We start from the raw sequence: 57,671 nt of genomic DNA, 5'->3' as shown, positions 1-57,671 counted from the left end.
ATGTATCTGAAATAATCGTTTGTATTAGCTATATAAATTATTCTATATTATATTGTGTTATTATAAAGTTAGCTATAAAAGGTGAAATTAAAAATAAATTTATGGGTTATTTTGTTCCTATAATGGCTATTATAGGCTCATTAATAATTTTAACAGGTGGCTTTAACAATCCTTTATTTATTTATTATCTTATTCTTTGCCTAGTAACTATGCTTATAGGTTATTTTTATTTAAAAAAATCTAAATAATTTTATTAAATAAATTTACATTTATTACCTAGAATTAGTTTTTATTATTTGAACATAATAATATTACAAAGCTAATAATTAATATAGCAAAAAGAAAAAGTTATATAAATTAATAGCTTTGTAGACAGTATAGTAAAATGACAAAATTATGAGGTGATTTATTATGGCAAGTAATAAAAAAGCAATTCCAGAAGCAAGAGCAGCCCTTGATGCATTTAAATACGAGGTTGCAAATGAAATAGGAGTGCCTTTAAAAAAAGGCTATAATGGAGATTTAACTTCATATCAAAACGGTTCTGTTGGTGGCTATATGGTTAAAAAAATGATTGAAGCTCAAGAAAGACATATGGCAGGACAAAAAAATAGCTAATAGCTAAAGTTAAAAAGAGTATTGCTTATTTCAATAAGTGGTACTCTTTTTTATGTTCTTATAAATATTTATATTATCTAATCTCATTTTATATAATCTATTAATAAAATTATACAAACATACGATATATAAAATTTTTTATTAAATACAAAAGAGCTAAACTTTATAAATTATAAAATTTAGCTCTAAAATAATATTATAAAATTTTACTTAGATACAGCCTTTTTAGAAAACATTTTAACTTTTAAGATAGATTTACATAGTTGTACAGATACTTCCACAACAGCACAATATTTATCAACCCAACTTAAAATATAACTTTCTTTATATTTAGGAAAAGCTTCCGATAAAGGCCACATATGATTTTTTATTGCATCTTTTTCAATTTCATTAAGCTCTACTAACATTTCTGCATTTTTTAAAGCTTCTTTTGGATGATGAAAAGCGTGATGTTGTTCTGTTTCTACTTGACGCCAATCATATAAATATAAATCGTGTAAAATACCTGCTCTAGCAACTGATTTATAATCTAGTCCTCTTTTTTTAGCCCATAAAAAACTATAATAAGCAACATTTAAGCTATGTTGTAACCTACTAGTGTTACAATGTTGTACAAAATTATCTAATTGTTTTATTTCATCTAAGTGTATTATATCTTTAACACATTCCATAAATTCTTGTGCTAATTCATCTTCATTATTAGTTAATCTTCTTTTAGACCAGATAGCTTTCATTAAAAAATACCCACTTCCTTTTTAAAAAATATATTACCTACTTATATACTAGATATTATAACATATTTAATTTAAAAATAGCAATATATTTTTATAGTAATTTATACCAAATTTTTATCATATTATATAATAGAATTTGTTTTACTTTTAAGGAGGTTTATTTTTGAAAAATATAAACATTACACAAACTTTAAAAGCCAAAAATATAGATAAAAATATTAAAACATTAGAAAATGATAATACAAATATTGGATATTTAAAATTTGGAGTTTTTGACATAACAATAGCAAAACCATTAGAGGGGGTACAAATTGTTATAAGCAATGATAAAGAAAATTTAATGACTGTTTTTACAGATGAATCTGGTCAAACCCCTACTATCTCTTTAGAAACTCCACCAATAGAATATTCCTTAGAACCAGATAGCCCAACTCCATATAGTATATATAATGCTTTAATATCGGCAGATGGGTATGAAACAGAAAAAATTGAAGGTATACAAATATATTCAAATAACGAATCTATACAAAATATATATATGAAACCTTTAAATTTAGCTAATAAACCTGTAGAAACAATTATTATACCACCACCTACTATTTATGGTGACTATCCTTCAAAAATACCTGAAGCAGAAGAGAAAGATTTACCAAAAGAATCTGGCTTTGTTGTTTTAGATAAAGTTGTTATACCAGAATTTGTAGTAGTACACGATGGTGATCCAAATGATAATACTGCCCCTAACTATTGGGTACCTTATAAAGATTATATTAAAAATGTTGCATCAAGTGAAATTTTTTCAACTTGGCCAGATGCTGCTATAAGGGCAAATATTTTAGCTATAAATTCTTTTACATTAAATAGAGTATATACAGAATGGTATAGGTCTAGAGGTAAAAATTTTACAATAACAAACTCTACAAGGTTTGACCAATTTTTTGTATATGGAAGAAATATTTTTGAAGAAATAAGTATAATTGTAGATGAAATGTTTACAACATATGTAAAAAGGCCAAACCAAAGGCAACCACTTTTAACTCAATATTGTGATGGTAAGCGTGTTAGTTGTCCTAATTGGCTTAGTCAATGGGGGTCTAAATATCTCGCTGAGGAAGGTTATAGCACAATACAGATATTAAGATATTATTATGGTAATGATATATTCTTAGATAATGCAGAAAAAGTTAGTGGTGTTCCTTCTTCTTATCCAGGATATCCTTTAGAGCTTGGATATAGTGGTGAAGATGTTAGAACTATACAAAATCAATTAAACTCTATATCAAATAACTACCCTGCTATTAATAAACTTAGAGCAGATGGTATTTTTGGAGACCAAACAAGAACGGCCGTTTTAACTTTCCAACAAATATTTAATATGCCTCAATCTGGTATAGTAGATTTTTCTACTTGGTATGAAATATCAAAAGTTTTTGTAGCTGTAGAACGAATAGCCGAGTTATAAAATAAATTTTAGCCTTTTATTAAATAAAACAATTTAATAAAAGGCTAAAATTGAAGACAAAATATTTTAGAGTAATTTTTTATATGTTTTTAATACTATCTTCTATAATATTTAATGTCTTATCTATAATATTTTTATTATGCTCATTACATATAAACATAGCTTCAAACTGAGATGGTGCTATATATACACCTCTATCAATCATTTGTTTAAAATATTTTGCATATTTTTTTGTGTCTGATTTTTTAGCCGATTCATAATCAAATACTCTTTCTTTTGTAAAAAATATATTGCCCAAAGACCCTACATAATTTACGATACAATCCATGTTATTTCTATCTATAATGCTTTTAATATTTTCAAATAAATATTTACTCATACTATTTATATTTTCATAAATATTTTTATTTTCTTTTAATATTTTAAGTTGAGTTAAACCAGCCGTCATAGCTATAGGATTACCACTTAGTGTTCCTGCTTGATAAACTGGCCCGCTAGGAGCTATCATATCCATTATTTCTTTTTTACCACCATAAGCTCCAACAGGCATACCCGCTCCTATTATTTTTCCATATGTTACTAAATCTGGTATTATATTAAAATATTCTGTTGCTCCACCAAAACCAAGCCTAAATCCTGTTATAACTTCATCAAATATTAAAACACTTTTATATGTATCGCATAATTCTCTTACACCTTTTAAAAACTTATCATTAGGCAAAACAACACCCATATTAGCCGATATTGGCTCTAATATAACACAAGCTATATTATTATGTTGTTTTTTAAACACTTCTTCTAAAATATCTAAATTATTATAAGGTATACTTATTGTATCTATTGCACAGTTTTTTGTAACACCACTACTATCTGGCGTTCCTTCTGTCATAAGCCCAGACCCTGCTTGTATTAACATAGAATCACTATGTCCATGATAACAACCATCAAATTTTATTACTTTTTCTTTTCCAGTGTATCCTCTAGCGAGCCTTATAGCACTCATAACGGCTTCTGTTCCCGAATTAACCATTCTAATTTTTTCTATATGCTTAATATTTTCACAGATAAATTGTGCTATTTCTACTTCTAGTTTTGTAGCCGCTCCATAACTAAGACCCTTTTCACAAGCTTTTATAACATTTTTTCTTATTTCATCATTGTTATGTCCTAATATTAACGGCCCCCACGAACAAACATAATCTATATATTCTTTTTCATTTATATCATATAAATAAGCCTTATCTGCCCTATCTATAAAAATTGGCTCTAATCCTACAGATTTAAAAGCTCTAACAGGGCTATTTACACCTCCTGGTATATATTTATTTGCTATATCAAAAATATTCATACTATATCCTTCCTTCATCTATAAATTTTGAAAGCTCTTTAGCAAAATATGTTATTAAAATATCTGTACCGGCTCTATACATACTAGTTGTTGTTTCTATAATTAGCTTTTCTTCATCTATTATACCTTTTTCACCTGCCATTTTTATCATAGAATATTCCCCACTAACACTATAAGCACAAACTGGCAAATTAATATTATTTTTTATATCTCTTATAATATCTAAATAACTAAGGGCTGGTTTAACCATTATTATATCTGCGCCCTCTTCTATATCATAAAAAGCTTCTTTTAATGCTTCTTTTCTATTTCTATAATCCATTTGATATGTTTTTCTATCTCCAAAACTTGGAGCAGAATCTGCCGCTTCTCTAAAAGGACCATAAAAAGCAGATGCATATTTTACTGCATAACTTATAATAGGTGTATTTATAAAGCCTTTTTCATCTAAAGCTCTTCTTATTTCTTTTATTCTTCCATCCATCATATCAGAAGGTGCAACTATATCTGCACCAGCCTCAACATGACTTGTAGCTATTTTACCTAATATTTTTATAGTTTCATCATTATCTACAATGTTATTTTTATCTAATATACCGCAATGTCCGTGTGTTGTATATTCACACATACATACATCTGTTATACACGTCATATCTTTAAAATTTTTCTTTATTTCTTTTAAAGATTTTTGTATAATTCCATTATCTTTATATGCTTCTGTTCCTAAAAATCTTTTTTCTGGTATGCCAAATAATATAATATTTTTTATACCTAATTTTAAAAGATTTTCTATTTCAAAATTTATCTTATCTACACTATACCTATATTGGTTGGGCATAGATTTTATTTCTTCTTTTATATTATTCCCTTCTTGAACAAATATAGGATATATTAAAGAAGATTTGTTTATTTTAGTTTCACATACCATATCTCTTATGTTTTCTGTTAATCTAAGCCTTCTAGCTCTATTCATTTTTAAATCTCCTTTTTAGCTAATTCTATTACTTTTTCTAATAAGCTATCAAGCGTTGGTTGGTTAGACACATATGTTTTAAAGTTATACTTTTTAGCCTCTTCTTCCGTCTGTTTACCTATACATATTGCTTTAATTTTTGTATAATCTAAGTTAAAATCTGCAACAGAATTAACAAATCCTATTACTGTTGATGCACTAGTAAATGTTACTATATCATCATAATTAAATTCAAAGTTAACAAATTTGGCTTTTTCATATTTAGTTTCATATATTCCTAAATCTTTTACTATTATATTTTTGCTATTTAATACATTTAAAATATCTACATTACCTTCTTTTGCTCTAGCTATAAGTATTTTATCGTTATCATTTACATATTTTAATAATTCATATCCTAAGTCTTTTCCAGAATAATTTTGAGGCATAATATCAATAAATAAGCCTTTTTCTTCTACTGCTTTTTTTGTAGCCTTACCTACAACTGCTATTTTTTTATTAAACAAACACCTTATATCTTTTTTATATAATTTCATATTATAAAAAAATTGCTCCACACCTTTAGGACTTGTAAAAACTATATAATTATAATCTAGGCTATTAAAAGTTTCTTCTATATCTTTATTTTGTATAGGTACTGTTTTTATAGTAGGCAAATCTATAACTTCTGCTCCATTATTTCTAAGCATATCACAAAATGTAAAATTTATATCTTTAGGCCTTGTAACTAAAACTCTTGTTTTTGATAATGGTAATCTATTTTTCCAATCAAATTTTTCAGATAGACTACAAACTTTTCCTACTATTATTATAGCTGGTGTTTTGGCTTTTTCTTTTATAGATTTTTCATAAATCGTACTAAGAGTTGCTTTTATATTTCTTTGGTTTGCAGTAGTTCCTTTTTCTAAAATACATACTGGCATATTTTTATCCATACCAGCATCTATAAGTCCATCACATATTATTTTTAGAGATGATACCCCCATTAAAAAAACAAGTGTTCCATTTAATTTTACAAGAGATTTAAAATCTATATTAGAGCTATTGTCTTTTGTATGTCCTGTTATGATATGTAGTGAACTTACAAAATCTCTATGGGTAACGGGTATTCCATTATAAGCTGGCACGGATATTGCAGAAGTTATTCCATTTACTACTTCAAAGTCTATATCATTTTCTACCAAAAGCTCTAGCTCTTCTCCTCCTCTGCCAAATAAAAATGGGTCTCCACCTTTTAATCTTACAACCTGTTTTCCTTCCAAAGCATATTTTAATAATAACTTATTTATTTCTTCTTGTGGCATAGTGTGATTATTAGAGCATTTTCCTACATCTATAGTTAACGCATTATCATTAGCAAGGCTTATTATACTATGAGATACTAACCTATCATAAAGTATAACATCTGCTTTTTCTATAATTTTTTTGCCTTTTATTGTTAACAATTCAAAATCTGAAGGACCAGCTCCTACAAGCCAAACTTTTCCTTTTTTCATTTTATTATCTCCTTAAATTTTCGAGCTAAATTTATACCTATCTTTTCATATTCTTCTACATTCCCTGTTATTTCTTCTTTTATGTAGTTATTTTCATCTGCATAAAACCCTTTTAATATAATTTTATCATTTTCTATATTTGCAAAAGCAGATATAGGTAAGCTACAACCACCGTTTAACTCTCTAACAAAAGCACGTTCACATTTTGCCTCATATTCTGTATTTTTATCATTTAAAACTTTTAAATATGAATAATCTTGTCCTTTTTTACCTTGTATAGCTATTATACCTTGACAACAAGCAGGTAATATTTCATCAACATTAAATATTTTACATATTCTATCTTCAAGCCCTAACCTTTTTATACCTGCATAAGCTAAAATAAGTGCCGAATATTCACCATTGTCTAATTTTTCAAGCCTTGTTAAAATATTTCCACGCACTGGCTTAAAGCTATATCCTTTATATATTTTTTCTAACTGGAAAATACGTCTTTTACTACTTGTGCCTATTGGCTTTTTAATATCTAGGGTATCAACACCTTTAGGTAATATTAAAACATCTGTTGGTTTTTCTCTTTTTAAATATGCTACAATAGGTAAATTTTCATCTATATCCATAGGCATATCTTTTAAACTATGTACAGAAATATCTGTTTTATATGAAATTAAAGCCCTGTCTAATTCTTTTATAAATAAGCCTTTTCCTCCTATTTTATCTAAAGTTTTATCTAAAATAATGTCCCCTGTTGTTTTCATAGTTATAAGCTCTATATCTATATTTTCATATTTTTCTTTTAACTGTCGTATAACTATGTTAGATTGTTCTACGGCTAGCTTGCTTTTCTACTTCCTATTCTTACTTTCAAACTAATTACTCCTTTTTAAGTTAAAAAACTTTTTATCCTACTTACTATATTTTTTACTAAACTATGATTTTTACCATTTCCACAAATCCCAATAGTATAGTCTTCTTTATATATAACCCCTGGAAAGAAAAAATCACATTTATCTTTATCGCTAGCTACATTTACTATTATATTATTTTCTTTACAGTCTAAATATATTTTATTATTTACACTTTTATCATTTGTAATAGCTAAAACTATAAAAGAATTTTCTATATATTTTATATCATAACTATCTTTTATAATAATTAAATTTTCATAATCTATTTTATAAAATTCTTCTAATATATTTGGTGCTACAATAGTTATTTTACAACCTGAATTTATTAATGACATAACACGTCTTAAAGCTATTTTGCCTGCCCCAAATATAACTATATTTTTATTTTGTAAATTAACAAAAAGTGGGAAGTATGAAAAATTGTTATCCATTATATATCCTCGTTTAAATAGTTTTTTTCTAATATATTTATAATGTTTTTAAAATCTTTTGTATCCATATTGTCTCTTAAGCAAAATATTAATTTCTCTACCGATTTTTTTGATGCTTTTTCAACAATATTTTTAGTGTTATCATCTACTAATTTATTAATACGAAAAATTGTATCATCTGATACTTTTTGACTTATATCAAAAACAATATTTATCAAATCTTTATTAAAATACCATTTATAAAAATTTTCTATATATTCATTTAAAATAACTTTTGCTTTTTGTACATTTTTATCAATATCTTGTATTTCACTTTCTTCTATTTCAAAATCATCTATATTAAATCCAATAGTACCTTTAATATTAAATATTCTTTCATCAATATCTCTAGGTACAGCTAAGTCTATAAATACTACTTTTTCTTTTAATTTTACTTTAGATACTTCTTCATATGGCAACATATATCGATTAGTAGAAGTTGTTGATACAACTATATCAAAATTTGGCAAAGCCTCAACTCTGTCCAAAAAATTTATTATTTCTACACCAACAGGAATAATTACATCTCCCTTATGATGTTGCCTAAGAGTCATTGTAACGTTAGCTCCATTTTTTATAAATGTTTCACTAGCTAGCCTTCCCATTTCTCCATTACCTATTACTAAGCAATTTTTATTTTTTATATCTATATTAATATTTTCTAATCTTTTTATAGCACTGTCTATAATTGAAAATGAACCTTTTCTAAATTTTACTTGTGTTTTAATTTTTTTACTAGCCGTTATAGCATTTCTAAATAAAATATTTAAAGTAGTATCTAAAAAATTAATATCTCGTGATAGTTCTACAGCATTTTTTACTTGGGTAATAATTTGTTCTTCCCCTAGTATTTTAGATTTAAGCCCTGATGTAACCATAAAAAGATGCTCTACTGCCTCTTTATCTTCTCTATAAACAAAATATTTTTTATACTCATATATGTCTATATTCTTAAATTTGCATAAAATATCGTCTATATTATTTTTTAAAGTATTTTTGTAGCTTATCCATATTTCTGTCCTATTACAAGTAGATATTAAAACACCACCTAAAATATTATTATCTTTTTTTAATATTTCCAAAAAATCAACTGCTCTTGTTTTACTAAAAGCTACTTTTTCTCTATATTCTAGTGGTGCTTTAGTATGGTCTATACCTATCATTTTTATATTCATATAAGTACCTCTTAATTTTGATTTTCTTCTATTTTTTCTTTTATCTTTTGCCACAACTCTTCGTCTTTAATAGATTTTAAATTATTATATTTTTCCTTTTTATTTAATATTTCAAAATTGCAAATTTCTTTATAATTACAATTTTCACAACCTGTATCTTTTTTATATTTATAAGGATATACCTTTATATTACCTGTTACTATATCATTACCAATTTCTTTAGTTACTATATTAGATAATAACAATAAATCTTTAAATTCTCCCATAGATATAGTCTCGCTAGATGATACATTTTTAATTTTTTTGCTATCTTCATTTTTATTAAATCCTTTTATAACATTTTCATCTTTAGCAACAATACCTTTTAAATCAAATTTGCTTTTAAACTTTTCTTCACTTTCATTATCTTCTAATAAATCTTCCTTAACTTGAAAATAAAAAGCACCTGCTGGTAATATGTCTTTATTTAGCATACTTTCTTCTATTTTTATAAATGTATCTAAATACATTAATATTTGTAATTGTAAACCATAATAAACTTTATCAACACTAAGCTTTTTATTTGAAGATTTATAATCTAATATTTTTATATACTCTTTATCTTCAATAAAAAGTTTATCAACACGGTCTATTTTACCTTTTAATATCATTTCATAATTATTTTTTAGCCCTATTTTTATACTATTATAAATATTACTATTTTTATTTATATTATCAAAATTTATTTCAAAATATTGTGGTATAAATAATCCTTCTTTTATTTGATTTATAATAGCATTAGCAGATATCCCTACTATTTTTTTTATTCTACTAAGATAATATTTATATTTAGCAGAAGCCTCAAACATACTTGTCAAATCTTCATCTTTACAAATATTATCTACAATAGTATCAATTAATAGATATACTTCTTGTTCTGTAACACTTTCAATATTAACATTATCTTTTAAAATTTTATTAGAAAATTCTTCTAATATAATATGGTATATATTACCAAGTTTTAAATAGTCTAAAATATTAGTATCTCTTTCTTTTATATTAAGTATATACTTTAAAAAATAAGAAAAAGGACACTTTTTAAACTCTTCTAATTTTGATACACTAGAAAAAATTGTATTATTTTCATAAACTTTATCTAAAAGTTCTTTATTTATATAATCATCTGTATTAGTTTCTATTTTTAATAAACCATCTTTTATATGTTCTATTTTTTCTAAAAAATTATTATCATTTAAAAACCACGTAAATATATCTTTTACATTATCATCTAAATTATTTGTATAATTAAAACTTTTAAAAACATTATCAAATATTACCTCTGGACAAGATATTAAATCAATATTATTATCTTCTATATCTTCTTTTAAATTTGGAAAAATACCTTTAATTTTTTCAATTATTATAGAAGGCTTTTTAGTAGCTCCTTCTAACGTACTAAGAGAATATGTTAAATATAGCTTATTTTTAGGCTTTAGAATTAAAGAATATATATTTAGCATATCTGTTGACATGCTAGATATAGTAGTAGCTCTCATTTCCACCCCTTTAGATAAAAGATATACTTTTTCATTATCGGATATAAAAGGAGATTCATCTTTATATTGGGGTATATTTCCTTCATTTATACCCATAGCTATTAAAATTTTATTATCTGTTATTTTTGTTCTATTAAAATCCCCTATCAAAACTTGGTCTTGAGTTGGTGGTATTATACTTATTGTTTGTTTTTCAAAGGCAGACTTTAATATTTTGCTATATTCATCTATTGTCATTTTTTCTTCGCCTAATATATCAACAAATTTTTGTAATATTTCACATATACCATTAAAAACTTGCATATGCTCATCTACAATACCTACATTTTTTATAATACCTTTACTAAATAATTCTTTATCTCTTTCCATTATAGCAATAATAGCTTCTTCTATATTTATATCAACCATAAAATCTAATATTGTTCTGCTTATTTGTAATGATGTATATTTTTTATTCTTTTTTAAATCTAATTTATGTAAGCTTTTTAAAATATTTTGTCTAATATTATTTATTCTATCATAGGTATAAATGCTATTTTCATAAAATCCGTATTTAAATTCTTTTTTCCATTTATCCCCTTTTATACCATATTTTATTACGTAATTTTCTATTATATCAATATCTTCTTTAGTTATATCGTAAGTTTCTAATATGTCTAATATACCTGTTCTTAAATATCTAAATATACTTTCATACTGAAAATTATATATAATAATATCTAATGCAGACATTATTAATTCTACCAAACAATGATTTATTATTTTCTTTTTATCATCTAAAAAGTAAGGTATTTTATACTTATTAAAAATCATTTTTATATTTTTTTGATAAGATAAATCACCCAAAACTACTGCTATATCTTTAAAGTTATATCCTTTACTTTTTACTAAATCTAAAATTATACTACATACCTTTTCTGTTTCTGTATATTTATTTTTACAACAACATATATTTATATTTTCCACATTATTTTCAAATTTTTTATTATTATATTTCAAAAAGTTTTCTTCTAAAAAATATAATTCTTCATTATCTTTGTGTCTTTTATTTTCGTTTAAATATATAGTTTTTTCAACTTTTACACCTAACTTATTTACTACTTTATCATTTATTCTATTTATAGTGCTTTTAATATAAAAATAATAATCAAAAGGATTTATATTGCTAAAATATGTTTCATTTGTGTTTAATGTAAAATAAATATTTATTTGTTCACACTTTTCAAACAATTTATATATAATATTTATTTCTTGGTTATTTAAAGATTCAAACCCATAAATAAAAACTTGAGTATCTTTTGTTATAAGATTAGATTTATCTATTTTTTCTGCTAAAATATCTAATATTCCTTCATCTGTTATATATTCATTTTTTATAAAATCTTTATATAGAGTGTATATTTCTTTTAAATCATTAAGTTTTAAAGCTAAATTTTCATTTGTTTCTATATCTATATTTTTTATTATATAATCTAAATTTTCTATATCAACACCAAATTCAAAAAATTCTTTTATAATATCGCCTATTTTTTCTAATAACCCTATGTTAGAATAAGATTTTTCAGAAAAATATTTAAGTTTTTCATCTTTACCTAATTTATATAATATTTTTCTTAAAACCATAGCTTGTCCTATATCTTCTAATGGCTTTTTATTTGATAATCCAAGCTCAGAAAAAACACGATAAGCAAGTCTTTTAAAATTTAAAACATATGTATTAAATAAAACTTTTGTTTTAGATTTATCTATAACTTTTTTTTCGGCTTGTAAAGTAAACTGTTCTGGAACAAGGAGTATAGATGGTAAATATTTTTCTTCTTGTCTTATTAATATTTCATTAATACAATGCTCTAGCTTTCCGCTACCAGCTTTGCCAAAAATATATTTAAGTTTCATATTTTCACCCTATTCATTTTTATATTAATTATTATTATTTTAACATATTTTTTCAATTATTGTAATAAAAATATAAATATATTATTTTTTAAGGAGGTATTTTTTTGAGTACAAAAATAGTTGTTGTAAAACTTAGAGATGTAATAAAAAAAGCTTTATTAACTATTGTAGGTATTATTATTTTAGGCGTTATTATCTATTTTTTCATTCCTAAAGATAATAGCACGGCATACAACCCTGGTACATATTCTTCTGAAATAATTCTACATAGTAATCCTGTGTCTGTTGAGGTTACTGTATCAAAAAATGAAATTTTAGATATTAATCTTGTTAATATGGGTGAAACACAGGAAGTTTTTTACCCTTTGTTTGAACGTTCTATTGATGATATATCTGCTCAAATAATAGAAAATCAAAGCACAGATATAGTAAGCTCTGTAGATACATCTATGACTACTAATATATTAGTTAAAGCAATTGACCAAGCATTAGAACAAGCTAAAAAATAAAAAAACTACTGCTAAAATATTTAGTCTACAGTCTGATAACATTTTACCCCCAATTATAATTAAATAATTGGGGGTAATTTAAATATTAAATTTTATATAAAAAATAAAAAATTATCTTTTATTTTTTATATGTCTTATAGCATTTTTATATTCGGATTTACTTCCAAACATTTTCTTAATCTTTTCTTTTTCTATTTCTTTAAAATTAAGGTTTATATATTTACTTTCTTCTTTTAATTTTAAATAATTATTATATCTTTTATAGCATAAAGTTCCATTTTCTAGTGCCTCTCTTATTGCACATTTAGGTTCATTAGTATGTGTACAATCAGAAAATTTACATAATTTTTCTAATTCAGATATATCTAAAAAAGTTTTATCAATATTTTCAGAATCTACAGACAATTCTCTCATACCTGGTGTATCTATAACAATACTTCCATTTTTTAATGTAAACATTTCTCTTCTTGTAGTAGTATGTCGCCCTTTATCATCATTTCTAATACCATTAGTTTCTAATTTAACTTCTCCTAATAAATTATTAATTAATGTAGATTTACCTACACCAGAAGACCCTACAAAGCACCCTGTAATACCACATTTTAAATAATTAAAAATATCTTTTATACATGATTTATCTAGATTAGATACTACTAGAATATCTATACCTATTGCAATATTTTCTACTTCAAATACTTTACTTTCTATATCATCACATAAGTCTGACTTTGTTAATATAACAACTGGCGTCGCTCCACTTTCATAACATACTGTAATATACCTTTCAAGCCTTCTTAAATTAAAATCATTATTTAAAGCCATACAGACAAATATATAATCTATATTAGATGCTAATATTTCATTTTGCCCGTTATTAATATCTTTCCTTTTAAATACTGTTTTTCTTTCAAATATTTTTTCGATTATAGCATTTCCTTTAGTGTCATTATCTCTATCTAATAAAACATAATCTCCAACTACTGGATAATCTTCTTTACTATAACTATTATAAATAAATTTTCCAGATACTTTTGCAAGTATTTCATTATCATTAACTATAACTTTATATATATCTCTATACTGAGCGGATATTCTTCCTAAAATTTCTTGTCCTTTTAGCTCTTTTTTAATTATTTCTAAATATGATTGCATTTATTTTCCTCCAAATTTGGACTTATAATATATAATATTTAAATATTATTGTAGCAAATAAATAAATTTATATCAATATTCTATAATTATTTCACTATATTATAAATTTTTATATTTACACCTTATTTTAACTAATTTATAATTAAAATATAAAATATTTATAGAGGTGATTATTAATGTTTAAATTACAACCAAGTTTTAAGGATTATCTTTGGGGTGGTACAAAGTTAAAAACAATGTATGACAAAAATTGTGATTTGGATAAAGTGGCAGAAAGCTGGGAGCTTTCTACACATAAAGATGGTCTTACAATAATTGGCAGTGGAGAATATAAAGGTCAAACTCTTCTTTCTTATATAGAAACATATAGAAAAAAAGTATTAGGTAATAAATGTCCTTTAGATAAAGATATACCTATTTTAATCAAATTTATTGATGCAAAAGATGCCTTGTCAATACAAGTACATCCTGATAATGATTATGCTTTAAAAAATGAAAATGACTTTGGTAAAACTGAAATGTGGTATATTATAGAAGCCGAGCCTGATGCTAAGCTAATTTATGGATTTAAAAATAATATTAGTAAAGAAGAATTTAAAAAGGCAATAGAAGAAAATACTTTAGAAAACTTAGTTAATGAAGTAAATGTAAAAGCTGGTGATGTTTTTTTCATTACTCCAGGCACAATGCACGCTATTGGTAAGGGAATAGTTATTGCAGAAATACAACAACGCTCTAATGTAACTTATAGAATATATGATTTTGGACGTATTGGAGCAGACGGCAAAGCTAGAGAGCTTCATATTGATAAAGCACTAGATGTAACTAAATTAGAAAGTGTTGAAAATCCAAAAAAACAATACACTTTAAATGAATTTGATGGCTATAAAAAAGGTAATCTTTCTACCTGTGAATATTTCAATGTAGATTTATTAGATATTAAAACACAAGTTAATTTAAACTGTGATGAAACCTCTTTCCATTGTATTACTATTTTAGATGGTAATTGTATTATATCTGGAAAAGATAGTTTAAACATAAAAAAAGGTGAATCTATTTTTATCCCTGCAAGCTATGGAAATTATACTATAGCTGGTAAATGTAAAGCTATATTATCTACTTTATAATAACATAAAAAAGGTATAAAAATATAATTTATTATATCTTTTATACCTTTTTATTTTTTGTTTAGTCCATATCTTTAACGTCTGTTAGTATCCTAAGTTTTTCTATTCTATTTTTTTCTATTTCTTCAATGATAAATTTAACATTACCACTTTTTATAGTATCACCTTTATCTGGAAACTTACCTAAAGTTTCTATGACAAAACCTCCTATAGAATCAAAATCTTCAGATTTAAAATCTGTACCAAGCATATCATTTACATCTTCTATTTTTGTAGCCCCTTCAACAATATACTCATCTTCTTTTATAATCTTTATTTCTTCATCGTGTTCATCATATTCATCTGCAAGGTCTCCTACTATTTCTTCAAGCATATCTTCTAATGTAACTATGCCTGAGGTTCCACCATATTCGTCTAAAATTATAGCCATTGCTATTCTATTTATACGCATCTCGGCAAAAAGTTCTTTTAAACATTTAGATTCATAAGTAAAAAATGGTTCTCTCATATAATCTTTTATGCTAAACTCTTTAGACTTGTCTATAAATAACAAATCTTTTAAAGATATAATCCCTACTATATTATCTATAGATTCTTCATAAACTGGCATTCTTGAACAAGTTTCTTCTTTAAATAATGTTGTAAGTTCTTCATATGTAGCCTCTACATTAATAGCTATAATATCTGTTCTAGGTACCATTACATCTTGAGCATCACTATTTGCAAAATAAACAACATTATTAATCATTTCTCTTTCGTCTATTTCCAAAACTCCCTCTTCGTGGCTAACATTAACCATTGTTAAAAGCTCCGATTCTGTAATAGTTGGTGTTTTATCTTCCTCTTTAACACCTAAAATTCTTAATAAAGCACCTGTAATAATATTTAACACAAATATTATTGGTGTAAACACTACCATACAACCTTTAATAATTTTTATAACTAAAAGAGAAATTTTTTCAGCATTTTTTGTTGCAAAAGTTTTTGGTGTAATCTCCCCAAATATAAGAATTATAATAGTAAGAAGCCCTGTTGCTATCCCAACACCTTTACTCCCCCATTTGTCTATTGCAAGAGATGTAGCAAGAGATGAAGCTCCAATATTAACTAAATTGTTTCCTATTAATATTGCACTTAAAAGCTTACCTGGTTCTTTTAAAACATTTTGTATAAGTTTAGCATTTTTTACATTTTCATCAACCATAGTTCTAAGTCTTATTTTACTAATAGATGTAAGTGCTGTTTCTGACATAGAAAAAAATGATGATAAAACTATTAAAATAATTAAGATTATAATTTGAAAACTGGCAGGATCCAAATAAAATCACACTCCTAAATTTTAGTATAATATTTTTAATAATTTATTATTAAAAAATTATTAACATTATATCATACAATTATTATAATTAAAAGCCTTAAATTAAACTATTTTTAAGATATTTAGCTATTTTTTATCTTTTTATACATACAAAAAATAATTAAATTTTTTAATATATTTTTTGTAAAATGTATATTTTTAAGGCTTTTTATTTATTTTATCCATTATTATTTATTATTTTATATTTTTTATATCTTAAATTTTTAAACATTTTCTTGTATTTTCTTGCGTTTTCTTTAATTATATTAACATAAATTTAATAAATATATATATTGACATTATTTATACATATACTTAAAATGTTATTATAATTATTTTTTAGGAGGTTTATATGTCAAATTTCATTATTTTATCAGATAGTTCTTGTGATTTACCAGAAACTCTAAAACAAGAGTATAATATAAACATAGTACCTTTTTATGTATCTTTTGATAAAGAAAATTATTTAAGAGAAAATATAGATATAAGTATAAATGACTTTTATGAAAAAGTTGTTTCTGAAAAAATAATACCAAAAACTTCTCTTCCTTCTATGGAAGATTATTGTTCACATTTTAAAAAATATTTAGATGATGGCCTTGATATTTTATGTTTTACATTATGTTCAGAGCTTAGCGGGTCTTATCAAAGTGCTGTTAATGCTGCAAATATAATGTTAGAAGACTACCCAGAAAGAAAAATACTAGTAATAGACTCTAAAAAAGCTACTGTAGCACAAGGTTTATTAGTAATAGAAGCTTCAAAAATGCAAAAAGCTGGATATTCTTTACAAGAAACTTATGAAAAAATGGAACAATTAAAACACGAAGGAATAATAATATTTACCATAGATAGCTTAGAACATTTACAAAAAGGCGGTAGAATAGGCAAAGCTTCTGCCCTTGCTGGTAATCTTCTTAACATAAAGCCTATTTTATTATTAAAAGATGGTGTTTTAGAACCTCATTCTAAAGTACGTGGAAGAAAAAAATCTCTTTCAGAAGTGCTTAAAATTTTTGATGAATATATGGATAATAATTTAGATAAATATCAAATAGCAATAGCTCATGCTCATTGTGAAGATGAAGCTATAGAACTAGAAAAATCATTAAATGAAAAATATAATATTAATTTAACTTACCCTATATTTGATATTGGTGTTACTATAGGAGCTCATACTGGTGCTACTGCTATTGGTGTTGGATTTATAAAAAAATATGATGCATAAGGGGAAATTTTATGGAAAAAGACATACTAGAAATATTAGAAAAAAATAGCCGAATTTCTTTTAAAGATATATCAAATATGCTAGGTACAACAGAAGAAAACATTGAAAAAACGGTAAAAAAATTAGAAAATAATAAAACAATATGTGGCTATACAACATTAATAAACTGGGACAAAACAGATAAAGAAGGCGATTATATTACCTCTTTAATAGAAGTTAAAGTAACTCCTCAAAGAGAACAAGGATTTGATAAAATTGCCAAAAGAATATATAGCTTTGACGAAGTTAAATCTCTTTATCTTATGTCTGGTACATTTGATTTATTAATAGTTGTAGAAGGTAAAAATATTAAAGATATATCCTCTTTTGTATCTAGTAAATTAGCTACATTAGACTGTATAATTAGTACATCTACTCATTTTGTATTAAAAAAATATAAAGACCACGGGGTTATAATAGATGAAAACACACCAAATGATGAAAGGATTATTGTAACACCTTGAGTTTAGTATCTAAACGTATACAAGATATACCTTATTCTGGTATTAGAAAATTTTTTGATATAGCAAGTGAAGTTGAAGGAGTTATTTCTCTTGGTGTGGGAGAACCCGATTTTAACACTCCTTGGACTTGTACAGAAAAAGCTATATATACTCTAGAACAAGGCAAAACTACGTATACATCTAATGCTGGTATGATAGAGCTTAGAGAAGAAATTTCTAAATACATGAAAAATACAATAAATGTTAATTATTGTCCTAAAACTCAAGTTTTGGTTACTGTTGGTGCTAGCGAAGGTATAGACCTTGCGCTTAGAGCTGTAATATGCCCAGAAGATGAAGTATTAGTGGTAGAACCTTCATTTGTTTCTTACAAACCTTGTATAACTATGTGTGGAGGTATACCTATTGTTATAAACACTAAATCAGAAAATAACTTTAAGTTAACACCTGAAGATATTTTATCAAAATTATCTAATAAAACAAAAGCTATCATTATGTCTTATCCTAACAATCCTACTGGTGCTATTATGGAAAAAGATGATTTAGAAAAAATAGCTAATATTTTAAAAGATAAAAATATTTTAGTTATTAGTGATGAAATATACTCAGAGCTTACTTATGAAAATAAAAAACATATTTCTATATCTCAATTTGAAGGTATGTATGAAAAAACAGTTGTATTAAATGGATTTTCAAAATCATTTGCTATGACTGGTTGGCGTCTTGGATTTGCCGTTGGTCCTAAAGATATTATATCTGCTATGACAAAAATACATCAATATGTTATAATGTGTGCTCCTACTATGAGCCAATATGCTGGATTAGAAGCTTTAACTTCTTGTATTGATAACGTAAATAAAATGCGTAAAGAATATAATATGAGAAGAAAGTTTATATTAAATGGATTTAGAGAAATGGGCTTAGATTGTTTTGAGGCTTTAGGTGCTTTTTATGTTTTTCCTTGTATAAAATCTACTGGTTTATCTTCTCAAGAATTTTGTGAACGTCTTGTTTATGAACAAAAGGTGGCAGTTGTTCCAGGCACGGCCTTTGGTGAATGTGGCGAAGGTTATATTAGATGCTCTTATGCCTATTCAATAGAAAAAATAAAAGAAGCTCTTTTTAGAATAAAAAATTTCTTAACAACCTTAAAATAATATTTATGTTACTTTAAATATAAGGAGAACTAATATGAAACATCTAATTATAGCCGAAAAACCTTCTGTTGCAAAAGATATTGCAAAAGTTTTAAAATGTAGTAAAAAAGGTGAAGGCTATTTTTATAACGATACTTATATTATATCTTGGGCTATTGGTCATCTTGTTACCCTTTGTGACCCAGAAGAATATGATAAAAGCTTAAAAAAATGGAGTGTAAACACTTTACCTATTATACCTACTAAAATAAAAATTAAAGCTATAAATAACACTAAAAAACAATTAAAAATTTTATCTAATCTTATAAATACAAATAGTGTAGAAAGCCTCATATGTGCAACGGATAGTGGGCGTGAAGGTGAACTTATTTTTAGATATATATATGAAATAACAAAATGTAAAAAGCCTTTTAAAAGATTATGGATATCTAGTATGACTGATGAAGCTATAAAAGAAGGCTTTGAAAATTTAAAAGATGGTAAAGAATATGACAATCTTTATTATTCTGCAAAGTGTAGGTCTGAGGCAGATTGGTTAGTTGGTATAAACGCATCTAGAGCTTTTACTTTAAAATTTAACACCCTACTATCTATTGGTCGTGTTCAGACCCCTACTTTAGCTATATTAGTAGAAAAACATAAAGAAATAGAAAATTTTAAAGTAACTGAATATTTTGAAATAGAGGCTAATTTTAAAACATTAGATGAAACTAATCAAAGTTACAAAGGTATTTGGATAGCTAAGAAAAATGAAACAAAAATATTTGAAAAAAATAAAGCAAATGATATTTTAAAAGATATAAAAGATAAAAAAGGTATTGTAAAAAATATAGAAACTGAAACTAAAAAACAACCACCACCTTTGTTATATGATTTAACAGAGCTACAAAGAGATTGTAACAAAAAGTTTTCTTATTCTGCTAAAAAAACTTTATCTATAGCTCAAGATTTGTATGAAAAAAGAAAATTAATTACATATCCTAGAACAGATAGTAGGTATTTATCTGAAGATATGAAAGCTAAAATTAAACCAATACTTAATAAATTAAATACTTTAAATACATATAAACCTTTTTTAGACTATGTTTTATCTCTTGAAAAACTACCTATAACAAAACGTATAATTGACAATAGCAAAATAACAGACCACCATGCTATTATACCTACATTAACTGTAAATATATCTTCTTTATCGAAAGATGAAAAAAATGTATACGACCTTATAGTAAGACGTTTTATTGCTGTTTTTTATCCTAATTATGTATATAATATAACAAAAATTATAACAGAAATAGAAGAACATTTATTTTTAACTAAAGGTACTACTATATTAGAAGAAGGCTTTACAAAACTTAATGTTGAAAAAGATAAAAAAGATAATGATATTTTACCTAATGTAAAAAAAGGTGTAAATGTTTTTAATGAAAATTCCAAAATATTAAATAAGAAAACTAAGCCACCTAGCCCATATAATGAAGCTACACTACTTTCGGCTATGGAAAATGCTGGACGATTTGTAGATGATGAAAACTTAAAAGAACAATTAAAAGAGTCTGGACTAGGAACCCCTGCTACAAGAGCCTCTATTATAGAACGCTTGTTACAAATGAATTATGTAAAAAGAAAAGGTAAATCTTTAATACCTACAAATAAAGGTATCAAACTAATTGAAATTGTTCCAAAAGAGCTAAAATCTCCAGAAACAACTGGTAAATGGGAAAAAGGGCTTTCTTCTATATCAAAAGGTACTATGCAACCTAAAACATTTATGGATAGTATAAATAGATATGTTCACTTTTTAGTAGACTATTCTAAAAAAGCACAAATAAATATTGTATTTGATAATGAAGATAACAATAAATTTAAACAATCTAATAAATATAAATCTTTAGAAAAATTTGGCGTATGCCCTCAATGTAATAATGATATTTTAGAAAATAGTAAAAGCTTTTATTGTTCTAACTGGAAAAATGGTTGTAAATTTAACATATGGAAAAATAGCTTAGAAAAATATAATATTTTTATACATAAAGAACTTGCTAAAAATATTATAAAAGATAAAAAAATTATAGATATAAAAATTATAGACCCAAAAGATAAAAAAGAAAAATTAGCCGATTTAATATTATTTGATACTGGAAATATAAATATAATAATTAAATAATACTTTTATTAAGGAGTTTTTATGGCAAAAATTAAAACAAAATACATATGTCAAGAATGTGGATATGAAACTGGAAAGTGGCTTGGAAGATGCCCTTCTTGTAATAACTTTTCAACTTTTTCTGAAGAAATTGTTGAAAAAAATACTCCAAAAATTACTAGCCCTTCTGCTACAAATAAAGCTTTATCTTTAGATAATATTGCTCCTATAAATGAAGTTAGAACAAAAACTCAAATAGGAGAACTTGATAGAGTTTTAGGTGGTGGAATTGTTCAAGGTTCTTTAACATTGGTAGGTGGAGACCCTGGCATAGGTAAATCTACCCTACTTTTACAAATATGCCAAGCCGTTGGTGAAGCTAATAAAAAAATATTATATGTATCTGGAGAAGAATCTGCTCAACAAATAAAGCTACGAGCAAGCAGATTAAATATTACAACAAAAAATCTTCTTCTTTTATCTGAAACTAATTTTAATGTAATAGAAAATACTATAAGAGAGCTTTCTCCTGATTTAGTTATAATAGATTCTATACAAACAGTTTTTTTAGATGACCTTTCTTCTGCTCCAGGTAGCGTAACACAAGTTAGAGAATGTACGGCAAAAATAATGCGTATAGGTAAAGGAGAAAATATATCTATATTTATAGTAGGTCACGTTACTAAAGATGGGTCTATTGCTGGTCCTAGAATATTAGAACATATGGTAGATACAGTTTTATACTTTGAAGGTGAAAGACTTGCTAGTTATCGTATATTAAGAGCCGTAAAAAATCGTTTTGGTTCTACAAATGAAATTGGTGTGTTTGAAATGCGTCAAATAGGATTAGTAGAAATAAATAATCCATCTGAATATATGCTTTCTGGACGACCAATAGGTGCTACTGGTTCTTCTGTAACTTGTAGCATAGAAGGAACTAGACCAATACTTGCCGAAGTCCAATCTTTAGTAAGTTATACAACTTTTAATATACCACGAAGAATGGCAACTGGTATGGACTTTAATCGTATGATACTTCTTGTAGCCGTTTTAGAAAAAAAATTAAATCTCCAGTTAGGCTCTTATGATATTTATGTAAATTTAGCCGGAGGAATAAAAATATTAGAACCTGCCTTAGATGCTTCTGTTGCTTGCTCTATTGTATCTAGCTATAAAAATAAGCCTATTGATGCTAAAACATTAATTTTTGGAGAAATAGGACTATCTGGAGAGCTACGTGCTGTATCATTTTGTGAAAAACGTGTTATGGAAGCATTAAAACTAGGCTTTGAAACAGTTGTTATACCAAAAGATAACTTAAAAGAAGTTTCTTCTATAAAAGATATTAAAATTTGTCCTGTTGCTAACATAAATGAACTTTTAAAATTAGTTTTATAATAATAAACTTGATTTTTATTATAAATAATTTATATTGTATAATAAGTAAAAATAGGGTATAATATTTATTATTATATCTAAATTTATTAATTTTAGTATATTTATCTAGACATTTTACAAATTTTAGTGTAAAATATATAAGATTTAAAAGTTTTTAATACAAACATATATACATTTATAATATACCCTATATAATAACTAATTATTATAAATGTATTTTAAGGAGGATAAAAAATGAATTTATACGAAAGTTGGTTTAATAAAGCATATACTAAAGATGGTGGTATAAATAATTTATTTTGGAATGACTTTGTGCCAAAAGAACAAAAAATATATGAATATATATTAAGTGAAAAAGTTGAAAAAATTGAAGGTAGCGTTAAAGAGCTTGCCGAAAAATTTGATATGTCTCCAGAATATTTTACTGGATTTATTGATGGTATAAATGACACACAAGAAGAAAAAATTGTATTACAAGATTTAACAGAAGATAGTCAAATATGTATAAAAATTAATTTTGAAGTTTTATACAGAAAAATGGTAGAATACAAAGCTGACCATCTTTACAACCTTCCTGAATGGAAAAATATATTTACAGAAGAGCAACTAAAAACACTTTTTAGAGGGCAAAGAAGCTCTACTACATTTATTAGAGAACCAAAAATAGAAAGAAATGACCCTTGTCCTTGTGGAAGTGGTAAAAAATATAAAAAATGTTGTGGGGCTAACTAATTTGTCTAATACAATATTTGAAAAAATTGATAATTTAAATCCACTTTTAAATATAGTCGCCTTAAAAAGGGCGGCTAATATTTTAAAAAATGAAGGGTTGGTAGCTTTTCCTACCGAAACGGTTTATGGACTTGGTGCAAATGCTTTAAATGAAAATGCTATAAAAAAAATATATATAGCTAAAGGGCGTCCGTCGGATAACCCCCTTATTGTTCATATAGCAAATAAAGATGATATTTACCCTCTTATAAATGATGTGCCTAAAGTTGCTCTTCTTTTAATGGATAAATTTTGGCCAGGCGCCTTAACAATTGTCTTAAAAAAAAGCTCTCTAATACCAAATATAACTTCTGGCGGCTTAGATACTGTTGCTATAAGAATGCCTGATAATAAAATTGCATTAGCCTTAATAAAAGAATGTGGCTTTCCTTTAGCTGCTCCTAGTGCAAATACTTCTACAAAACCAAGCCCTACTAATGCAAATCATGTTTATAAAGATTTAAACGGAAAAATAGATATGATTATAGACGGTGGAAATTGTGATTTTGGTATAGAATCTACTGTAGTAGAAGTTTTAGATAATAAAGTTACTATTTTAAGACCTGGTAATATAACAAAAGAAATGTTAGAAAGTGTTGTTGAAAATGTATCTATTGATAAAGCTATTTTAACTAATAATTCTAATATGATAGCAAAAGCCCCTGGTATGAAATATAAACATTATGCACCTTTAGGAGATGTTTTTATAATTGATGGCAATATTGATAATATAATTTCTCATATATTAAAATATTTAAAAACAGATAAGGAAAATAATTTAAAATCTATTGTTATTGCATCAAATGAAACTATAAATAATTATTCATCTTTTACTGCTTTAAATGTTGGTAGTAGGAAAGATTTAGATGAAATTGCTAAAAATATTTTTAATATTTTAAGAGAATGCGATAACCTTAATGTAGAAAAAATATATATAGAATCTTTTGCCGAAAAAGGTGTTGGACTTGCAATTATGAATAGGTTAAAAAAAGCTGCTGGTTATAAAATAATAAATGTATAAGGTTGATTTTTATGAAAAATATAATATTTGTTTGTACTGGTAATACTTGTCGTAGTCCTATGGCAGAAGCAATAGCTAAATCTTTATGTAAAAATATAAATATAAATATTACCTCTAGAGGAATTTTTGTATATAATAGTTTATCTATTAATGAAAATGCTAAACAAGTTTTAAATAATAATAATATTAATATATCTGAACATTTTTCTACTCCCCTTAGTTTATCTGAGTTTGAAAATGCCGATTTAATATTAACAATGGAAAAACAACATAAAAATCTTTTACTTAAAAATAATAATGTGAATAAATCTAAAGTTTATACATTGTATGAATATACATTAAATAGTGATATGGATATAAAAGACCCTTTTGGTTGTGATATTGATACATATAATAAATGTTTTGATGAACTTTATAATCTTATATCAAAAATAAACTTTGATAATATACAGGAGGAAAATATGATAGGTATAGGCTCAGACCACGGTGGTTTTCACTTAAAACAAGAAGTTATAAAATATCTAAAAGAAAATAATATACCTTTTAAAGATTATGGAACAAACTCTACAGATTCGGTAGATTACCCTATTTATGCAAAAAATGTTGCAAATGATGTAGCAAATGGTACTTTAAATAAAGGTATATTAATATGTGGAACGGGTATTGGGGTATCTATGGCTGCCAACAAAGTTAAAGGTATTCGTACGGCTCTTTGCCACGACGTTTTTTCTGCTAAAGCTACAAGAGAACATAATGATGCAAATATATTAACTATGGGTGAACGTGTTATAGGTGTTGGTTTAGCTTTAGAGATAGTAAAAACTTTCTTAGAGACACCTTTTTCTAATGACGAAAGACATATAAGAAGAATTAATATGATAGAAGAATAGGAGTGATTTTTTTGAGTAAATTATACATAGTAGAACACCCTGTTGTTCAAAGTAAAGTTACTATGCTTAGAGATGTAAAAACAGGTAATAAAGAATTTAGAGAGCTTGTTTCCGAGATAGCTAGTTTTATTTGCTATGAAGCAACAAAAGATTTAGAAACAACAGAAATAGAAGTAGAATCTGTACTTTGTAAAACAAAAGGTCATGTTTTAAATAGAAAAGTTGGTATTGTACCTATATTAAGAGCTGGTCTTGGTATGGTTGATGGTATATTAAATTTAATACCTAATGCTAATATAGGTCATATTGGTCTTTATAGAGACCCTGAAACTCTTTTACCAGTAGAGTACTACTGTAAATTACCTTCATCTGACCCTGCTAATACAGATATATTGCTTGTTGACCCTATGCTTGCTACTGGTGGTACTGCCATAGCTGCTATGCAATTTATTAAAGAACGTGGATTTAAAAATATCAAATTTTTATGTTTAATAGCTTCACCAGAAGGTGTAAAAAAAGTAAACGAAGCTCATCCAGATGTAGATATTTATACTGCGTCTTTAGACGACCATTTAAATTCTCACGGCTATATTATACCAGGTCTTGGTGATGCTGGAGATAGAATTTTTGGAACAAAATAAAATTACATTTTAATATAAAAAATTATTTTAAAAGGTTCTATCTATCTAAAAGAACTTTATCCTACAAGGAGGTTTTTATTTGGATCATAATTGGTTACTATATTGGGCTGGTTTTTTAATAGCATTTGTTGTATCAATGCTTATGACACCTTTTGCTAAAAAAATTGCATTTAAAATAAAAGCTATTGATTATCCAAAATCTAGAGGCTTAAATAAAGAACCTATGCCAAGGATAGGTGGACTAGCTATATTTTTAGGTTTTTTAGCATCTATTATCATATTATCTTTTTTTGTTGAAGATTTTCATACAAAACAATTTATTGGATTTTTAACTGGTGGTGTATTAATAGTAATTCTTGGTATATTTGACGATATTTATGAACTTTCACCAAAAATTAAATTTATTGTACAATTATTAGTAGCTTTTATTGTAGTGTCTACAGGAACAAGAATAGATGTTATGTCTTGGCCTTTTTGGCAATATTTACGTCCTTTTAATGCTATAATAACAATGGTATGGATATTAGGCCTTGTAAATGCTGTAAATCTTATAGATGGTGTTGATGGTCTTGCTGCTGGTGTATCTTCTATAGCTTCATTATGCCTTATGGTACTTTGTTTAATATCTGGTAGCAATTTAGCCGTTATTTTAACAGCAATATTAGCAGGCTCTTGCTTAGGCTTTTTACCAAGAAACTTTAGCCCGGCTGAAATTTATATGGGTGATACTGGCTCAACATTTTTAGGATATGTATTAGCCGTAACGTCTTGTATAGGTGTATATAAAAGCTACGCTGTTCTATCTATCGTTATATCTACATTAGCAGTAGCTTTACCTATTTTAGATACACTTTTTGCTATGATAAGACGTGCTATAAATAGAAAACCTTTAATGAGTGCAGATAGAGGTCATCTTCATCATAGACTTATAGATAGTGGTTATTCTCACAAGCAAGCTGTTATTATTCTTTATGGGCTTAGCTTATTTAGTGCTATTATTGCCATACTTATAGCTATACAAGACTATAAAGCAACTATTGTTGTTTTTATAGCATTTTGTATGCTTATGCTTATGATGTATGTTTATAAAAGTCGCACTCAATAAAAATACAAAAGGCTGAAAATTAAATTTTCAGCCTTTTGTATTTTTATTTTAAAATATTTTCTATCATATCCATAACATTTTTCATCAAACTATCAAGTTTAATATTAGCTTCACTTTCTGTTGATTCTTCTACTCCAAAATATATTTTTATTTTTGGTTCTGTACCAGATGGTCTAACACAAAACCAAGATTTATCACTTAATGTAAAATATAAAACATTAGATTTTGGTAAATCTGTATCTAATACAGTATTATTGGGTAAATTTTTTATTTTTCCAACTTTATAATCTCTTACTTCTATTAAATCTTTTCCATTTACTGCCTTTGGTGTAGATTCTCTTAGATATGTCATTATTTTTTCCATATCTTTAATACCATCAATACCTTTTAATGTAATAGATTTTATATCTTCTTTGAAATAACCATATTTTTTATAAATTTCTTGTAAACCTTCGTATAATGTTAAACCTTTATTTTTATAAAATCCTGCTAGTTCACATATAAGCATAGTGGCAACAACAGCATCTTTATCTCTAGCATATGTACCAGCTAAACAACCGTAGCTTTCTTCAAATCCAAAAATATATTCATTACGTCCTGTTTGTTCAAATTGTTTAATTTTTTCACCAATAAACTTAAACCCTGTTAATACATTAAAATAGTCCACATTATAATTTTTTGCTATCTTTTCAGTCATATTAGAAGATACAACTGTTGATATTATAGCACCTTTACTAGATAATGTGCCCTTTTGTTGCTTTTGACTTAAAATATAGTCTGTCAATAATACTCCCATCATATTTCCAGATAAGATAATATATTCACCTTTATTATTTTTTACAACTGCCCCTACTCTATCTGCATCAGGGTCTGTACCTACAATTATATCTGCATCTATTTCTTCTGCTAATTTTAAGGCTAATTTAAATGCATTAGGGTCTTCTGGATTAGGATAATCTACTGTGCTAAATTTACAATCTGGTAATTCTTGTTCTTTGACTATATTAACATTTTTAAATCCTGCTTTTTCTAATATACGTCTTACTGGCTTATTTCCCGTTCCGTGTATAGGTGTATATACTATTTTTAAATCACTAAAGGTCTTTATCATATCTTTATTTATTAATTGATTTAACACATTTTCGTCGTATTTTTCATCTATTTCTTTACCTATGATATTAAATAAATTTTGTTTTATAGCTTCTTCTTTATCTAATTTTTTTATAGCCTTAAAATCTTTTACATTATTAACATAACCTATTATTTCTACATCTTTTGGAAAAGGTACTTGCCCTCCATCTTCTCCATATATTTTATATCCGTTGTATTCTGGAGGATTATGACTTGCTGTAATAACAACACCTGCTATACAACCTAATTCTCTTATGGCAAAAGATACCATAGGAGTTGGCCTTAATTCATCAAATAAATATGTTTTTATACCATTGCCATTTAAAACAAGTGCCGTTATTTCTGCAAATTCTTTGCTCATAAATCTAGAATCGTAACCTATAGCAACACCTTTTTCTTTTTTATATTCTTTTTGATTTAATATATAATCTGCAAGCCCTTGTGTTGCTTTACTAACTGTATATATATTAATACGGTTAATACCAGCCCCTATAATACCTCTTAATCCACCTGTGCCAAAATCTAAGTCTTTATAAAACCTTTCTTCTATTTCTTTTTCATTATCTTTTATACTTAACAATTCTTTTTTAGTTTCACTATCAAAGTATTCATCATTTATCCAATTTTCATATACACTTTTATAATTCATATTTTACCTCCATAAAATACATATAATCTATATATTTTTATTATATATGTAATATACAAATTATACAAGTTATTATTTTATATAAATTTTATTTTTTTAAATATAAATCTATAATTTTTTCTGCCAAATATTTTCTTTGATTAGCTTCATTAATAATATTTATTAAAAATACTATTAAATCTATACTTATATCTTTATTTTCTTGCATATTTTCTAAAAAATTTTCTATATTTTTATAAAATTCTTCATTAGATTTTTCTTTATATATTAAAAATTGTTTATATATTTCTTCTATATTTTCTTGGCTATCTTTTAATATTAAACCAATATCTGTTATAGACATTATAGATTTTAAATGATAAATTAATATTAATGATATTAATTGTTTTTTATTATACTTTTTTTTAACTGGTGATAACAATATTTTATCTTTTGCATAGTTATTTATCATTGTTTTAGTAATTATTTTTTGGTCTTTATCTCTTTTATATTTTTCAAGATTATATTCTAAAAAAGTTGTTACTTGGTCTATATATAAATCTATATTAGGGATTTTATCTAGATCTATGTCTTCTATGTCTAAATATTCTTTCAAAATATTTAATATTTCATCATTTTTCATATTCAATACCTCCATAATTAACTATATTAACATATAAGTATTGTTATATCAAATATTTTGTATAAATTCTTTAAATATAGTTTACTTTATTCCTAATTTAGATAAATAATCTAATGTATTTTTATATTTATTACTTATACCTAAATTATAATAATTTCTTTCTAAACCATAATTCCAACTATTTACATTTATATTTAAGTTAAAAATAATATCTTCTGGCAAAATAAAAATACCACTTTCTTCAATATCCTTTTTTAATACCTTTATTAAATATTTTTTATCTATATTATTAAATTCTTCTAAATTATAAATGTTAAAATTTTTATTATATAATTTGAAGTTAATATCATTATTTGCTATATCCTTATATAAAATATTAGCAAATTCTTTAATATATTTTTTATTATTTAAAATATTTTTTAATATATTTGTAGCTTCATAATCTGAATAACTAAAATTAATATTTCTGCATAATATTTTACCATTTCTTAATTTGTATGTAATATTAAAATTATAAGTATCTTCTACTTTATTATTATTATTATTATTATTATTTTTTTTATTAATAAATATTTTGTGTAAATCATTTATATTTTTTATAATATCTTCATCTTGTATATTATTTAATTCATTATTTAATACATTATTAGCATTTATCATAATAGATACATTAGATATCTTTTCTATATCTGGAACATAATCTTCTCTTTTAAATATATCAAATTTATATGAAAAAATTATAACTAAACATATAATAGCACAACATATTATACTATACCAATTTTTAAATATTGCTCTAAAATCAAAATCATATATAATCTCTACTATGCAATGTAAAATAATACAACCCATTACAATACCTAAATATAATAATAAGCTATTTTCAGATATTAAATAGAAAAGCATCCCTGTTAATATAGATCCAACACATACTATAAAATATTTTATTATAGTTTTAGCATATTTAAAGGCTATACAAGTATTAGATTTTTCACTTTTTCTAGCTTTAAATAATATTAAGCTTATAATAATTATTACTAATGTTATTATAATATACGTAATAAATATATCTATTTTTCCAAAATTTATATTATACATAGATGTATGATTTATACTGTCTATTAAACTAAAATAACATAGTACTGGATTATATTTAACTGTATACTCAAATAAATAACTTAAATCTATTAAATTTTTAAAAACTATTTGAGATAAACCATCTACAACAACTACTACTATAGAAAATATATTTATTAATATAAATGTAAGCATTAATGATGCTATTGTACTTCCACATATAATACTAGAAAATACTGTAATAGAATATATAGTAATAAAAAATAGTATGTCAAAAGATATAAATTTTAAAACATATCTAAATTGTAATAAATTTTCCCCTAAAATTATTTTTAAAATTCCATATAACACAATATTGGATATTATGATTATAGGCACTACTATTACAATACCTAGTAAATATTTTATAAAAAATAAACTATTTCTTGATATAGGTAAAGAATGATAGAAATCTACCTGTTTTCTATTATGTAAATATGAAAATATAGATATAGCTAAAATTATTGCTAATAAAATAATTATCATTTTATTTAGCATATACTCTCCGATTAAATAATCATTTAATGTTAATAATTTTTCCATAAATCGTTCATTATCTACATTTTTTATAGTTAAATAATTAGAAAAATTTAATAAAGGTACTACTATTTTAACAAAAATAAACATCATGATGGTCAAAGCACTAGCCCATATATAATTTTTATATTCTTGTTTAAATACTTTAAAATTAGATGATAAGTGATTTGATATCATATCCTTTTTCCTCCGTTTCTACTATAAATATTTCCTCTAAAGATAATGGTAACATTTCAAAAAATATTGGTTGTAAACTTTCTAAATATTTATTTACATATTCTTTATTACCTCTTATAGTAATTACATTTAAAGATCCTCTAGTTTCTGTTTTAATTATATCCAATTTCTCAAATATTTCAGTTGTAATAGTTTCTTTAAAAACAATTTGAACTTTATGTATATCTAATTTTAACTCTTCTAAATCTTTTGATAATATCATACCTCCCCTGTGCAAAAGTCCTATGTTGTCACATATATCTTCTAATTCTCTAAGGTTATGAGATGCTATAACAGGTGTTAGGTTTCTTTCATCTATATCTTGTGCAAAAAGGCTTTTTACTGCTTGCCTAACAACTGGATCTAACCCATCAAATGTTTCATCACAAAAAAGATAATCCGTTTTTGAACATAAACCACATATAACCGATATTTGTTTTTTCATTCCCTTTGAAAATGTTTTTATTTTTCTATTTCTATCAAGACTAAAATCTTTCATAAGTTTTTTATATCTTTCAATATCAAAGTTTTCATATATTGTTTGATAATAATTTTTCATATCTTCTGGAGTAGCATTATTAAAGAAAAATTGTTCATCAGATATATAAAAAAACTTATTTTTTACTCCTATATTATCAAATATTTCTTCATTATCTATTTTTATATTTCCACTATCTGGTTTTAATATTCCAGATGCCATTCTTAAAAATGTAGATTTACCAGCACCGTTTGTACCAATAAGCCCAAAAACACTTCCATTTTTTATTGTTGCAGATACATTATCAACAGCTATTATATTGTCAAATTTTTTTGTTACATTTACTGCCTCTATCATATATACTCTCCTTTCATTTAAGCCAACTTAAAATAAGCTCATCTGTTGCTCCTATATCTCTAGCTTCTTCTATAAGCCTTTTTATATCATCTCTTATAAATTCAAGCTTATTTTTTATACAGTCTATACAATTTGGTGATATAAAGCTACCTCTGCCTTTTATTGAATAAGTTATGCCTTTACTTTCTAGCAAACTATATGCTCGTTGTATAGTATTAGGATTTATAGAAAGCTCCATAGCTAACTGTCTAACGCTTGGTAGCTGTTCATCTGGCTTTAAAACACCTTTTATAGCCAATTTCTCTATACTTTCTGTTAATTGTTCATAAATAGGTTTAGGATTTCTAAAATCTATATTAAACATAATTTACCTCCTTTCATAATAAGTGTATTAGTTGTATTGATACACTTATTATAGTTCATGCAAATTTTTTTGTCAATAATTATTTTAAAGTTAATTAATGTAAACATAAAAAAAAGTTGTACACTATTTAATTAATAGTGTACAACTTATAAATTTTTATTTTATGCTACTTTTTTAACTTTTTTATTAACAATTTTTGTGTTATTATTTTCTCTTATATTATTATGCTTATTTTTTTCATCAACTAAATCGTTAACAGTAATAGATTTACTATTATATTTTGCTAATTTTATTTTTCCAGAATTAATTTGTTCTTTAGCTTTTTCATGAAGCTCTTTATCCCAGTTAATACCTGTTATTTTCCAGTTATTATCTACCTTATTTGTTATTTTACCTTTTTTTACATTTTGGATATAATCTCCTATAAGCTCACGAACTCCGCCTATATCTCCTCTAACGTCTATTTGTAATAATTTAGGCTTGTCCCCATCTTTAAAAATAACATCTGATAAAATATGACTATTAGCTCTATAATTATTTAATGCAACTTTAAATACATCTGTATCTTTAACTGGTGTTCCATCTGCTTTAGTAAGATTTTCTATTCTATTACCAACTTCTTTTGATATATTAATTTCATAGTTTATACCAGTAAACATATCATACCAATACCCTCTGCTATCTGGTTTAAAAGATATAGTTAAATCTCCGTCTTTATATTGGTTAAAATAAGATGCATTCCATTCCATATATTGTTTAAGTTGTTTACCTGTCATCTCAACTACATATAATGTATTAGGGTATTTATATATTAAAGAAGTATCACTTTTTTTAATATCTCCTTGTTTCATATTAGCATTAGTGCTAAGTAAAGCTGCGGCAGATATATCTGCTCCAGAATAATATAATTGTACTTCATTAATAAAATCTATAAGAGCCGTATCTTGTATATATGCTTGAGCGATACCTTTAATTTCATTTTTAGGTACAAGGTCTCCACATTCAAGTTTACCTATTATAGTGTTTGCATCTTTTTTAGCTTTTTGGTCATATCTTTCTAAAACTTTTAAAACCTCTTTATCTGGTTCATATTTTGAAACATCAATAAGTTTTGATTTTCTATCTATAATTTTATATTTACCATTTGTATCTTTTTTTAGAGTGATATCAATTTGAGCAATAGTTTCTCCAGCATTTTTATTTTCAACTATTAAAATATCATTTAATAATTTACCTTTTACTGCCTTATGCTCATGTGCTGCTATAATAACATCTATATCTTTAGAACTTTTAGCTATGTCATCTACACCAGAATTTTTAACATTATATTCATTACTTTCGCCCATATGGTTTACAGAAACTATAATATCTACTTTACCTTTAAGTTCTTCTACAGCTTTATTTATTTCTTCTAATGGGTCTGTAACTTTATATCCTATAAGCTTTTCAGCATCCCATCTTGTAATATTAGGTGTAACCATACCTATTATACCAATTTTAATACCATTTTTTTCTATTATAGTATAATCATCTGCTAAAGCTGTTTCATCTGGTCTATAAACATTACCTGTTAAAATTTTAGCCTTAGATGTTTTCATTACTTTTTCTAAAAAATCCATTCCATAGTTAAATTCGTGATTACCTAAAGTCCATATGTCATATCCAATAGCATTCATTCCTGCTATTGTAGGTACAATCTCTTCATCTAAAAATAACTCAGAATAATTTCCTTGTATAGTATCTCCAGCATCAATAACAATAGTATTTTCTGTTTTTAATTCTTTAATAACAGTCGCTATTTGAGCTAAGCTACCATGTTTACTCTCCATATTTGTAGCATATTCATAAGGATAAAATTTGTTATGAATATCACTAGTTGCTAAAAGTCGTATCGTTATTTCATCATCTTTTATAGTATTTGCAAATACATTAAAAGTTAATGAACTAACAAGTACAGTAATTACTGTTAAAATTGATAAAAATTTTTTAAGCATAATATCTCTCCTTTTATAAAAAATATTTACACCTAAATAATACCATTTTTTCCAAATATTATCAATAGTAATAAATGTTTATTTTTAAAAAAATAGTAAAAATTTTATATCAAAAAATATTATTAAATAATTGTATGTGAAAATAATATTTTTTATATAGTTTATTCAAATTTTATATTTTTAAAAGGCTATAGATAAAGTCATATAGCCTCAAAATAAACATCTATAAAATTAACTACATAAATAATGTAAGTTGGTTTGTATCTGGCATACCTTGTAAAACACCATTTTGCTTTAATATTTCAACAACAGTTTTACTTATTTTAGTACGTTCAACAAGATTTTCAACCGTATCAAATAGTCCATTTTCTCTAGCTTCTACTATATTTTGCGTAGCTTGCTCTCCAAGCCCTTGAACGCAACATAAAGGAGGCAACAATCCCTCTTCTGTAACATCAAATTTAAACCCTTTAGACTTATATAAATCCATTTTTGTAAATTTTAATCCTCTTTTATACATTTCTCTAACAAGCTCTAAAACAACTAATTTTGTTTTTTCTTTTGTTGTAGCTCCTTTTCCTAATGCTTGTATCTCTTTTATAGCTAATTGTACTTTGTCTAATCCAAAGCACATTAAATCATAGTCGAAATCTTCTACTTTAACAGAAAATAAGCTAGCATAAAATGCATAAGGATAGTTTATTTTAAAATATCCCATTCTAAAAGCATTTGTAACATATGCTACTGCGTGCCCTTTAGGAAACATATATTTTATTCTTTTACAAGACTCTATATACCAATCTGGTACATTTTTTTCTATCATAGCTTGTTCAAATTCTGGTGTTAAACCTTTACCTTTTCTAACAGATTCCATTATAGTAAAAGCTAATTTATTTTCTACTCCTTTTAAAATAAGATAAACCATAATATCATCTCTTGTTGGTATAACCTCTTTAAGAGTAGCTACATTGTTTTTTATAAGCTCCTGAGCATTGTTAAACCAAACATCTGTACCGTGAGAAAGTCCAGATATTTTAACAAGGTCTGAAAAACTATTAGGCTTTGTATCCATAAGCATTTGTATAACAAAAGGTGTACCAAATTCTGGCAAACCTAAAGACCCTGTATCACATTCTATATCTTCAACACTTACCCCTAAAGCATTAGGAGAAGTAAATAAGGACATAGTTGTTTTATCATCCATAGGTGTGTTAAGCGGGTCAAACCCTGTAAAGTCTTTTAACATACGTAAAATTGTTGGCACGTCGTGTCCTAATAAATCTAGTTTTAATATACGCCCACTTATAGAATGATAATCGAAATGAGTAGTTATAACATTAGATGTTGGGTCATCTGCCGGTCTTTGTACTGGGCAAAAATCATATATACTTTTTGTATTAGGTACAACCATAAGCCCACCTGGGTGTTGTCCTGTTGTTCTTTTTATACCAACGCACCCTTCTACAAGTCTATTTATCTCTGCACCACTTATTTTCATATTTCTTTCATCTGCATATTTTTTTACATAACCGTATGCAGTCTTGTCTGCCAATGTACCTATAGTTCCTGCTTTAAACACATATCCTGTGCCAAAAAGCTCTTCTGTATATTGATGGGCTTGTGCTTGAAATTCTCCTGAAAAGTTTAAATCTATATCTGGTTCTTTGTCTCCTTCAAAGCCTAAAAATGTTTCAAAAGGTATGTCGTGTCCATCTTTTGATAGCATAGTTCCACATACTGGGCATACTTTGTCTGGCAAATCCCAGCCAGAATTACCTGCATAAGCTAAAACTTCTTCAGAATCAAAATCTGAATATTTACAATTTTTGCAAAAATAATGTGGCGATAAAGGATTAACCTCTGTTATACCTGCCATTGTAGCGGCAAAAGATGAACCAACAGACCCCCTAGACCCAACAATGTATCCATTATCATTTGAATTCCAAACTATTTTTTGAGCTATTATATATAACACAGCAAATCCATTTTTTATGATAGAGTTTAACTCCCTTTCTAGCCTATCTCTCACTATTTTGGGTAAGTCTTCTCCATATATACTTTTTGCTTTTTTCATTGTTATATCTGTTAGCTCTTTATCTGAGCCTTCTATTTCTGGTGGGAATGTACCATCTGGTATAGGCAATATATGTTCTATCATATCTGCTATAATGTTTGTATTTTTTACTACTACTTCATAGGCTAAATCTTTCCCTAAATATTCAAATTCTTCAAGCATTTCTTCAGTTGTTCTAAAATATAAAGGTGGTTGATTATCACAATCTTTAAATCCTTTAGAAGCCATTATTATTTTTCTGAAATAATCGTCATCTTTATCTAAAAAATGTACATCACAAGTAGCAACTACTAATTTATTATATTTTTTACCATAGTCTATAATTTTTTTATTTATATTTTGTAAATCTTCTACACTGTTAATGTTAGATACTTTTTCATTTTCTATTAAAAACTCATTATTTCCTATTGGTTGTATCTCAAAATAATCATAAAAATTTGCTAACTTTTCTATTTCATCTTCGTCTGCATTGTTTAACACTGCTTGATAAAACTCTCCATTTTCACAAGCTGTACCTATAATAAGACCTTCTCTAAGTTTTAAAAATTCACTTTTTGGTATTCTTGGGTCTCTAAAAAAATATTCTAAGTTAGATTTAGATATTAGTTCATATAAATTTCTAAGTCCTTTTTGATTTTTTACAAGTATTATAGCATGATTAGGTCTTAGTTTTTTTACATCTATATTTGTTCTTGCTAATTCATTTACACCATCAAGATTATTTATGTTATACTCCTTTTTTAATATTTCAGTAAATTTTATAAATATATTTGCTGTAGCTTCTGCATCATCTACCGCTCTATGATGATTTTCTAAAGAAATATCTAACTTTTTAGCAATTACATTAAGTGTATGTTTAGCCATATCTGGAAAAATAGTCCTTGATAACCCAACTGTGTCTAAAACAGTATTTTTTACTATTTTTCCATTTCGTTCTGCCCATTTTTTTATAAATCCCATATCAAATTTAGCATTGTGTGCAACTAAAACACTATTACCAAAAAACTCAAAAAACTTAGGTAACATTTCACTTTCTTCTGGAGCCTCTACAAGCATATCATCTGTTATATTAGTTAGATTTACTATCTCTTTACTTAAATTTTCGTGAGGGTTTATAAAAGTAGAAAATCTATCTATTATTTGTCCATTTTTCACCTTAACAGCACCTATTTCTATTATTTTATTATACTCTCTATTAAGCCCTGTTGTTTCTAAGTCAAAAATAACATATTCATCTAATAAGCTTTGATTTTTACTATGCTCTACAACATTTGATAAATCATCTACTAAATATGCTTCAACTCCATATAACACTTTTATATTAAGCTTTTTTGCTATATCCATAGCATCTGGAAAGGCTTGTACAACTCCGTGGTCTGTTATAGCAACTGCTTTATGCCCCCATTCACTTGCTCTTTTTATTATATCTTTTACAGATGTTACTCCGTCCATTTTGCTCATTTGAGTATGTAAATGTAACTCTACCCTTTTTACAGGACTATTGTCCATTTTAGGTTCTGGTGGATTTGATTTACAAATTTCCATAGGTGATAATATAAGCTCTTTCATATATTCATCATATCTTATTTCACCTTTTACTACAACAAAGTTACCTTTTTTTACAATATCACTATAATCTTCTTTAAAATCTTCTGGTTCTGTAAAAAATTTAAAACTAATAGAATCTGTCATATCTGTTATGTCTACTTTTACAATATATTTGCCTTTTTTAGTTTCAGTTATATCTAAACCAAATATTTTACCTTTTATAGTTATTATTTCTCCGTCTATTACAGAATTTTTTATTTCTTTTACTTCTTCTTCTATTGTGTCTTTTATTTTTAATGATAACCTTTTTACTCTCCTAAATTTATTTATATCTGGATATTTATCTTGTTGTGATACTTGATGTGTGTTTTGTGTATTAGTGTTTTCTAATGCCTTAGCTATAAGCTCTTTTAATTCATCATTTTTTTCTTTAGCGCTATTAATATTTGTATTTACATCTATAAACTTTACAAAAACATTAATATCAAATCTATCTTTTATTACTTCCTCTATAATAGTATCTATCTTTTTAGCCTTAAAAATAAATGCTCCTCTTTTATAAAGGTTTATATTTAAAATATTTTCTTCTATATTAAATGTAGCCTCTTTAAATATAGGAAAACAAATAGGACTTTTTACTTTTATAACTTTTACTATATTATCCCAAATTTTTTCTACTTTTTGTTGTAATGTTAAATCATCTAAATTATATTTTAAATATATATTTACTTCTTTTAAAAATTTAAAATTTTCAAATATATCTTCTTCAAAGTCTTTTAAGCAGTTTTCATTTACTACTTTATCACTTTGTAAAAATATTTCAGCTAATGCCCTACTACTGTTAATTTTTATATTAGAAACAATAGTATTTTTAAGAACAGTCTTTACATTAGCAGATAATTTTATTTTAGAAAAAACATTAGAAAATTTTTTATCTTCCAAATAAAATCACTCCAAATTATAACTTTATAACTCATTTATAAGCTTTAAAAGTTCTGGTATAAGCATATCTTCTGGAACTTTTTTTAATATTTCTCCCTTTTTAAAGATAAGCCCATATCCTTTTCCACCTGCTATACCTATGTCTGCTTCTTTAGCCTCTCCTGGACCATTAACTGCACAGCCCATAACAGCAACTTTTAAATTTTTATTTATTTTTTTACATTCTTCTTCAACTTTGTTAGCAATAGATATTAAATCAACTTCTGTTCTACCACAAGTAGGGCAAGATATAAACTCTATACCAAATTTTCTAAGCCCCAAAGATTTTAAAATCTCTTTAGCCGTTTTTATCTCTTCAATTGGATTACCTGTTAAAGATACTCTTATAGTATCTCCTATACCCATACTTAAAATAGAGCCTATACCTACTGCTGATTTTATAGACCCACTCCATACAGTTCCTGCTTCTGTTATTCCTAAATGTAATGGATAATCTATTTCATTAGATAATATAGAGTAAGTTTCCATACTAAATGGAACACTAGATGCTTTTATAGATACTACTATATTATTATAATCATATTTTTCTATTATTCTTACGTGTCTTAAAGCACTTTCAACAAGTCCCTTTGGTGTAACTTCTCCATATTTTTGTAATATATCTTTTTCTAATGACCCAGAATTTACCCCTATTCTAATAGGAATATTTCTTTCTTGTGCCTTAGTTATAACTGCTTTTATTCTTTCTTCATTACCTATATTACCTGGATTTATTCTTATTTTATCAATACCATTTTCTATGGCTTGTAAAGCTAACCTATAATCAAAATGAATATCTGCAACTAAAGGTATTTTTATATTTTTTTTAATTTCTTTAATAGCTTCACAAGCCTCCATATCTGGAATAGCAATTCTTATTATTTCACAGCCTTCTTCTGACAAGCTTTTTATTTGTTCTATTGTAGCCTTCGCATCTCTAGTGTCTGTATTACACATAGATTGTATAGCAATAGGATTATTACCACCTATTTTTATATTACCAATAGATATTTCTCTTGTTTTTTTTCTTTGTATAAAATTTATCAAAAAATCACTTCCTTTTAATCTGTAAATTGTTGTCAAAAAGGCTGATTTTATATAAAAATCAACCTTTTTATATTAAAATTAAAATAAATTTATAACATCTTTAAAAGCTATTAATATACCAAATCCCATTAAAATAACAAATCCTATAAAATGAACCATACCCTCTTTTTCTGGAGATATAGGTTTACCTCTTATAGCTTCTATTGTTAAAAATACTATTCTTCCTCCATCAAGTGCTGGTATTGGTAAAAGATTAAATACTCCAATATTAGCACTAAGAAGAGCCATTATATTAAGCATAGTAAGTATAGTAGCACTAACACTAACTTTCATAGCCGTTTCATAATGTTTATCAATAACTGGTGTTATACCTATAGGTCCTGTTAATTCTTTTAAAGCAATTTGACCTGAGAATAAATCAAACACACCAATTATTGTAACTTTTATAGTAAATATCATATTATTATATCCATCACGAATAGTACCAAAAAAAGTATTTTTTTCTATACCTTCAATATCTTTGGCTAAAAGTCCATTTTTTAAAACTGGTGATATACCTATTAAATATCTGTTGTTATTTTTATCAAATTCTGGTTTTATATTAAATTTTATTTTTTGTCCATCTCTTTTAACTATTAATTCTAAACTTTTATTTTGCTCTTCTTTAAGCCTTGAGATTTGAAAAGTTAAATCTTCAAAATTTCTTATTTTTTTGCCGTCTAATTTATATATTACATCTTTTGGTTGTATTCCTGCTTCTTGAGCTGGAGACCCCTCTGTTACTTCTCTAACAGTAGTTGTAGCAGTGCCACTAAAAAATGTAATACCAATAAATATAGCAAATGCCAAAACAAAGTTCATAAATGCACCAGCAAAAATTATAGCAAATTTTTTAGGCATAGTAGCATTAGAAAAACTATCAGGGTCATCACTAGCTGAATCTTCATCTTTCATTTTGCAATATCCACCAAGCGGAAAAAGCCTAACAGAATATAATGTACCATCTTTTTCTTTGCTCCATAGCTTTGTACCCATACCTATTGCAAATTCTTCTACAAATACACCACTTTTTCTAGCAACAATAAAATGTCCCCATTCGTGTACTAATATAATAAATCCAAATATTAAAATTGTTATTATTAAAGACAAATATATTCACCTCATTATAAATTTTTATGTTTAAAATTCATTACACAAAATTATATTTTTTGCATAATCTCTTGAAAGTTTATCTGCTTGTAAAACATCTTCCAAACTATAATCTAGCTTATTTTTATCTTTATAATTTTCCATTGTTTTATAAACAATTTTAGGTATGTCTGTAAATTTAATTTTATCACTTAAAAAATATTCTACTGCTACTTCGTTGCTAGCATTTAATACACAAGGCATAATGCCTCCTATTTTTATTGCATCAAAGGCATATTTTAAACAAGGGAAAAGTTCATAATTAGGCTTTTTAAATGTAAGATTATTATGTTTTAAAAGGTCTAGTTTTTCAAAATTATTTTTTGTTCTATTAGGATATGCTAAGGCATATTGTATAGGTACTTTCATATCTGGTGTTCCCAATTGAGCCATTATAGCACTATCTTTATATTCTATCATAGAATGAATTATACTTTGTGGGTGTATAATAACTTCTATTTTATCTATATCAATATTAAAAAGCCACTTTGCTTCTATAACTTCAAGGCCTTTATTCATAAGTGTTGCCGAATCTATTGTTATTTTTTTACCCATAGACCAGTTAGGATGATTTAAAGCTTCTGCTAATGTTACGTTTTCAAGGTTTGTATGTTCTCTAAAAGGACCACCAGATGCTGTTAATATAATTTTTTCTATATCTTTATGTTTGTTTCCTTGCAAACATTGAAAAATAGCCGAATGTTCACTGTCTATTGGATATATATTTACACCATACTTTTTAGCCTCTTTCATAACTAGCTCACCTGCAGAAACTAATGTTTCTTTATTAGCTAGAGCTATATGTTTTTTTGCTCTTATCCCATATATAGTAGGCAAAAGTCCTATATTACCAACTAATGAATTTAAAACTGTATCTATATTATCTAATGTTGCAAGCTTAATAAGACCTTCTTCGCCTGTTAATACTTGTGTATTTGTATCTTTTATATTTTCTTTTAAAATATTAGCCTTTTCCATATCCATAACACAAACATACATAGGCTTATATTTTCTTATTTGATTTTCTAAAATATCTATATTAGTATTTGTAGATAATCCTATAATATTTATATTTTTTAAATTTTCTACAACTTCTAATGATTGTGTACCAATAGACCCTGTAGAACCTAATATAACTATATTTTTATTCATATATCCTCCAAAATATTAAAGAATAATATTATAAATTTCTATTATTTTAAGAACAATATAACAAATACCAGCTGTAAATATTACACTATCAAATCTGTCTAATATTCCTCCGTGGCCTGGTATAATTTTACCATAATCTTTTATATTAAATCTTCTTTTGGTAGCAGATGCTGTTAAATCTCCAAATTGAGCAAATATAGCACCTATTATACCTAAAAGAACAAAACTAATTATTAATGTATAATTATTGTTGAAAATATGCTCTATTTCTACATTTTTGTTTGCTATAAAAAATCCATATATTCCACAAAATAATGCCGAAAATAAAACACCACCTATTGCACCTTCTATAGTCTTTTTAGGGCTAAGCCCTGGTGTTAATTTATGTTTTCCCATTGTTATCCCTACAAAATATGCTCCAGTATCACAAGCCCACGCACATATAAAAGGTAACCATACAGTATAATTTCCATAATCAAGCTCTCTTATTAAATATACCGTAGAAAACATAAGGGGTATATAACAAAATCCAAAAAATGTTAAAGATACATCAAATATACTTATTTTTTTATAATTAAATACCATAAATATTAAACTTAGTAATAAAAATGTTCCACTTATCAAATCAGATATTTGAAAAAATGGTGTATCCAAAATTAATAAATAAATTAATGCAAAAATAAACCCTAAATAATGTATTGGTATTATTTTTTTACATATTGCTTTATAAAATTCATACATACCTATTATAGATACAAATATAGTACCTATTTTTAAAGGTAACCCCCCATAATATACTAAAGCAAATAATATAGGAAACAAAACTACACTTGATATTATTCTAACTAACATTGCTAACTATTTACCCTACCGCCAAAGCGCCTTTCTCTTTTTTGATAAGCATTTATCGCTTGTTCTAAGTCTTCAAATGTAAAATCTGGCCAAAGCTTATCGCTAAAATAAAATTCGCTATAAGCCGATTGCCATATTAAAAAATTACTTGTTCTAAGCTCTCCGCTAGTTCTTATTATAAGCTCTGGGTCATTATATTCTTTTGTGTCCAAATAAGAAGAAACAAGATTTTCATCTATATTATCTATAGATATATTTTTATTATTTACATCTCTAGCTATATTTTTTATAGCTCTTACTATTTCATCTCTACCACCATAATTTAATGCTATATGTAAATTAAGCCCTGTCTTTTTACTAGATATTTCTTTTAAATAGGCTAAATCTTTTTGCAAATCTTCATTTAAGACACTTATATCTCCTATTGTATCTATTTTTAAATTACCTTTTTCATTATCTTTTATGTATTGGCCGATATAATCTTTTAAAAGCCTCATTAAATCATCTACTTCTTCTTTGTCCCTTTTCCAATTTTCAGTAGAAAAAGCATATACTGTTACATGTTCTATCTCTGTTTTTTCTATTTTTTCTAAAAGTTTTTTTAATGTGTCTGCACCTGCTTTATGCCCCATTTTTTTTGGTAAAAATCTTTTTTTTGCCCATCTTCCATTTCCATCCATAATAATAGCTATATGTTTTGGTAAGGCTCTTTCCATAATAACCTCCATTTACAATATATTCTTATTTTTTTAATCTATACTACACCATTTTATCATATTTTTATATTATAATCTATATTTTTATAAGTTATTTTTTCTTTTAATTTTATATAAAAATCTTAAAAAATAAAGATTATAAAACAAAATTACAATATAAAAAATAAAAGTTATAGCAAAATACTACAACTGAGGCTGTAAGTAAAGCCTTACAGCCTTTATTTTATTAATCCAAAACAAATTTAAAATCTATTGTTCTTTCATACATATTTGTTGAAATAAGTTTTACTTTTACAATATCTCCTAAAGAATATCTTTTGCCTGTCTTTTCTCCAAAATATTGCATATTTTTTTCATCATAGTAATAATAATCATCTTCAATTATTTTTGGTGATACCATACCTTCAATTGTATTAGGTAATTCTACATATATCCCCCAACTAGTAACTCCAGATATAACACCTTCAAATATTTGCCCAACTTTATCTTCCATATATTCAATCTTTTTAACAAGGCAAGTTTCTCTCTCTGCTTCTTCCGCTACACGCTCTCTATTAGAACATTTTAAGCAAACATCTGGTAACTTTTTAACTAATGTATTTGTTCTTTTTTCATCTAAATTTCCTTTTATATGTTCTTTTATAATACGATGAATTTGCAAATCTGGATAACGTCTTATAGGAGATGTAAAATGACAATAATATTTTGCTGCCAAGCCAAAATGCCCTTCATTTTTAGGCGTATATCTAGCTTGTTTAAAACTTCTTAATACTACTCTACTTACAATCATTTCTTCTGGCTTACCTTTTGCTTTTTCTAAAATCTTTTGAAATGCTTTTGAATGTATATTACTACCTTTTAATTTATATCCAAATTTAGAAATAAATTCTGACATTTCTTCTATTTTTTCTATGTCTGGTTCTTCGTGAGAGCGATATACAAAAGGTATTTCTAGCCAAAAATAATTTTCAGCTACAGTCTCGTTTGCAACTAGCATAAATTCTTCTATTATGCTTGTAGCTACATTTCTTTCATATAGCTTTATATCTATTGGTTTTCTTTTTTCATCTAAAACTATTTTTGATTCTTGAAAGTCAAACTCTATTGCGCCTCTTTTCATACGTTTTGCTAATAAAATATTTCTAAGCTCTTCCATTGTTTTAAACATAGTTAAAAAGTCTTTATTTTCTTCTAAATAAGGGCTATTTTCATCTGTTAAAATACTATTTACTATATTATAGCTCATTCTTTTATCTACGTTTATAATTGTTTCAGATATTTGATGATTATAAACATTTCCTTCTTTGTCTATCTCCATTATACAACTTAAAGCTAATCTGTCTTCTTTTTGATTTAAAGAACATATACCATTAGACAACTTATGTGGTAACATAGGTATTACTCTATCTACTAAATATACACTTGTCCCTCTTTTTAATGCTTCTCTATCAAGAGGTGTAGATTCTTTTACATAATGTGTTACATCTGCTATATGAACACCTAATTTATAATTTCCGTTTTCTAGTTTTTGTATAGTTATAGCGTCATCTAAATCTTTAGCATCTTCTCCATCTATCGTTACTGTTTGTGTATTTCTTAAATCCAATCTATTTGTTTTTTCTTCATCTAAAACTTCTGTTGGTATATTTTCTATTTGCTTATACACTAAATCATCAAAATCTGTTGGTAAATCAAACTGTTTTATAATTGATAAGATATCAACTCCTGGGTCATTTATATGCCCTATTATTTCTGTAACTTTACCTTCTGGTTTTTTTCCATTTTCTGCGTGCTTAATTATTTCTACAACAACTTTATGCCCTGTAACTGCCCCTAAGGTATATTTTTTAGGAATAAAAATATCATTATACATTTTCTTTTCATCTGGCACAACAAACCCAAAACTTTTACTTTGTTCAAAAGTTCCTACTATATGCTTAAGGCCTTTTTCTAATACTTTTATAATAACACCTTCTGGTCTTTTCCCTGTGTCATTTTCTGTTATCTGACACAATACTTTATCTTTATGCATAGCTCCATTTGTGTTTTTTTCGTGTATAAATATATCTCTTTTATTATATATATCATCATCTTCTACTGTAACAAACCCAAATCCTCTAGATGTACTTGTATAAGTTCCATATACCATATTTAAAGCTTCTGGTGTCATTATTTTGCCTTTTTGAGTTAAAACAAGCTTTCCATCTAACAGTAGCTCATTTATTATTTGCATAAATAATTCCCTATCTTGTATAGGTACTTCCATAAACATCATAATATCATTTATCTTCATTGGCTTATATTCTTTAGATTTTACAAAGCCTAATATTTTTTCTTTTTTTTCTTCTAAAATATTGTTGTCTATATCTGTCATTTTAAACACCTCCTATGTGTTGTTTTTATTTTTTATTTATTTGTAATTATTATACAATTTTTTTATATATTTTACAACAATTATAAAAAATGCCTATCTAAGATAATCTTAAATAGACAGTATATTTTATATTAGCTCTTATTAAAATAAATATAATCTACATTTAAATTTTTATCTAACAAATCCTAATGAAATTGTTACAATAAAAAATATTACACCTAATATAACAGTCATTTTAGCTAGCTTGCTTTCTTTACTTCTTCCTTTATTTTGATTCCAATAAGACTGATTATCTCCATTACCAACAATAGCACTAGACGTAATACTAGATGCCGATTTAGATTGTTGTAATACAACTGCAATAAGTAAAAATGCAACTACACATTGTATAACTGATAATCCAATAAAAGGTACACTCATATTAGATACTGAAGTATCTGCTTGTGTCATAGTAGTTGTTTCAGTGCTTTCTCCTGTTGATGTAGAATCACTTGAAGCCTCTGTAACTTCAGTAGACTCATCTGGTAAAATTTCACCTTCTATACCTACTTGCTTTGTTTTTGCTTCTTTTTCTGTATTTGTAGAAGTTTCTTGGCTATTATCGGCTATTGTTGTTTCTTCTATGTTATTTTCTACATTTTCGTTCATTTTTTTACCTCCTAAAAAAATCACTTCTTTTATTTTATCATAATGAAAAATATATATCAATAAAAACTTTTATAATTAATAATTTTTATTTATTTTCAAATTTATAACCAACGCCCCAAACAGTTTTTAAGCTCCAAACATCTTCATAAGGCATTTTTTCTCTAAGCCTTTTTACGTGTACATCTACTGTTCTTGTATCACCTATAAACTCATAGCCCCATATTTTATCAAGCAATTGTTCTCTAGTAAATACTTGGTTAGGGTGTTGGGCTAAAAAGTTTAAAAGCTCAAATTCTTTTGGTGGTAGCTCTAGTTGAGTTCCGTGGTATGTTACAATATATGTGGACGGATTTATAGTCATATTAGGAACAACTATTTGATTAGATGTTGTAGTTTCTTCCTTATTATCAAACCTTCTAAGCACGGCTTTTACCCTTGCTAAAAGCTCTTTACTATCAAAAGGTTTTACTATATAATCGTCTGCTCCAAGCTCAAGTCCTAAAACTTTATCAAATATTTCCCCTTTAGCCGTAAGCATAATTATTGGAACTGAGCTTATTTTTCTAATTTCTCTACACACTTGATACCCGTCTACCTCTGGCAACATAATATCTAATAAAACTAAATGTGGAGAAAAAACTGAAAACTCTTCAATAGCCTTTCTTCCGCTATATACCTCTTTTGTTTCATAGCCTTCCTTGTTTAAATATAAACTTATAAGCTCTGCAATATGTTCATCATCATCTACAACTAATATTTTTAATTTGTTCATAAAATCTTCTCCTTTTTAAAACATATAAAAGATTTTAACAGTTAAATATTTACTTTTATAGTAATTATTTAAGCTCTACAATAGTAACTCCTGCATCTCCTTCACCAAATTCTCCTAGTCGATATTTTTTTACTCTACTATGTCTTCTAAGATATTCGTGTATGCCTGTTCTTAAAGCTCCAGTGCCTTTACCGTGTATAATACTTATAGTATCCATGCCTGCTAAAAATGCATCATCTATAAATTTATCTACTTTTTCTATTGCCTCATCTACATAAAGTCCTCTAAGGTCTATTTCATAAGACACAGTCATAGATTTATTATTTTTAAAGCTACTTATCTTTTTAGGTTTTATTGTTTCTTTTTTAGGCTCTACATAATTTGTGTCTATTGATAAATCTTTTAATGTAGTTTTTATATTCATAATACCTGCCATAACCATAACTTCACCTTTAGAATTTGGTTCACTTGTTACTGTACCAGACTGGTTTAAAGAATGTATAAAAACTCTATCTCCCTTTTTAAGATTTGTAGGCACAACTCTTTTTTGAGCATTTTTACTATTAAATTTATCTAATCTTTCATCTAGTTTAGATAATTTATCTTTAAGTTTTTGCCTTTGATTATTAATATCATTTTGGTTAGCTTTTTCTTTAGCAAGTTTTTGTATTTCTTTTACAATATTATCTGCTTCTATTTTAGCTTGAGCTACTATCCTTTTAGCATCTTCAGTAGCTTTAAAAAGTATTTTTTCTTTTTGTTCTTTTGTTTTTTGTTTTTGATTTTCTACGTCTTTTTTAAGCTTCTCTGCTTCTAATCTATAGCTTTCTGCTCGTTCTTTTTCTACTATTAAAGATTTTTTATTTATCTCAAGGTCTGTAATAACATCTTCAAATTTTGTATCTTCTTTGCTAAGTAAATTTTTAGCATCTTCTATTATATAATCTGGTAGCCCCAACCTTTTAGATATAGCAAAAGCATTACTTTTACCAGGAACCCCTATAAGCAAACGATAAGTAGGACGAAGTGTTTTTACATCAAACTCACAAGAAGCATTAGAAACTCCTTCTGTTGATATAGCAAAAACTTTTAGCTCGCTATAATGAGTAGTAACTGCTGTTCTTATTGCTCTATCGTGTAAATACTGTATAATAGCCATAGCAAGACAAGCACCTTCTGTTGGGTCTGTACCTGCTCCTAACTCGTCTAAAAGCACTAAAGAATTATCTGTTACTTCATCTAATATAGACACTATATTTGTCATATGGGCAGAAAATGTACTAAGACTTTGTTCTATGCTTTGTTCATCACCTATATCTGAAAATACATTGTCAAAAACGGCTAACTCAGATTTATCAAAAGCCGATATATGAAGACCTGATTGACCCATTAATGTAAATAGCCCTATAGTTTTTAGTGATACTGTTTTACCACCTGTGTTAGGTCCTGTTATAAGAAGTGTTGTAAATTCATCTCCAAGATAAATATCCGTAGCTACAACATTTGTTACATCTAACAATGGATGTCTTGCCTTTTTAATATTTATATAACCTTTTTCATTAAAAATAGGCTCTGTTCCATTAATACTTATAGAGTATTCCCCTTTTGCAAATATAAAATCTATTTCTGTTAATATTTCTAAATTGCTAAGTAAAATATCTCTATGTTCATTTACCATTTCAGACAGTTTTTTAAGTATTTTATTTATTTCTTGTAGCTCATCAGAATGTAGTTCTTTTATTTTATTATTAAGCATAACAACACTTGTAGGCTCCATAAAAACAGTAGCCCCTGTTGCCGACTGCTCGTGTACCATACCAGAAAATGAATTTTTATATTCCGCCTTAACTGGTATACAATATCTATCACTTTTAACCGTAATAACTGGTTCTTGTAGCATATTTTTATAAGTGCTAGATTGTATTATTTTATTAAGCTCTATTTTTATTCTCTCGTTAGCAAGTTTTATATCTCGTCTTATTTCTCTAAGCTTTGGGCTAGCATCATCTGACATTTCAGTATCTGATATTATACATCTAGTTATTTCTTTATCTAAGCTTTCTATTGGCTCTATTAATTGAAATTTTGGTTCTAAAATATCGTACACATCATATTTATTCTCGCTTTTTGCATAATCTTTTGCTCTTTTACAAGCACTTAAAAAATCTGCTATGTTTAAAAGCTCTTCAAAATTTAAGCTACCGCCAATAGATGTTCTTTGTAAAAAAGGTTTTATGTCTCTAAGTCCTCCTATTTTTAAAGACCCTTTTTTTAATATCATACTAACTGCTTGAGATGTTTCTTTTTGCCAAATTTCTATTTCTTTTATATTATTGCTAGGTTTTAAAGCTCTCACTTTTTCTTTACCAACATATGAGCTTGCAAAACTAGCTATTTTTTCTATTATTTTATCAAATTCTAAAGTTTTTAAAGATTTTTCGTTCATTTTTACCTCTATAAATAACATAAATTAATAGTTGAATTTTTTGTTGTTTTGTATTACAATTAAAATATATGCTTATGAAAAGATAAGAAAGGGAGTTTGCTATGAATATTAATGTTAATAGTATCTATAATGAAATTATTTCCAATATAGAGTCTAAAATACCTATCCCTATTACAAATAAAACATATCAATACAATAATACCACAGATGAAACAAAAAGTAAATCGGAAGAAAAATCTTTTTCCGATATTTTAACAGATTACGAAGAAAATGGTATTCCAGATAGCCAAGTTTCTGAAGCTATTAAAGAAGCTATTAAAGAGGCTTCAGATAAATATGGTATAGAAGAAAGTCTTATAGCTGCTGTAATTCGTCAAGAAAGTAACTTTAACCCTAATGCAACCTCATCTTCTGGTGCTATGGGGCTTATGCAACTTATGCCAAACACAGCTAAAAGCCTTGGTGTTACAGATGCTTATGATATAGAACAAAATATAGACGGTGGTACAAAATATCTAAAAAAACAATTAGACCGTTTTGATGGTAATACAGAGCTTGCTTTGGCAGCTTATAATGCTGGTCCTGGCAATGTTTCTAAATATAATGGTATTCCACCTTTTAAAGAAACACAAAATTATGTACCAAAAGTTTTAGACTATCAAAAAGATTATATGCTACAACAATATAATAACAATAAAACAGTATAATAAATTTTATACATTATTAATGGTGGTTATATTTGAACTTAGCCTATGTTTTATAACAACATAGGCAAATCTATTTTATATATAATTTATACAACATAAAATAATTATATACTAAATTTTATAAAAAGGATTGAAAAAATGGATTTACCTATTAAATACATAGAAAAAATGAAAAATCTTTTGGGCGAAGATTTTGATAAATACATAAAAAGTTTTGAAGATAAAAACTATCAAGGCATTAGGGCTAATACATTAAAAATAAGTCCAGATAATTTAAAAAAAATATTAAATTTTAATTTAGAGCCTATTCCTTGGTGTAATACTGGTTTTTATTATGAAGATGAACGCCCTGCTAAAAACTATTATTACAATGCTGGTTTATTTTATATACAAGAACCTAGTGCTATGTCAACCGGAGCTATATTGCCTATAGAAAAAGGAGATAAAGTTTTGGATATGTGTGCCGCCCCTGGTGGTAAAAGTACACAAATAGCATCAAAGCTTGAAGGTAGTGGTGTTTTAGTTACAAATGATATTAGTGCTACAAGATGTAAAGCGCTTCTTAAAAATATAGAATTAAATGGTGTGTATAATGCTATTGTAACAAATGAAACACCTAAAAATTTAGCTAAAAAGTTTAAAGGTTATTTTAATAAAATAATAGTAGATGCCCCTTGTTCTGGCGAAGGTATGTTTAGAAAAGATAAAGAGGCTATAAAAAGTTGGGAAACACATAAAACAGAACTTTGTTGTACTCTTCAACGAGAAATTTTATATTATGCTAAAGATATGTTAGATAATGGTGGTATAATGGCTTATTCTACTTGCACATTTGCTCCAGAAGAAAATGAACAAATGATAAATGAATTTTTACTCCAAAATGAAGATTTTGAGCTAATAGATTTTGATAAATCTTCTGGCTTTGAAAATGGTAGGAAAGAATGGATAAAAAATGATACTATTGTAGATGGTATAGAAAAAACTGGCCGTCTTATGCCTTATAAAGTAAAAGGTGAAGGTCATTTTTTAGCTTTACTTAAGAAAAAAGGATTACCACAAAATCAAAATATAAGCAAAATAAAACAAATAAACAAAAAAGATATTATAGATATGCAAACTTTTTTTAAAGAAAATTTAAATATACCAATGTATGAAAATATAGAAATTCACAAAACAAGTGTATTTTCTATACCAAATGGAATAGATTTAAGTGGACTTAGAGTTGTTAGAAGTGGTTTTTATTTAGGTGAACTTAAAACAAAACGCTTTGAACCTTCTCAAGCTTTTGCTATGGGCTTGAAAAAAGAAGATGCAAAATATACTATTTCATTTGATATAAACGATAATAACTTAACTAGATATTTAAAAGGTGAAAGCTTTACAGTAGATGCTAATAAAGATGGTTGGTATCTTGTTTGTATAGATAAATACCCTATTGGTTGGGGTAAAGTACAAAATGGTAGACTAAAAAATAAATATTTATCTGGTTGGAGAATTTAAGGAGATTAAAATGGATTTTTTACCAATTTGCAAAGAAGATATGGTAAAAAGAGGTTGGCAAGAGCTAGATTTTATACTTGTTACTGGTGATGCCTATGTAGACCACCCCTCTTTTGGAGCTGCCATAATAGCTAGACTTTTAGAAAGTAAAGGATTTAAAATAGGTATAATAGCTCAACCAAACTGGAAAGATACTAAAGATTTTAAAAAACTAGGTACACCTAAACTTGCTTTTCTTGTTACTGGTGGTAATATAGATTCTATGGTTAATCATTATAGCGTTGCTAAAAAAAGACGTGAAAAAGATTTATATTCGCCAGGTGGTAAAGGTGGTCTTAGGCCAGATAGAGCAACAATAGTATACTGTCAAAAAATAAGAGAAGCATTTAAAAATATCCCTATTATGATAGGTGGTATAGAGGCAAGCCTTAGAAGGCTATCTCATTATGATTATTGGGATAATAAAGTTAGACGTTCTATACTTTTAGATTCTCAAGCAGACATATTAATGTTTGGTATGGGTGAACACCAAATAGTAGAGCTTGCCGAAAGCTTGGCAAGTGGTATACCAATAGACCAAATAACATATGTAAAAGGTACTGTTTATAAAACAAAAACTTTAGAAAATATATATGAAGATTATATTATGTTACCTTCATATAAAGAAGTATGTGAAGATAAAAATATATATGCCAAAAGTTTTTTAAAACAATATGAAAATACAGATGCTGTTTTATCTAAAATGCTTATAGAACCTTATAACGATTGTTATGTAGTGCAAAACAAACCTTCTATGCCTCTTACAACTGGCGAATTTGATAATTCTTATAGCTTACCATATATGAGAACATATCACCCTATTTATGAAAAAGACGGTGGTGTGCCTGCAATAGAAGAAGTAAGGTTTAGCCTTATATCAAATCGTGGTTGTTTTGGTGGTTGTAATTTCTGTGCTTTAACATTTCATCAAGGTAGAGTTGTTCAAGGGCGTAGTCATCAATCTATTATTAGAGAAGCCGAAAAACTAGTTTGGGAGCCTGATTTTAAAGGATATATCCACGACGTAGGTGGGCCTACTGCAAATTTTAGAGGACCTGCTTGTGATAAACAGTTTGAAAAAGGCGCTTGTAAACACAAACAATGTCTTTTTCCTAACCCTTGTAAAAGCATTAAAATAGACCATACAGATTATTTAAAACTATTACAAAAACTTAGAAAAATACCAAAAGTAAAAAAAGTATTTATACGTTCTGGTATTAGATATGATTATCTTATACACGATAAAAATAATCAACAATTTTTTGAAGAACTTTGTGAACACCACGTTAGTGGTCAATTAAAAGTTGCACCTGAGCATATATCTGATAAAGTTTTATCAAAAATGGGTAAACCTTCTAAAGATGTTTATGAAAAATTTGTAAAAAAATACTATGATGTAAATAGACAAATTGGTAAAGAACAATATCTTGTACCATATCTTATGAGTAGCCACCCAGGAAGTGATTTATCAGCAGCAATAGAGCTTGCTGAATATTTGAGAGATTTAGGATATATGCCTGAACAAGTACAAGACTTTTACCCTACCCCTATGACTTTATCTACTTGTATGTATTATACAGAGCTAGACCCTAGAGATATGACACCTGTATATGTACCTAAAAATCCACACGAAAAAGCTATGCAAAGAGCTTTAATGCAGTATAGATTACCTAAAAATTATGACTTAGTATTAGAAGCCCTAAAAAAAGCTAATCGAATGGACTTAGTAGGCTTTGATAAGCACTGTCTTATAAGACCTAGAAAAAGTGCATCTGAAAAAGAGTTTTATAAAAGAACTAACACTTCAAAAAATAATAAAAAACCTAAAGATACAAAACAAGATTATAAAAAGAAAAAAACAATAAGAAATGTTCATAAAAAGAAAGGTAAATAAAATGATAGCAAATTATTTTATTGTAGATGACTTTTTATTAAAGCAATTAGAAAAATTAGATAGTTTTAGTTTATATAATAAAATAGAAGAATTGTTAGAAAATGATGACGTTTATCCTTGTTGTGATATAGATACTATATGGAATGGTCTTTATTTTCTAATCTCTTCAAAAGAAGAGCCTATTTATGATAAGTCTATATTTAAAGATTATGCAAAAAGTGCATTTATTTTTGGAGATATAAACTTTAACACTGAAGAATATATTGCATATATCAACAAAAATGAAATACCTCAAATACTTGAAGAAATTGAAAAAATTGATATTAATAATATTAATTTTGACCCTAATATATTTGATAAAAAATAAATTTTTCCTAATATATGGCTTAAAGAAGATAAAGATATTTTATTTGAAGAACTAGAGTTATCATTTAATGAACTAAAAGACTTTTTTTACAAAGCTAACAAAGAAAATAAAAATATATTAATAACTATTATGTAAATATGGAGGATAAAAAAATGCAAAATTTACCTAACTGCCCAAAATGTAATTCAGAATATACTTATGAGGATGGAAACTTACTTATATGCCCAGAATGTGCATATGAATGGAACAAAGATATGGTTGAAGAAGAAAACGTTATAAAAGATGCTAATGGTAATGTACTCAAAGACGGTGATAGTGTTATAGTTATTAAAGACTTAAAAGTTAAAGGTGCTTCATCTTCTATAAAAGTTGGTACAAAAGTAAAAAATATAAGACTTATATATGATGCACCAGATGACCACGATATAGATTGTAAAATAGATGGATTTGGAGCTATGAAACTTAAATCTTCTGTTGTAAAAAAAGCTTAAATTGGAGGTAAAAAAATGTTAAGTGTTAATAATGTAACCTTAAGACTAGGCAAAAGAGCCTTATTTGAAGATGTAAATATAAAATTTACACCTGGTAATTGTTATGGGCTTATTGGTGCTAATGGTGCTGGTAAATCTACCTTTTTAAAAATATTATCTGGACAAATAGAGTCTACTTCTGGTGATGTTGTAGTATCAGATGGTGAACGTATATCTTTTTTACAACAAGACCATTTTAAATATGATGAATTTATAGTATTAGACACTGTAATTATGGGTAATAAACGTCTTTATGAGATAATGAAAGAAAAAGATGCTATATATGCTAAAGAAGATTTTTCTGAAGAAGACGGTATTAAAGCTAGTGAATTAGAACAAGAATTTGCAGATATGGACGGTTGGAATGCCGAACCTGATGCTGCCAATCTTTTAAATGGTCTTGGAATTGCTCCAGAATTACATTATAAATACTTAAAAGATTTAACTGGTCCAGAAAAAGTTAAGGTATTATTAGCTCAAGCATTATTTGGTAAACCAGATATTCTTTTACTAGATGAGCCTACAAACCACTTAGACCTTTTAGCTATAAAATGGCTCGAAGAATTTTTAATAAACTTTGAAAATACTACTATTGTTGTATCTCACGATAGATATTTCTTAAATAAAGTTTGTACACATATTGCAGATATAGACTATTCTAAAATACAACTTTACGCCGGAAACTATGATTTTTGGTATGAATCTAGCCAGCTTTTAATAAGACAAATGAAAGATGCTAATCGTAAAAAAGAAGAAAAAATTAAAGAATTGAAAGAATTTATACAACGTTTTAGTGCTAACGCTTCAAAGTCTAAACAAGCAACATCTAGAAAAAAAGCTTTAGAAAAAATAGAATTAGATGAAATTAAACCATCTAGTAGAAAATATCCTTATATAGATTTTAAACCTAATAGAGATATTGGAAATGAAGTTTTAACTGTTACTAATTTATCAAAAACAATAGATGGTATAAAAGTGTTAGATAATATTTCATTTATGTTATCTAGTGAAGATAAAGTTGCTTTTGTTGGCTCTAATGAAATAGCTAAAACTACTTTATTTAAAATACTCTCTGGAGAAATGGAGCCAGATGAAGGAGAGTTTAAATGGGGAATAACTACTACTTTTACATATTTCCCTAAAGACCATAATGAAGAATTTGAAAGTGATTATTCTATAATAGATTGGCTTATGCAATACTCACCAGAAAAAGATACTACTTTTGTACGTGGATTTTTAGGTAGAATGTTATTCTCTGGTGAAGATGCTCTTAAAAAAATTAATGTACTATCTGGTGGAGAAAAAGTACGTTGTCTTTTTTCTAAAATGATGATGTCTGGTGCTAATATACTTATGTTTGATGAACCTACTAACCATTTAGATATGGAATCTATTACAGCACTTAATAATGCTTTAATAAAGTTTCCAGGTGTTATATTATTTTCATCACAAGACCATCAAATTGTACAGACAACGGCTAATAGAATTATGGAATTTACTGAAAATGGACTTATTGATAAAAGAACAACTTATGATGAATACTTAGAAGAAGATAAAGAGGCTTTAAAACGTCAAGTTTATAATATTGTAGCCCATTAATTATTTTTAATCAAAGTTTGTATAGTAATTAACTTCTAATAGTTAATAATAAATATATAAACTTTGATTTTTTATATTTATATTCTTTTATAATTAAATTAATTTCCTAAATTTTTAAACTAAATTTTTTATTTTAAACCCTATATAAATATATCT

Annotated in this window: 46 protein-coding genes and 1 pseudogene (1 of these 47 running past the window's edge); 21 read left to right on the top strand and 26 right to left on the bottom strand. The window is 26.3% G+C overall.

The window, feature by feature from the left end; translation table 11 throughout:
* Both NBW53_RS03085 and NBW53_RS03080 read left to right on the top strand, forming a co-directional pair.
* Positions 1-248 carry the 3' portion of an APC family permease gene (locus NBW53_RS03085; RefSeq protein ID WP_250278657.1) on the top strand. The gene continues 1,081 nt to the left of window position 1, outside the view, so 248 of the gene's 1,329 nt are visible here — the last part of the coding sequence; its start codon lies beyond the left edge, outside the window; the stop codon is at positions 246-248.
* Between the two features lie 163 nt (positions 249-411).
* On the top strand, positions 412-618 hold the full coding sequence (locus NBW53_RS03080; RefSeq protein WP_250278656.1) for an alpha/beta-type small acid-soluble spore protein: 207 nt from the start codon (positions 412-414) through the stop codon (positions 616-618).
* A 206-nt stretch (positions 619-824) separates the two neighbouring features.
* On the opposite strand, the gene NBW53_RS03075 is transcribed toward NBW53_RS03080, so the two are convergent.
* The gene (locus NBW53_RS03075; RefSeq protein WP_250278655.1) at positions 825-1,352 is read right to left on the bottom strand and encodes an HD domain-containing protein; all 528 of its coding nucleotides are present in this window, start codon (positions 1,350-1,352) and stop codon (positions 825-827) included.
* A gap of 163 nt (positions 1,353-1,515) precedes the next feature.
* Between NBW53_RS03075 and NBW53_RS03070 the strand changes: the two genes are divergently transcribed.
* Positions 1,516-2,814: a peptidoglycan-binding domain-containing protein gene (locus tag NBW53_RS03070; RefSeq protein ID WP_250278654.1), complete on the top strand. Its 1,299-nt coding sequence runs from the start codon at positions 1,516-1,518 to the stop codon at positions 2,812-2,814.
* A 79-nt stretch (positions 2,815-2,893) separates the two neighbouring features.
* Here NBW53_RS03070 and hemL read toward each other — a convergent pair whose 3' ends face one another.
* From hemL to NBW53_RS03035, 7 genes are all read right to left on the bottom strand, one after another.
* On the bottom strand, positions 2,894-4,162 hold the full coding sequence (gene hemL / locus NBW53_RS03065; protein ID WP_250278653.1) for a glutamate-1-semialdehyde 2,1-aminomutase: 1,269 nt from the start codon (positions 4,160-4,162) through the stop codon (positions 2,894-2,896).
* Position 4,163: 1 nt separating this feature from the next.
* Positions 4,164-5,135, bottom strand: a complete 972-nt coding sequence (hemB, locus tag NBW53_RS03060; protein WP_250278652.1) for a porphobilinogen synthase — start codon at positions 5,133-5,135, stop codon at positions 4,164-4,166.
* 2 nt (positions 5,136-5,137) lie between these two features.
* Complete coding sequence (cobA, locus tag NBW53_RS03055) at positions 5,138-6,631, bottom strand: uroporphyrinogen-III C-methyltransferase (RefSeq protein WP_250278651.1); 1,494 nt, start codon at positions 6,629-6,631, stop codon at positions 5,138-5,140.
* Positions 6,628-7,440 carry a hydroxymethylbilane synthase gene (hemC, locus tag NBW53_RS03050; RefSeq protein WP_334302894.1) on the bottom strand — a complete coding sequence of 271 codons (813 nt, stop codon included), beginning with the start codon at positions 7,438-7,440 and terminating at the stop codon, positions 6,628-6,630. Before hemC ends, cobA begins: the two co-directional genes overlap by 4 nt.
* Before the next feature lie 74 nt (positions 7,441-7,514).
* Positions 7,515-7,970, bottom strand: coding sequence for a precorrin-2 dehydrogenase/sirohydrochlorin ferrochelatase family protein (locus tag NBW53_RS03045; RefSeq protein ID WP_250278650.1), 456 nt, complete (start codon positions 7,968-7,970; stop codon positions 7,515-7,517).
* Positions 7,970-9,184, bottom strand: a complete 1,215-nt coding sequence (gene hemA / locus NBW53_RS03040) for a glutamyl-tRNA reductase (protein ID WP_250278649.1) — start codon at positions 9,182-9,184, stop codon at positions 7,970-7,972. The genes NBW53_RS03045 and hemA overlap by 1 nt, the downstream gene beginning before the upstream one ends.
* An 11-nt stretch (positions 9,185-9,195) precedes the next feature.
* Positions 9,196-12,615, bottom strand: a complete 3,420-nt coding sequence (locus tag NBW53_RS03035; RefSeq protein WP_250278648.1) for a PD-(D/E)XK nuclease family protein — start codon at positions 12,613-12,615, stop codon at positions 9,196-9,198.
* Positions 12,616-12,719: 104 nt separating this feature from the next.
* Here NBW53_RS03035 and NBW53_RS03030 point away from each other — a divergent pair, with 104 nt between their 5' ends.
* Positions 12,720-13,124 carry an FMN-binding protein gene (locus NBW53_RS03030; protein WP_250278647.1) on the top strand — a complete coding sequence of 135 codons (405 nt, stop codon included), beginning with the start codon at positions 12,720-12,722 and terminating at the stop codon, positions 13,122-13,124.
* 111 nt (positions 13,125-13,235) lie between these two features.
* Here the strand turns inward: NBW53_RS03030 and rsgA are convergent, their stop codons facing one another.
* Positions 13,236-14,276: a ribosome small subunit-dependent GTPase A gene (gene rsgA, locus NBW53_RS03025; RefSeq protein WP_250278646.1), complete on the bottom strand. Its 1,041-nt coding sequence runs from the start codon at positions 14,274-14,276 to the stop codon at positions 13,236-13,238.
* 176 nt (positions 14,277-14,452) lie between these two features.
* Between rsgA and NBW53_RS03020 the strand changes: the two genes are divergently transcribed.
* Complete coding sequence (locus NBW53_RS03020) at positions 14,453-15,403, top strand: type I phosphomannose isomerase catalytic subunit (protein WP_250278645.1); 951 nt, start codon at positions 14,453-14,455, stop codon at positions 15,401-15,403.
* A gap of 61 nt (positions 15,404-15,464) precedes the next feature.
* On the opposite strand, the gene NBW53_RS03015 is transcribed toward NBW53_RS03020, so the two are convergent.
* Positions 15,465-16,721: an HlyC/CorC family transporter gene (locus NBW53_RS03015; RefSeq protein WP_250278644.1), complete on the bottom strand. Its 1,257-nt coding sequence runs from the start codon at positions 16,719-16,721 to the stop codon at positions 15,465-15,467.
* Between the two features lie 391 nt (positions 16,722-17,112).
* Between NBW53_RS03015 and NBW53_RS03010 the strand changes: the two genes are divergently transcribed.
* The 10 genes from NBW53_RS03010 to NBW53_RS02965 all read left to right on the top strand — a co-directional run bounded on the left by NBW53_RS03010 (position 17,113) and on the right by NBW53_RS02965 (position 27,617).
* Positions 17,113-17,988 carry a DegV family protein gene (locus NBW53_RS03010; protein WP_250278643.1) on the top strand — a complete coding sequence of 292 codons (876 nt, stop codon included), beginning with the start codon at positions 17,113-17,115 and terminating at the stop codon, positions 17,986-17,988.
* Positions 17,989-17,999: 11 nt separating this feature from the next.
* On the top strand, positions 18,000-18,491 hold the full coding sequence (locus NBW53_RS03005; protein ID WP_250278642.1) for an Lrp/AsnC family transcriptional regulator: 492 nt from the start codon (positions 18,000-18,002) through the stop codon (positions 18,489-18,491).
* Positions 18,488-19,648 carry an aminotransferase class I/II-fold pyridoxal phosphate-dependent enzyme gene (locus tag NBW53_RS03000; protein WP_250278641.1) on the top strand — a complete coding sequence of 387 codons (1,161 nt, stop codon included), beginning with the start codon at positions 18,488-18,490 and terminating at the stop codon, positions 19,646-19,648. The genes NBW53_RS03005 and NBW53_RS03000 overlap by 4 nt, the downstream gene beginning before the upstream one ends.
* 34 nt (positions 19,649-19,682) lie before the next feature.
* Entirely contained in the window at positions 19,683-21,812 is a 2,130-nt protein-coding gene (locus NBW53_RS02995; protein WP_250278640.1) for a DNA topoisomerase III, read from the top strand.
* A gap of 21 nt (positions 21,813-21,833) precedes the next feature.
* Entirely contained in the window at positions 21,834-23,189 is a 1,356-nt protein-coding gene (gene radA / locus NBW53_RS02990; protein WP_250278639.1) for a DNA repair protein RadA, read from the top strand.
* 234 nt (positions 23,190-23,423) lie between these two features.
* A complete protein-coding gene (locus NBW53_RS02985; protein ID WP_250278638.1) occupies positions 23,424-23,921 on the top strand; it encodes an SEC-C metal-binding domain-containing protein in 498 nt (165 codons plus the stop codon).
* Position 23,922: 1 nt separating this feature from the next.
* A complete protein-coding gene (locus tag NBW53_RS02980) occupies positions 23,923-24,981 on the top strand; it encodes an L-threonylcarbamoyladenylate synthase (protein ID WP_250278637.1) in 1,059 nt (352 codons plus the stop codon).
* Positions 24,982-24,992: 11 nt separating this feature from the next.
* On the top strand, positions 24,993-25,871 hold the full coding sequence (gene rpiB / locus NBW53_RS02975; protein WP_250278636.1) for a ribose 5-phosphate isomerase B: 879 nt from the start codon (positions 24,993-24,995) through the stop codon (positions 25,869-25,871).
* Between the two features lie 11 nt (positions 25,872-25,882).
* A complete protein-coding gene (gene upp / locus NBW53_RS02970) occupies positions 25,883-26,512 on the top strand; it encodes a uracil phosphoribosyltransferase (RefSeq protein ID WP_250278635.1) in 630 nt (209 codons plus the stop codon).
* A 79-nt stretch (positions 26,513-26,591) separates the two neighbouring features.
* Positions 26,592-27,617 (top strand): glycosyltransferase family 4 protein, encoded by a 1,026-nt coding sequence (locus tag NBW53_RS02965; RefSeq protein ID WP_250278634.1) that lies wholly within the window; start codon positions 26,592-26,594, stop codon positions 27,615-27,617.
* Between the two features lie 43 nt (positions 27,618-27,660).
* Here NBW53_RS02965 and NBW53_RS02960 read toward each other — a convergent pair whose 3' ends face one another.
* The 16 genes from NBW53_RS02960 to NBW53_RS02885 form a co-directional block, all read right to left on the bottom strand.
* Positions 27,661-29,397 carry a phospho-sugar mutase gene (locus NBW53_RS02960; protein WP_250278633.1) on the bottom strand — a complete coding sequence of 579 codons (1,737 nt, stop codon included), beginning with the start codon at positions 29,395-29,397 and terminating at the stop codon, positions 27,661-27,663.
* 88 nt (positions 29,398-29,485) lie between these two features.
* Positions 29,486-30,019: a DUF1836 domain-containing protein gene (locus tag NBW53_RS02955; RefSeq protein WP_250278632.1), complete on the bottom strand. Its 534-nt coding sequence runs from the start codon at positions 30,017-30,019 to the stop codon at positions 29,486-29,488.
* Between the two features lie 81 nt (positions 30,020-30,100).
* On the bottom strand, positions 30,101-31,849 hold the full coding sequence (locus NBW53_RS02950) for a hypothetical protein (protein WP_250278631.1): 1,749 nt from the start codon (positions 31,847-31,849) through the stop codon (positions 30,101-30,103).
* Positions 31,824-32,723, bottom strand: coding sequence for an ABC transporter ATP-binding protein (locus NBW53_RS02945; protein ID WP_250278630.1), 900 nt, complete (start codon positions 32,721-32,723; stop codon positions 31,824-31,826). The genes NBW53_RS02950 and NBW53_RS02945 overlap by 26 nt, the downstream gene beginning before the upstream one ends.
* A 13-nt stretch (positions 32,724-32,736) precedes the next feature.
* On the bottom strand, positions 32,737-33,087 hold the full coding sequence (locus NBW53_RS02940; RefSeq protein ID WP_250278629.1) for a GntR family transcriptional regulator: 351 nt from the start codon (positions 33,085-33,087) through the stop codon (positions 32,737-32,739).
* 161 nt (positions 33,088-33,248) lie between these two features.
* The gene (locus tag NBW53_RS02935) at positions 33,249-35,081 is read right to left on the bottom strand and encodes a 5'-nucleotidase C-terminal domain-containing protein (protein WP_250278628.1); all 1,833 of its coding nucleotides are present in this window, start codon (positions 35,079-35,081) and stop codon (positions 33,249-33,251) included.
* A gap of 235 nt (positions 35,082-35,316) precedes the next feature.
* Positions 35,317-39,645 carry a PolC-type DNA polymerase III gene (locus NBW53_RS02930; RefSeq protein WP_250278627.1) on the bottom strand — a complete coding sequence of 1,443 codons (4,329 nt, stop codon included), beginning with the start codon at positions 39,643-39,645 and terminating at the stop codon, positions 35,317-35,319.
* Positions 39,646-39,669: 24 nt separating this feature from the next.
* Positions 39,670-40,719: a flavodoxin-dependent (E)-4-hydroxy-3-methylbut-2-enyl-diphosphate synthase gene (gene ispG, locus NBW53_RS02925; RefSeq protein WP_250278995.1), complete on the bottom strand. Its 1,050-nt coding sequence runs from the start codon at positions 40,717-40,719 to the stop codon at positions 39,670-39,672.
* 90 nt (positions 40,720-40,809) lie between these two features.
* Positions 40,810-41,880, bottom strand: a complete 1,071-nt coding sequence (locus NBW53_RS02920) for a M50 family metallopeptidase (protein WP_250278626.1) — start codon at positions 41,878-41,880, stop codon at positions 40,810-40,812.
* Positions 41,881-41,910: 30 nt separating this feature from the next.
* The gene (locus NBW53_RS02915) at positions 41,911-43,071 is read right to left on the bottom strand and encodes a 1-deoxy-D-xylulose-5-phosphate reductoisomerase (RefSeq protein WP_250278625.1); all 1,161 of its coding nucleotides are present in this window, start codon (positions 43,069-43,071) and stop codon (positions 41,911-41,913) included.
* 15 nt (positions 43,072-43,086) lie between these two features.
* Positions 43,087-43,923 (bottom strand): phosphatidate cytidylyltransferase, encoded by an 837-nt coding sequence (locus NBW53_RS02910; RefSeq protein ID WP_250278624.1) that lies wholly within the window; start codon positions 43,921-43,923, stop codon positions 43,087-43,089.
* Between the two features lie 2 nt (positions 43,924-43,925).
* Complete coding sequence (locus NBW53_RS02905) at positions 43,926-44,639, bottom strand: isoprenyl transferase (RefSeq protein ID WP_250278623.1); 714 nt, start codon at positions 44,637-44,639, stop codon at positions 43,926-43,928.
* Between the two features lie 226 nt (positions 44,640-44,865).
* Positions 44,866-47,013 carry a ribonuclease R gene (gene rnr / locus NBW53_RS02900; protein ID WP_250278622.1) on the bottom strand — a complete coding sequence of 716 codons (2,148 nt, stop codon included), beginning with the start codon at positions 47,011-47,013 and terminating at the stop codon, positions 44,866-44,868.
* Positions 47,014-47,184: 171 nt separating this feature from the next.
* Entirely contained in the window at positions 47,185-47,661 is a 477-nt protein-coding gene (secG, locus tag NBW53_RS02895; RefSeq protein WP_250278621.1) for a preprotein translocase subunit SecG, read from the bottom strand.
* Between the two features lie 85 nt (positions 47,662-47,746).
* Positions 47,747-48,433 (bottom strand): response regulator transcription factor, encoded by a 687-nt coding sequence (locus NBW53_RS02890; protein WP_250278620.1) that lies wholly within the window; start codon positions 48,431-48,433, stop codon positions 47,747-47,749.
* 64 nt (positions 48,434-48,497) lie between these two features.
* Positions 48,498-50,879 carry an endonuclease MutS2 gene (locus NBW53_RS02885; RefSeq protein ID WP_250278619.1) on the bottom strand — a complete coding sequence of 794 codons (2,382 nt, stop codon included), beginning with the start codon at positions 50,877-50,879 and terminating at the stop codon, positions 48,498-48,500.
* Positions 50,880-50,980: 101 nt separating this feature from the next.
* Between NBW53_RS02885 and NBW53_RS02880 the strand changes: the two genes are divergently transcribed.
* From NBW53_RS02880 to NBW53_RS02855, 6 genes and pseudogenes are all read left to right on the top strand, one after another.
* The gene (locus NBW53_RS02880) at positions 50,981-51,586 is read left to right on the top strand and encodes a lytic transglycosylase domain-containing protein (RefSeq protein ID WP_284345828.1); all 606 of its coding nucleotides are present in this window, start codon (positions 50,981-50,983) and stop codon (positions 51,584-51,586) included.
* Positions 51,587-51,724: 138 nt separating this feature from the next.
* Positions 51,725-53,086, top strand: a complete 1,362-nt coding sequence (locus NBW53_RS02875) for an RsmF rRNA methyltransferase first C-terminal domain-containing protein (RefSeq protein ID WP_250278618.1) — start codon at positions 51,725-51,727, stop codon at positions 53,084-53,086.
* Between the two features lie 4 nt (positions 53,087-53,090).
* Positions 53,091-55,019: a YgiQ family radical SAM protein gene (locus tag NBW53_RS02870; RefSeq protein ID WP_284345836.1), complete on the top strand. Its 1,929-nt coding sequence runs from the start codon at positions 53,091-53,093 to the stop codon at positions 55,017-55,019.
* Positions 54,994-55,521 (top strand): annotated as a pseudogene (locus tag NBW53_RS02865) (DUF1877 family protein). The gene NBW53_RS02870 and the pseudogene NBW53_RS02865 overlap by 26 nt, the downstream one beginning before the upstream one ends.
* 17 nt (positions 55,522-55,538) lie before the next feature.
* Positions 55,539-55,877 carry a zinc ribbon domain-containing protein YjdM gene (locus NBW53_RS02860; RefSeq protein WP_250278616.1) on the top strand — a complete coding sequence of 113 codons (339 nt, stop codon included), beginning with the start codon at positions 55,539-55,541 and terminating at the stop codon, positions 55,875-55,877.
* Positions 55,878-55,892: 15 nt separating this feature from the next.
* Complete coding sequence (locus NBW53_RS02855) at positions 55,893-57,515, top strand: ABC-F family ATP-binding cassette domain-containing protein (RefSeq protein ID WP_250278615.1); 1,623 nt, start codon at positions 55,893-55,895, stop codon at positions 57,513-57,515.
* Positions 57,516-57,671: the final 156 nt, after the last annotated feature.

This window comes from [Clostridium] colinum, from assembly GCF_940677205.1.
Taxonomy (GTDB): domain Bacteria; phylum Bacillota; class Clostridia; order Lachnospirales; family CAG-274; genus Tyzzerella; species Tyzzerella colina.
This window is presented reverse-complemented; position numbering and strand designations above follow the sequence as displayed.

What these genes read in the sequence shown, in the direction of transcription:
- NBW53_RS03080 (WP_250278656.1), top strand. Translation starts at nt 412, where the DNA reads ATGGCAAGTAATAAAAAAGCAATTCCAGAAGCAAGAGCAGCCCTTGAT.
- NBW53_RS03075 (WP_250278655.1), bottom strand. Translation starts at nt 1,352, where the DNA reads ATGAAAGCTATCTGGTCTAAAAGAAGATTAACTAATAATGAAGATGAA.
- hemL (WP_250278653.1), bottom strand. Translation starts at nt 4,162, where the DNA reads ATGAATATTTTTGATATAGCAAATAAATATATACCAGGAGGTGTAAAT.
- hemB (WP_250278652.1), bottom strand. Translation starts at nt 5,135, where the DNA reads ATGAATAGAGCTAGAAGGCTTAGATTAACAGAAAACATAAGAGATATG.
- cobA (WP_250278651.1), bottom strand. Translation starts at nt 6,631, where the DNA reads ATGAAAAAAGGAAAAGTTTGGCTTGTAGGAGCTGGTCCTTCAGATTTT.
- NBW53_RS03045 (WP_250278650.1), bottom strand. Translation starts at nt 7,970, where the DNA reads ATGGATAACAATTTTTCATACTTCCCACTTTTTGTTAATTTACAAAAT.
- hemA (WP_250278649.1), bottom strand. Translation starts at nt 9,184, where the DNA reads ATGAATATAAAAATGATAGGTATAGACCATACTAAAGCACCACTAGAA.
- NBW53_RS03035 (WP_250278648.1), bottom strand. Translation starts at nt 12,615, where the DNA reads ATGAAACTTAAATATATTTTTGGCAAAGCTGGTAGCGGAAAGCTAGAG.
- rsgA (WP_250278646.1), bottom strand. Translation starts at nt 14,276, where the DNA reads ATGCAATCATATTTAGAAATAATTAAAAAAGAGCTAAAAGGACAAGAA.
- NBW53_RS03020 (WP_250278645.1), top strand. Translation starts at nt 14,453, where the DNA reads ATGTTTAAATTACAACCAAGTTTTAAGGATTATCTTTGGGGTGGTACA.
- NBW53_RS03010 (WP_250278643.1), top strand. Translation starts at nt 17,113, where the DNA reads ATGTCAAATTTCATTATTTTATCAGATAGTTCTTGTGATTTACCAGAA.
- NBW53_RS03005 (WP_250278642.1), top strand. Translation starts at nt 18,000, where the DNA reads ATGGAAAAAGACATACTAGAAATATTAGAAAAAAATAGCCGAATTTCT.
- NBW53_RS02995 (WP_250278640.1), top strand. Translation starts at nt 19,683, where the DNA reads ATGAAACATCTAATTATAGCCGAAAAACCTTCTGTTGCAAAAGATATT.
- radA (WP_250278639.1), top strand. Translation starts at nt 21,834, where the DNA reads ATGGCAAAAATTAAAACAAAATACATATGTCAAGAATGTGGATATGAA.
- NBW53_RS02985 (WP_250278638.1), top strand. Translation starts at nt 23,424, where the DNA reads ATGAATTTATACGAAAGTTGGTTTAATAAAGCATATACTAAAGATGGT.
- rpiB (WP_250278636.1), top strand. Translation starts at nt 24,993, where the DNA reads ATGAAAAATATAATATTTGTTTGTACTGGTAATACTTGTCGTAGTCCT.
- NBW53_RS02960 (WP_250278633.1), bottom strand. Translation starts at nt 29,397, where the DNA reads ATGAATTATAAAAGTGTATATGAAAATTGGATAAATGATGAATACTTT.
- NBW53_RS02955 (WP_250278632.1), bottom strand. Translation starts at nt 30,019, where the DNA reads ATGAAAAATGATGAAATATTAAATATTTTGAAAGAATATTTAGACATA.
- NBW53_RS02950 (WP_250278631.1), bottom strand. Translation starts at nt 31,849, where the DNA reads ATGATATCAAATCACTTATCATCTAATTTTAAAGTATTTAAACAAGAA.
- NBW53_RS02945 (WP_250278630.1), bottom strand. Translation starts at nt 32,723, where the DNA reads ATGATAGAGGCAGTAAATGTAACAAAAAAATTTGACAATATAATAGCT.
- NBW53_RS02940 (WP_250278629.1), bottom strand. Translation starts at nt 33,087, where the DNA reads ATGTTTAATATAGATTTTAGAAATCCTAAACCTATTTATGAACAATTA.
- NBW53_RS02935 (WP_250278628.1), bottom strand. Translation starts at nt 35,081, where the DNA reads ATGCTTAAAAAATTTTTATCAATTTTAACAGTAATTACTGTACTTGTT.
- NBW53_RS02915 (WP_250278625.1), bottom strand. Translation starts at nt 43,071, where the DNA reads ATGAATAAAAATATAGTTATATTAGGTTCTACAGGGTCTATTGGTACA.
- NBW53_RS02910 (WP_250278624.1), bottom strand. Translation starts at nt 43,923, where the DNA reads ATGTTAGTTAGAATAATATCAAGTGTAGTTTTGTTTCCTATATTATTT.
- NBW53_RS02905 (WP_250278623.1), bottom strand. Translation starts at nt 44,639, where the DNA reads ATGGAAAGAGCCTTACCAAAACATATAGCTATTATTATGGATGGAAAT.
- rnr (WP_250278622.1), bottom strand. Translation starts at nt 47,013, where the DNA reads ATGACAGATATAGACAACAATATTTTAGAAGAAAAAAAAGAAAAAATA.
- secG (WP_250278621.1), bottom strand. Translation starts at nt 47,661, where the DNA reads ATGAACGAAAATGTAGAAAATAACATAGAAGAAACAACAATAGCCGAT.
- NBW53_RS02890 (WP_250278620.1), bottom strand. Translation starts at nt 48,433, where the DNA reads ATGAACAAATTAAAAATATTAGTTGTAGATGATGATGAACATATTGCA.
- NBW53_RS02885 (WP_250278619.1), bottom strand. Translation starts at nt 50,879, where the DNA reads ATGAACGAAAAATCTTTAAAAACTTTAGAATTTGATAAAATAATAGAA.
- NBW53_RS02880 (WP_284345828.1), top strand. Translation starts at nt 50,981, where the DNA reads ATGAATATTAATGTTAATAGTATCTATAATGAAATTATTTCCAATATA.
- NBW53_RS02875 (WP_250278618.1), top strand. Translation starts at nt 51,725, where the DNA reads ATGGATTTACCTATTAAATACATAGAAAAAATGAAAAATCTTTTGGGC.
- NBW53_RS02860 (WP_250278616.1), top strand. Translation starts at nt 55,539, where the DNA reads ATGCAAAATTTACCTAACTGCCCAAAATGTAATTCAGAATATACTTAT.
- NBW53_RS02855 (WP_250278615.1), top strand. Translation starts at nt 55,893, where the DNA reads ATGTTAAGTGTTAATAATGTAACCTTAAGACTAGGCAAAAGAGCCTTA.